52 protein-coding genes (1 of these 52 running past the window's edge) are annotated in these 57,671 nt (G+C 71.2%); 40 read left to right on the top strand and 12 right to left on the bottom strand.

Translation table 11 applies throughout. The annotated features are described in order from the left end of the window. Nucleotides 1-385, top strand: the final stretch of a protein-coding gene (locus A3IC_RS0121180; RefSeq protein WP_052173674.1) for a glycoside hydrolase family 18 chitinase. The gene continues 1,460 nt to the left of window position 1, outside the view; 385 of the gene's 1,845 nt are visible here — the last part of the coding sequence; its start codon lies off the left edge, out of view; it ends in the stop codon at nt 383-385. A 224-nt stretch (nt 386-609) separates the two neighbouring features. Then, complete coding sequence (locus A3IC_RS0121175; RefSeq protein WP_020552057.1) at nt 610-1,149, top strand: group III truncated hemoglobin; 540 nt, start codon at nt 610-612, stop codon at nt 1,147-1,149. A 65-nt stretch (nt 1,150-1,214) separates the two neighbouring features. Here the strand turns inward: A3IC_RS0121175 and A3IC_RS0121170 are convergent, their stop codons facing one another. Continuing rightward, on the bottom strand, nt 1,215-2,066 hold the full coding sequence (locus A3IC_RS0121170) for a PAC2 family protein (RefSeq protein WP_020552056.1): 852 nt from the start codon (nt 2,064-2,066) through the stop codon (nt 1,215-1,217). 347 nt (nt 2,067-2,413) lie between these two features. On the opposite strand from A3IC_RS0121170, the gene metH reads away from it, so the two are divergent. The 5 genes from metH to A3IC_RS0121145 all read left to right on the top strand — a co-directional run bounded on the left by metH (nt 2,414) and on the right by A3IC_RS0121145 (nt 10,280). Beyond that, nucleotides 2,414-5,890 (top strand): methionine synthase, encoded by a 3,477-nt coding sequence (metH, locus tag A3IC_RS0121165; protein WP_020552055.1) that lies wholly within the window; start codon nt 2,414-2,416, stop codon nt 5,888-5,890. Nucleotides 5,891-5,966: 76 nt separating this feature from the next. Beyond that, on the top strand, nt 5,967-6,815 hold the full coding sequence (locus A3IC_RS0121160) for a putative RNA methyltransferase (RefSeq protein WP_020552054.1): 849 nt from the start codon (nt 5,967-5,969) through the stop codon (nt 6,813-6,815). A gap of 129 nt (nt 6,816-6,944) precedes the next feature. Beyond that, entirely contained in the window at nt 6,945-7,649 is a 705-nt protein-coding gene (locus tag A3IC_RS0121155; RefSeq protein WP_020552053.1) for an HAD family hydrolase, read from the top strand. Nucleotides 7,650-8,232: 583 nt separating this feature from the next. Then, nucleotides 8,233-9,606 (top strand): sensor histidine kinase, encoded by a 1,374-nt coding sequence (locus A3IC_RS55640; protein ID WP_020552052.1) that lies wholly within the window; start codon nt 8,233-8,235, stop codon nt 9,604-9,606. Then, a complete protein-coding gene (locus tag A3IC_RS0121145; protein WP_020552051.1) occupies nt 9,603-10,280 on the top strand; it encodes a response regulator in 678 nt (225 codons plus the stop codon). The genes A3IC_RS55640 and A3IC_RS0121145 overlap by 4 nt, the downstream gene beginning before the upstream one ends. 55 nt (nt 10,281-10,335) lie before the next feature. Here A3IC_RS0121145 and A3IC_RS0121140 read toward each other — a convergent pair whose 3' ends face one another. Continuing rightward, nucleotides 10,336-11,250, bottom strand: coding sequence for a RecB family exonuclease (locus A3IC_RS0121140; RefSeq protein WP_020552050.1), 915 nt, complete (start codon nt 11,248-11,250; stop codon nt 10,336-10,338). 136 nt (nt 11,251-11,386) lie between these two features. Here A3IC_RS0121140 and A3IC_RS0121135 point away from each other — a divergent pair, with 136 nt between their 5' ends. Continuing rightward, nucleotides 11,387-12,823 (top strand): cellulase family glycosylhydrolase, encoded by a 1,437-nt coding sequence (locus A3IC_RS0121135; protein WP_020552049.1) that lies wholly within the window; start codon nt 11,387-11,389, stop codon nt 12,821-12,823. A 154-nt stretch (nt 12,824-12,977) separates the two neighbouring features. Here A3IC_RS0121135 and A3IC_RS0121130 read toward each other — a convergent pair whose 3' ends face one another. Next, nucleotides 12,978-14,153, bottom strand: a complete 1,176-nt coding sequence (locus A3IC_RS0121130; RefSeq protein ID WP_321184083.1) for a site-2 protease family protein — start codon at nt 14,151-14,153, stop codon at nt 12,978-12,980. A 95-nt stretch (nt 14,154-14,248) separates the two neighbouring features. Between A3IC_RS0121130 and A3IC_RS0121125 the strand changes: the two genes are divergently transcribed. Continuing rightward, complete coding sequence (locus tag A3IC_RS0121125) at nt 14,249-15,157, top strand: tRNA (adenine-N1)-methyltransferase (RefSeq protein WP_020552047.1); 909 nt, start codon at nt 14,249-14,251, stop codon at nt 15,155-15,157. 137 nt (nt 15,158-15,294) lie between these two features. Then, on the top strand, nt 15,295-15,999 hold the full coding sequence (locus tag A3IC_RS62480) for a hypothetical protein (protein WP_158696037.1): 705 nt from the start codon (nt 15,295-15,297) through the stop codon (nt 15,997-15,999). A 33-nt stretch (nt 16,000-16,032) separates the two neighbouring features. On the opposite strand, the gene A3IC_RS0121115 is transcribed toward A3IC_RS62480, so the two are convergent. Then, on the bottom strand, nt 16,033-16,320 hold the full coding sequence (locus A3IC_RS0121115) for a ferredoxin (protein WP_020552045.1): 288 nt from the start codon (nt 16,318-16,320) through the stop codon (nt 16,033-16,035). 224 nt (nt 16,321-16,544) lie between these two features. Between A3IC_RS0121115 and arc the strand changes: the two genes are divergently transcribed. The 6 genes from arc to prcA all read left to right on the top strand — a co-directional run bounded on the left by arc (nt 16,545) and on the right by prcA (nt 22,681). Next, entirely contained in the window at nt 16,545-18,311 is a 1,767-nt protein-coding gene (arc, locus tag A3IC_RS0121110; protein ID WP_026218537.1) for a proteasome ATPase, read from the top strand. 220 nt (nt 18,312-18,531) lie between these two features. Beyond that, a complete protein-coding gene (dop, locus tag A3IC_RS0121105; protein ID WP_020552043.1) occupies nt 18,532-20,037 on the top strand; it encodes a depupylase/deamidase Dop in 1,506 nt (501 codons plus the stop codon). Nucleotides 20,038-20,212: 175 nt separating this feature from the next. Beyond that, nucleotides 20,213-20,422, top strand: coding sequence for a ubiquitin-like protein Pup (locus A3IC_RS0121100; RefSeq protein WP_020552042.1), 210 nt, complete (start codon nt 20,213-20,215; stop codon nt 20,420-20,422). A gap of 6 nt (nt 20,423-20,428) precedes the next feature. Continuing rightward, a complete protein-coding gene (locus A3IC_RS55630) occupies nt 20,429-21,034 on the top strand; it encodes an endonuclease VII domain-containing protein (protein WP_026218536.1) in 606 nt (201 codons plus the stop codon). Then, nucleotides 20,986-21,831, top strand: coding sequence for a proteasome subunit beta (prcB, locus tag A3IC_RS0121090; RefSeq protein ID WP_026218535.1), 846 nt, complete (start codon nt 20,986-20,988; stop codon nt 21,829-21,831). Before A3IC_RS55630 ends, prcB begins: the two co-directional genes overlap by 49 nt. Nucleotides 21,832-21,895: 64 nt before the next feature. Next, nucleotides 21,896-22,681 carry a proteasome subunit alpha gene (gene prcA / locus A3IC_RS0121085; protein ID WP_020552039.1) on the top strand — a complete coding sequence of 262 codons (786 nt, stop codon included), beginning with the start codon at nt 21,896-21,898 and terminating at the stop codon, nt 22,679-22,681. Between the two features lie 95 nt (nt 22,682-22,776). Here prcA and A3IC_RS0121080 read toward each other — a convergent pair whose 3' ends face one another. After that, nucleotides 22,777-23,799, bottom strand: a complete 1,023-nt coding sequence (locus A3IC_RS0121080; protein ID WP_020552038.1) for a LacI family DNA-binding transcriptional regulator — start codon at nt 23,797-23,799, stop codon at nt 22,777-22,779. A 98-nt stretch (nt 23,800-23,897) separates the two neighbouring features. On the opposite strand from A3IC_RS0121080, the gene A3IC_RS55625 reads away from it, so the two are divergent. The 5 genes from A3IC_RS55625 (at nt 23,898) to A3IC_RS0121055 (ending at nt 28,934) form a co-directional block, all read left to right on the top strand. Continuing rightward, nucleotides 23,898-25,193, top strand: coding sequence for an MFS transporter (locus A3IC_RS55625; protein WP_020552037.1), 1,296 nt, complete (start codon nt 23,898-23,900; stop codon nt 25,191-25,193). Between the two features lie 9 nt (nt 25,194-25,202). Beyond that, nucleotides 25,203-26,564, top strand: a complete 1,362-nt coding sequence (pafA, locus tag A3IC_RS0121070) for a Pup--protein ligase (RefSeq protein WP_020552036.1) — start codon at nt 25,203-25,205, stop codon at nt 26,562-26,564. Between the two features lie 81 nt (nt 26,565-26,645). Then, nucleotides 26,646-27,482: an ABC transporter ATP-binding protein gene (locus A3IC_RS0121065; protein ID WP_052173673.1), complete on the top strand. Its 837-nt coding sequence runs from the start codon at nt 26,646-26,648 to the stop codon at nt 27,480-27,482. Nucleotides 27,483-27,661: 179 nt separating this feature from the next. Further along, a complete protein-coding gene (locus A3IC_RS0121060; RefSeq protein WP_020552034.1) occupies nt 27,662-28,474 on the top strand; it encodes an FKBP-type peptidyl-prolyl cis-trans isomerase in 813 nt (270 codons plus the stop codon). 82 nt (nt 28,475-28,556) lie between these two features. Continuing rightward, nucleotides 28,557-28,934 carry an FKBP-type peptidyl-prolyl cis-trans isomerase gene (locus A3IC_RS0121055; protein ID WP_020552033.1) on the top strand — a complete coding sequence of 126 codons (378 nt, stop codon included), beginning with the start codon at nt 28,557-28,559 and terminating at the stop codon, nt 28,932-28,934. Between the two features lie 236 nt (nt 28,935-29,170). Here the strand turns inward: A3IC_RS0121055 and A3IC_RS0121050 are convergent, their stop codons facing one another. Further along, nucleotides 29,171-30,256: a DUF3866 family protein gene (locus A3IC_RS0121050; RefSeq protein WP_020552032.1), complete on the bottom strand. Its 1,086-nt coding sequence runs from the start codon at nt 30,254-30,256 to the stop codon at nt 29,171-29,173. Between the two features lie 128 nt (nt 30,257-30,384). Here A3IC_RS0121050 and A3IC_RS0121045 point away from each other — a divergent pair, with 128 nt between their 5' ends. From A3IC_RS0121045 to A3IC_RS0121005, 9 genes are all read left to right on the top strand, one after another. Then, entirely contained in the window at nt 30,385-31,368 is a 984-nt protein-coding gene (locus A3IC_RS0121045) for a helix-turn-helix transcriptional regulator (RefSeq protein WP_020552031.1), read from the top strand. Next, nucleotides 31,365-32,339: a helix-turn-helix transcriptional regulator gene (locus A3IC_RS0121040; protein ID WP_020552030.1), complete on the top strand. Its 975-nt coding sequence runs from the start codon at nt 31,365-31,367 to the stop codon at nt 32,337-32,339. Before A3IC_RS0121045 ends, A3IC_RS0121040 begins: the two co-directional genes overlap by 4 nt. Nucleotides 32,340-32,452: 113 nt before the next feature. Further along, the gene (locus tag A3IC_RS0121035) at nt 32,453-32,656 is read left to right on the top strand and encodes a hypothetical protein (protein ID WP_020552029.1); all 204 of its coding nucleotides are present in this window, start codon (nt 32,453-32,455) and stop codon (nt 32,654-32,656) included. Between the two features lie 44 nt (nt 32,657-32,700). Continuing rightward, entirely contained in the window at nt 32,701-32,928 is a 228-nt protein-coding gene (locus tag A3IC_RS55620; protein WP_020552028.1) for a hypothetical protein, read from the top strand. Between the two features lie 129 nt (nt 32,929-33,057). After that, nucleotides 33,058-33,339 carry a Sec-independent protein translocase subunit TatA gene (gene tatA, locus A3IC_RS0121025; protein WP_020552027.1) on the top strand — a complete coding sequence of 94 codons (282 nt, stop codon included), beginning with the start codon at nt 33,058-33,060 and terminating at the stop codon, nt 33,337-33,339. Nucleotides 33,340-33,445: 106 nt separating this feature from the next. Continuing rightward, a complete protein-coding gene (gene tatC / locus A3IC_RS55615; protein WP_020552026.1) occupies nt 33,446-34,324 on the top strand; it encodes a twin-arginine translocase subunit TatC in 879 nt (292 codons plus the stop codon). A 25-nt stretch (nt 34,325-34,349) separates the two neighbouring features. Then, entirely contained in the window at nt 34,350-35,240 is an 891-nt protein-coding gene (locus A3IC_RS0121015) for a diacylglycerol kinase (RefSeq protein ID WP_020552025.1), read from the top strand. A gap of 131 nt (nt 35,241-35,371) precedes the next feature. Continuing rightward, nucleotides 35,372-38,101 (top strand): DEAD/DEAH box helicase, encoded by a 2,730-nt coding sequence (locus A3IC_RS0121010; protein ID WP_020552024.1) that lies wholly within the window; start codon nt 35,372-35,374, stop codon nt 38,099-38,101. A gap of 153 nt (nt 38,102-38,254) precedes the next feature. Beyond that, entirely contained in the window at nt 38,255-39,679 is a 1,425-nt protein-coding gene (locus A3IC_RS0121005) for an amidase (RefSeq protein WP_026218532.1), read from the top strand. Nucleotides 39,680-39,770: 91 nt separating this feature from the next. On the opposite strand, the gene A3IC_RS55610 is transcribed toward A3IC_RS0121005, so the two are convergent. The 5 genes from A3IC_RS55610 to A3IC_RS0120980 all read right to left on the bottom strand — a co-directional run bounded on the left by A3IC_RS55610 (nt 39,771) and on the right by A3IC_RS0120980 (nt 45,447). Further along, entirely contained in the window at nt 39,771-41,522 is a 1,752-nt protein-coding gene (locus A3IC_RS55610; protein WP_052173670.1) for an RNA polymerase sigma factor, read from the bottom strand. Nucleotides 41,523-41,764: 242 nt separating this feature from the next. Beyond that, nucleotides 41,765-42,493: a hypothetical protein gene (locus A3IC_RS68820; protein WP_020552022.1), complete on the bottom strand. Its 729-nt coding sequence runs from the start codon at nt 42,491-42,493 to the stop codon at nt 41,765-41,767. Between the two features lie 151 nt (nt 42,494-42,644). Beyond that, the gene (locus tag A3IC_RS0120990) at nt 42,645-43,559 is read right to left on the bottom strand and encodes a 5'-3' exonuclease (protein WP_026218531.1); all 915 of its coding nucleotides are present in this window, start codon (nt 43,557-43,559) and stop codon (nt 42,645-42,647) included. A gap of 68 nt (nt 43,560-43,627) precedes the next feature. Continuing rightward, nucleotides 43,628-44,002 carry an STAS domain-containing protein gene (locus A3IC_RS0120985; RefSeq protein WP_020552020.1) on the bottom strand — a complete coding sequence of 125 codons (375 nt, stop codon included), beginning with the start codon at nt 44,000-44,002 and terminating at the stop codon, nt 43,628-43,630. Between the two features lie 194 nt (nt 44,003-44,196). Then, nucleotides 44,197-45,447 (bottom strand): amino acid deaminase/aldolase, encoded by a 1,251-nt coding sequence (locus tag A3IC_RS0120980; RefSeq protein WP_020552019.1) that lies wholly within the window; start codon nt 45,445-45,447, stop codon nt 44,197-44,199. An 88-nt stretch (nt 45,448-45,535) separates the two neighbouring features. On the opposite strand from A3IC_RS0120980, the gene A3IC_RS0120975 reads away from it, so the two are divergent. Together A3IC_RS0120975 and A3IC_RS0120970 are read left to right on the top strand one after the other, a co-directional pair. Next, nucleotides 45,536-47,101 (top strand): carboxyl transferase domain-containing protein, encoded by a 1,566-nt coding sequence (locus tag A3IC_RS0120975; protein WP_040876940.1) that lies wholly within the window; start codon nt 45,536-45,538, stop codon nt 47,099-47,101. Between the two features lie 439 nt (nt 47,102-47,540). Next, complete coding sequence (locus A3IC_RS0120970) at nt 47,541-48,278, top strand: SseB family protein (protein ID WP_020552017.1); 738 nt, start codon at nt 47,541-47,543, stop codon at nt 48,276-48,278. A gap of 199 nt (nt 48,279-48,477) precedes the next feature. Here A3IC_RS0120970 and A3IC_RS0120965 read toward each other — a convergent pair whose 3' ends face one another. After that, nucleotides 48,478-48,849 (bottom strand): DUF1844 domain-containing protein, encoded by a 372-nt coding sequence (locus A3IC_RS0120965; RefSeq protein ID WP_020552016.1) that lies wholly within the window; start codon nt 48,847-48,849, stop codon nt 48,478-48,480. A gap of 392 nt (nt 48,850-49,241) precedes the next feature. Here A3IC_RS0120965 and infC point away from each other — a divergent pair, with 392 nt between their 5' ends. The 8 genes from infC to A3IC_RS0120925 all read left to right on the top strand — a co-directional run bounded on the left by infC (nt 49,242) and on the right by A3IC_RS0120925 (nt 57,666). Beyond that, complete coding sequence (gene infC / locus A3IC_RS0120960) at nt 49,242-49,943, top strand: translation initiation factor IF-3 (RefSeq protein WP_079026576.1); 702 nt, start codon at nt 49,242-49,244, stop codon at nt 49,941-49,943. A gap of 96 nt (nt 49,944-50,039) precedes the next feature. Then, nucleotides 50,040-50,234: a 50S ribosomal protein L35 gene (gene rpmI / locus A3IC_RS0120955; protein WP_020552014.1), complete on the top strand. Its 195-nt coding sequence runs from the start codon at nt 50,040-50,042 to the stop codon at nt 50,232-50,234. Nucleotides 50,235-50,351: 117 nt separating this feature from the next. Continuing rightward, nucleotides 50,352-50,744, top strand: coding sequence for a 50S ribosomal protein L20 (gene rplT, locus A3IC_RS0120950; protein WP_020552013.1), 393 nt, complete (start codon nt 50,352-50,354; stop codon nt 50,742-50,744). Between the two features lie 73 nt (nt 50,745-50,817). Further along, entirely contained in the window at nt 50,818-51,666 is an 849-nt protein-coding gene (locus tag A3IC_RS0120945; RefSeq protein WP_026218526.1) for a TrmH family RNA methyltransferase, read from the top strand. Nucleotides 51,667-51,802: 136 nt separating this feature from the next. Beyond that, the gene (locus tag A3IC_RS55605) at nt 51,803-52,852 is read left to right on the top strand and encodes a sensor histidine kinase (protein ID WP_020552011.1); all 1,050 of its coding nucleotides are present in this window, start codon (nt 51,803-51,805) and stop codon (nt 52,850-52,852) included. Nucleotides 52,853-53,015: 163 nt separating this feature from the next. Further along, complete coding sequence (gene pheS, locus A3IC_RS0120935) at nt 53,016-54,137, top strand: phenylalanine--tRNA ligase subunit alpha (RefSeq protein ID WP_020552010.1); 1,122 nt, start codon at nt 53,016-53,018, stop codon at nt 54,135-54,137. Beyond that, nucleotides 54,137-56,644 (top strand): phenylalanine--tRNA ligase subunit beta, encoded by a 2,508-nt coding sequence (gene pheT, locus A3IC_RS0120930; RefSeq protein ID WP_020552009.1) that lies wholly within the window; start codon nt 54,137-54,139, stop codon nt 56,642-56,644. Before pheS ends, pheT begins: the two co-directional genes overlap by 1 nt. Before the next feature lie 347 nt (nt 56,645-56,991). Then, entirely contained in the window at nt 56,992-57,666 is a 675-nt protein-coding gene (locus tag A3IC_RS0120925) for an SDR family oxidoreductase (protein WP_026218525.1), read from the top strand. Nucleotides 57,667-57,671 lie beyond the last annotated feature (5 nt).

Raw genomic sequence — 57,671 nt, 5'->3', positions numbered from 1 at the left:
CGCCGACGCGATCGCCAAGCTCAAGACCAAGGGCGTCCCGGCGAGCAAGCTCCTGCTCGGCATCGGCTTCTACGGCCGCGGCTGGACCGGGGTGACCCAGGCCGAACCCGGCGGCACCGCCACCGGCGCGGCCCCGGGCACGTACGAGGCGGGCATCGAGGACTACAAGGTCCTCAAGAGCAGCTGCCCCAGCACCGGCACCATCGCGGGCACCGCGTACGCCAAGTGCGGCAGCAACTGGTGGAGCTACGACACCCCGGCCACCGTCACCTCCAAGATGAGCTGGGCCAAGGCGCAGAACCTGCGCGGCGCCTTCTTCTGGGAGTTCAGCGGTGACACCACCAACGGCGAACTCGCGTCCGCGATCCACAGCGGCCTGGGCTAGCCCCGAGGACGCGGCCACGAACGCGGCCGCCTTCACCGCTTCGTGACCGCAAGGTCGTGGCCGGGCCCACCGGGGTGCCCGGTCACGACACCACGAGCGGACCCGTCGTCCACCGGCGCGGACGGCGGCTCCGGCACAGACCGGGCGGGTGGGGTCCACGGACCCCACCCGCCCGGGCCGTTCGGCCCGGGTCGGCGCGCCGCCCGCGCCCTAAGGTGGTGGGTATGCACGGCGACCGGCGACGACCGATGGACCTCACCCCGCGGACGACCCCCGACCAGGACGGGCCGCCCCCGGACACCGCCGTGACCGCCGCCGGCCGCGCCGACATCGGCACTCGCGCGGACCTGGACGCCCTGCTCCGCCGCTTCTACGGCGCGGCCTTCGCGGACCCGGTGATCGGCGCCTACTTCACCGAGATCGCCGGCACCGACCTGGAGGCACACCTGCCCCGGATCACCGACTTCTGGGAGCGCGCCCTGCTGCGCACCGCCGAGTACCGCGGCGACGCGTTCGCCGTGCACCGCGTGCTGCACCACGCCGAACCGCTGACCGCCCGGCACTTCGGCCGCTGGGTCCAGCTCTGGTGGGCCTGCGTCGACGGCGGCTTCGCCGGACCGCTCGCGGAACGGGCCAAGGCCCAGGGCGAACGCATCGCCCTGGCCATGCTGCGCCGCCTCGCCGGCCCCGACGCGTCCGCCGAACCCGGCCCCGGCGGCTTCATCCCCCTGGCGGCACTGGAACTGCGCCGCCGCTCGGCCTGAGCACCCCGCGCCGCACTCACCCCCCCGCCCCGATCAGGCCGCGCCCCGATCAGCCCTCGGATCGATCAGCCCTCGGGCTGATCACCCTTGCGCTTGAGATAGCGCTCGAACTCGGCCGCGATCGCATCGCCGGACGCCTCGGGCAGATCCTCGGTGTCGCGCGCGGCCTCCAGCGAGCGCACGTACTCGGCGACCTCGGTGTCCTCGGCCGCGAGCTGATCCACCCCCACCTGCCACGCCCGCGCGTCCTCGGCCAGCTCGCCCATCGGCACGGTCACGTCCAGGAAGTCCTCCAGCTTGCGCAACAGCGCCAGCGTGGCCTTCGGCGAGGGCGGCTGCGCCACGTAGTGCGGCACCGACGCCCAGAACGTCAACGCCGGCATTCCCGCATGCGCGCAGGCTTCCTGGAAGACGCCCACGATGCCGGTGGGCCCCTCGTACCGGGACTGCTCCAGACCCACGTTCGCGGCCACCACCGGGTCCGACGTGGTGCCGTTGACCGGGACCGGCCGCGAGTGCGGCGCGTCGCCCAGCATCGCCCCCAGCACCACCACCGTCTCCACGCCCAACTCGTGCGCGAAGCCCAACAGTTCGTTGCAGAACGAGCGCCAGCGCAGATTCGGCTCGATGCCGTGCACCAGCACCAGGTCGCGGCGAGGCTCGGCCAGCCGGACCACCGACAGCCGAGTGGTGGGCCAGGTGATCCGCCGAACGTCCCCATCCAGCCATATCGTCGGACGATTCACCTGGAAGTCGTAGTAGTCCTCGGCATCCAGGGCCGCGAACACCTCGCCCTTCCAGACCCGGTCGAGGTGCTCGATCGCGGCGGAAGCGGCATCGCCCGCGTCGTTCCACCCCTCGAATGCGGCCACCATGACCGGGTCGATCAGCTCGGGCAGGTCGTCGAGCTCGATCACCCAGTGCCTCCTTCCGGCCGGGGCCGGGATCCGTGCGCCGCGGGCACCCGTCCCCGGGGCCGCGAGAGCTGTACGGTCCCCACATTACGGGTTGAGGCACCCTCGGCCAGACCCGCCCGCGTCGACTTCGCCCACAGTGAAATCCGGGCACCGCCGGGCAACCGAACCGCAAACGCACCCCGAACACACCGGTGAGCGCGAGTGAGCATTGGGTGACCAGTGGGCGACGTCACTCGCGCGCCACCGGGCTCCGCGCGCGGATCGCATTAAGCTGGCGCTCTGGCCCGAGCCGTCTCGACGGACCCGGGCAAGCCGACAGCCGTCGCACCCATCGGAGACGCATTCTCATGACAGCCACCCCGCAGCAGCTTCGCGAAGCACTCGCCACCCGCGTCGTCGTCGCCGATGGAGCGATGGGAACCATGCTCCAGGCTCAGGACCCGAGCCTGGACGACTTCCAGGGCCATGAAGGCTGCAACGAAGTCCTCAACGTCACGCGTCCCGACATCGTGCGCAACGTGCACAAGGAATACTTCGACGTCGGCGTGGACTGCGTCGAGACCAACACTTTCGGCACCAACCTCGGCAACCTGGGCGAGTACGACATCCAGGACCGCATCTACGAGCTCGCCGAAGCCGGCGCCCGGATCGCCCGTGAAGTGGCCGACGACTACTCCACCCCCGACCGCCCGCGCTGGGTGCTCGGCTCGATCGGCCCCGGCACCAAACTGCCCAGCCTGGGCCACGTGCCCTTCGCCACGCTGCGCGACGCGTTCGAAATCAACGCGGCCGGCCTGATCGACGGCGGCGCGCACGCCCTGCTCATCGAGACCAGCCAGGACCTGCTGCAGACCAAGGCATCGATCATCGGCTCGCAGCGCGCGCTGAAGAAGGCCGGCGTCGACCTGCCGATCTTCGCCCAGGTCACCGTCGAGACCACCGGCGCGATGCTGATGGGCTCCGAGATCGGCGCCGCGCTGACCGCCCTGGAACCGCTGGGCATCGACTTCATCGGGCTCAACTGCGCCACCGGCCCGGTCGAGATGAGCGAGCACCTGCGCCACCTGGCCAAGCACGCCGGCATCGGGGTCACCGCGATGCCCAACGCGGGCCTGCCGATCCTGACCAAGGACGGCGCGCACTACCCGCTCACCCCCGAGGAACTGGCCGACGCGCACGACACCTTCACCCGCGAATACGGCCTGGCCCTGGTCGGCGGCTGCTGCGGCACCACGCCCGCACACCTGAAGGCCGTGATCGAGCGCGTGCACGGCCGCGAGCTGACCCCCCGCAACCCCCGGCACGAGCCCGCCGCCGCGTCGCTGTACCAGTCGGTGCCCTTCCGCCAGGACCTGTCCTACCTGTCCATCGGCGAGCGCACCAACGCCAACGGCTCCAAGGCGTTCCGCGAGGCCATGCTCGAAGGCCGCTACGACGACTGCCTCGACATCGCCCGCGACCAGACCCGCGACGGCGCCCACATGCTCGACCTGAACATCGACTACGTCGGCCGGGACGGCGTCGCCGACATGAAGGCCCTGGCCGGTCGACTCGCCACCGCGTCCACGCTGCCGATCATGCTCGACTCCACCGAGCCCGAGGTGCTCGAAGCGGGCCTGGAACTGCTCGGCGGGCGCGCCGTGGTCAACTCGGTCAACTACGAGGACGGCGACGGCCCCACCTCGCGCTTTCGCAGGATCATGCCGCTGGTCAAGGAACACGGCGCCGCCGTGGTCGCGCTGACCATCGACGAGGAGGGCCAGGCCCGTACCGCCGAGTGGAAGGTGCGTGTCGCCGAGCGGCTGATCACCGCCCTGACCGGCGAGTGGGGGATCAAGGTCTCCGACATCATCATCGACGCGCTCACCTTCCCGATCGGCACCGGCCAGGAGGAGACCCGGCGCGACGGCATCGAGACGATCGAGGCGATCCGCGAGATCAAGCGCCGCCACCCCGAGGTACAGACCACCCTGGGCCTGTCCAACGTCTCCTTCGGCCTCAACCCGGCCGCGCGCATCGTGCTCAACTCGGTCTTCCTCAACGAGTGCATCGAAGCCGGCCTGGACTCGGCGATCGTGCACGCCAGCAAGATCCTGCCGATGGCGCGCATCCCCGAGGAGCAGCGCGAGGTCGCCCTCGACATGGTCTACGACCGCCGCCGCGAGGACTACGACCCGCTCCAGCGTTTCCTGGACCTGTTCGAGGGCGTCGACGCCAAGTCGGTGCGGGCCACCCGCGCCCAGGAACTGGCCGCGCTGCCGCTGAACGAGCGGCTGGAGCGCCGGATCATCGACGGCGAGCGGGCCGGCCTCGAAGAGGACCTGGACGAGGCACTGCGCGAGCGCAGCGCCCTGGTGATCATCAACGACACCCTCCTGGCCGGCATGAAGGTCGTCGGCGAACTGTTCGGCTCCGGCCAGATGCAGCTGCCCTTCGTGCTCCAGTCCGCCGAGGTGATGAAGTCCGCCGTCGCGCACCTGGAACCGCACATCGAGAAGGTCGAGGGCGAGGACGGCAAGGGCACCATCGTGCTGGCCACCGTCAAGGGCGACGTGCACGACATCGGCAAGAACCTGGTCGACATCATCCTGTCCAACAACGGCTACAACGTGGTCAACATCGGCATCAAGCAGCCGGTCTCGGCCATCCTGGAAGCCGCCGAGGAACACCGCGCCGACGTGATCGGGATGTCCGGCCTGCTGGTCAAGTCCACCGTGATCATGAAGGAAAACCTCCAGGAGCTGAACACCCGCGGCCTGGCCGCCGGCTACCCGGTCATCCTCGGCGGCGCCGCCCTGACCCGCGCCTACGTCGAAGAGGACCTGTACGACATCTACGCCGGCGAGGTCCGCTACGCCCGCGACGCCTTCGAGGGGCTGCGCCTGATGGACGCGCTGATGGGCGTCAAGCGCGGCGTGCCCGGCGTCGAACTGCCCGCGCTGCGCCGGCGCAAGGTGGCCGCCGCCAAGGTGATCGAGACCGAACCCGAGGAGATGCCCGCCCGCTCGGACGTGGCGACCGACAACCCCGTGCCCACCCCGCCGTTCTGGGGCGACCGCGTGGTCAAGGGCATCCAGCTGAACGACTACGCCTCCTGGCTGGATGAGCGTGCCACCTTCATGGGCCAGTGGGGCCTCAAGCCCACCCGCGGCGGCGACGGGCCCTCCTACGAGGAACTGGTCGAGACCGAGGGCCGCCCGCGGCTGCGCTACTGGCTGGACCGGATCGTCACCGACAACCTGCTCGACGCCGGCGTGGTCTACGGCTACTTCCCGTGCGTGTCCAAGGGCGACGACCTGATCGTCCTCGACGACGCCGGCCACGAGCGCACCCGGTTCACCTTCCCGCGCCAGCGCCGCGACCGGCACCTGTGCCTGGCCGACTTCTTCCGCCCGGAGGAATCCGGCGAGATCGACGTGGTCGGCTTCCAGATCGCCACCATGGGCCCGCGCCTGTCGGACGCCACCGCGAAGCTGTTCGCCGACAACTCCTACCGCGACTACCTCGAACTGCACGGCCTGTCGGTCCAGCTCGCCGAGGCCCTGGCCGAGTACTGGCACGCCCGGGTGCGCGCCGAACTCGGCTTCGCCGGCGAGGACCCGAACGACCTGGACGGCATGCTCAAGCTGCACTACCGCGGCGCGCGCTTCTCGCTCGGCTACGGCGCCTGCCCAGACCTGGAGGACCGGGCCAAGATCACCGAGCTGCTCAAGCCGGAGCGGATCGGAGTCGAGCTGTCCGAGGAGTTCCAGCTGCACCCGGAGCAATCCACCGACGCGATCGTGTTGCACCACCCCGAGGCGAACTACTTCAACGCCCGCTGACCCACCCCACCCACCCATACCGGCGACGGCCGGGGCCGCACCGGCCCCGGCCGTGCCGGCGGCACGAACGAGGCACATGCTCGGCGACGTCGTGGAAACCCTCGCCTGTCCGCACTGCGGCGCGGACCTGGCGGGGGACACCGCCGGCCTGCGCTGCGCCGCCGGACACACCTTCGACATCGCCCGCCAGGGCTACGTCAACCTGCTCACCGGGGCGGGCTCGGTGGGCACCGCCGACACCGCCGCGATGGTCGCCGCCCGTGTCGACTTCCTCGGCGCCGGCCACTACGACCCGATCGGCGACGCGCTGATCGCCGCGTGCGCGGGCCCGGCGCCCGGAACCCTCGTCGACGTCGGCGCGGGCACCGGACACCACCTCGCGCGCGTGCTCGACGCGCTGCCGAACCGGTACGGACTGGCCCTGGACATCTCCAAATACGCGCTGCGCCGGGCCGCCCGCGCCCACCCGCGGATGGGCGCCGCGGTGTGCGACGCATGGCGCCCGCTGCCGGTGCGCACCGGCGCTGCGGCCCTGGTGCTCAACGTGTTCGCCCCGCGCAACCCGCCCGAACTGCACCGGATCCTGGCCGCCGAGGGCACCCTGGTGGTCGCCGCACCGACAGCGGGACATCTGGCCGAGTTGGTGCCCGCGCTCGACCTGCTCCAGGTCGACCCGGACAAACAGCTACGCATCGACGCCAAGCTCGCGCCGTGGTTCACCGTGCGCGCGCGAGAGCGCGTCACCTTCACCATGGCGCTCGACCACACCGCGATCGCCGGCGTCGTGGCGATGGGTCCCAGCGCCTGGCACACCGACCCCGCCCGGCTGCGATCGGCGATCACGAAGCTGGCCGACCCACTCGCCGTGACCGCTTCGGTCATCGTTTCCGTATACGACCCCGTTCGGCGGTTGCCCAATGCCTGACGGGGCCGCACAATCGAGGACCCGCCGGTGCCAACCGGCGGATCCAACTCCTGGAGAAGCCCGCGTGAGGAGATTCACCAACCCCATCCACACCATGCTTTCCCGCACCGGGGGAGAGGCGGCCACACGATGACGGCAGCGCTCACGACCACGACCGGAGCACGCCCGGGCCACGGCCTCGCGGCGGTCCTGTTCGACATGGACGGCACCCTGGTCGACACCGAACGCAACTGGTTCGCCACCGAGACCGCCGTCATGGCCGACCTCGGCTTCACCCTCACCACGCAGCACGCCGAGCACCTGCTGGGCAGCCCGATGGAGCCCGCCGTCGCCTACCTGCTCTCGGTCTCCGGCCTCGACGTCGCGCCCGCCGAACTCGAACGCCGGATCAACGCCGGCATGGTCGCCGCACTGCGCGACGGCGTGGACCTGCGCCCCGGCGCCAAGCGGCTGCTCGCCGAGGTCGACGAGGCCGGCGTGCCCTGCGCACTGGTCACCGCCTCGCAACGGGTGATCGTGGACGCGGTGCTGCCCTCGATCGGCGCCCACCACTTCAGCTTCACCCTGGCCGGCGACGAGATCGCCCATACCAAGCCGCACCCCGACCCGTACCTGACCGCGGCCCGCCGGCTCGGCGCGCAGCCGTGGGCCTGCGTGGTCGTCGAGGACTCGCCCACCGGCATCGCCTCCGGCGAGGCGGCCGGCTGTGTCGTACTGGCGGTGCCCAGCATGACGCCGATCCCGTCCGCGCCGACGCGCACCGTGGTGGAATCGCTCGAAGAGGTCGACCTGGACTTCCTGGGCGATCTGGTCCGGGCCCGCGTGGCACGCTGAGCCCGAGACGCCGAGGGGCCGGCCCGTCGGTGGGCCTCCCGGCACGGCGGCCCTTTCGGCACAAACGGGCGGGAGCGGACGGGCCCGAAGGCCCGCCCGCTCCCACATCCCCGTGTTTCCCCCGTACTGCGTTCCCCCGTGTACTGCGTTCCCCCGTGTATTACGTTTCCCCGTGTACTGCGTTACCCCCGTGTCGGAGCCCCCGTGCTCCGACCCGTACTGCATCCCCGTCGGTCCTGCTCGACCTCCCGGCGGCGGTTTCCCCCGTCCCCGTGACCGCCGAGAGGTCGGCCGTGCTCCGCCCGAACCCCGGAGAGTCCGGACCCCGTACTACCCCCGTAGTACAGCCCCGAGGTTCCCGTTCCCGGGTTCCCCGTGTGTTGTCCAGTGTTGGCGATCGGGAAGGGCAGGGCTTCAGGGAAGTCCCTCGCGTTCTCCGCATCCTCCTGCCGATCCCGCCAGACCGTTGAGTACGGACCGCGACTCCGCCCGGAGGAGGAGATCGCACCACCGCTCCTCCCAGGGGACGAGACCGGGCCCCCAGGGGGTCAAAACCCCCGACCAGGGGCCCTACCGTAAGGGTGTGCGCGCCGTGACCCCCGACCCGGACACCCCCGCCGGGACCCCAGCCCGACCCGGACCCAGCGAATGCCTGCCCGGGCTCGCCCGAGCACGTGCCTGCCTCGCCGACATCGTCCACGAACTCTGCCGCGACACACGTCAACCGTGGCCGCGTCCCACCGTGCTCGACGTGGCCCTGGTGGTGCTGCTGTCGGTCCTCGCCGTGGGCGGCCTGTACTTCCACGAACTGGGCATGCGCGACGTGCGCGAACCGGACGTGTGGGGCATCCTGCTCGCGCTGCTCACCGCCGTCCCGCTGCTGTGGCGTGGGGCGCACTCGCTGCGCGTGCTGATCTGGGTCAGCGTCGCCGGGCTGATCCTGGCCGGCGCGCAGTACGAATCCGCCGGCGCCGGACTCGGCCAGATCGTCGCGTTGTACGCGGTCGCGGTCGGCCGCTCCCGGGTGCCCGCCGCAGCGGCGCTCGCCTTCACCGAGAGCGCCACCATCGTGTGGCTGGTGATGCGCGACAGCGACATCGTCTTCCTCGACGTGGTCGCCAACATGGCCGCGATGTTCGCGGTGTGGGCCTTCGCCCGCAGCGTCGGCTTCCGGCGCGCCTACACCGCGGAGCTGGAGGCCCGCGCCGACCGCCTGGAGCGCACCCGCGAGGCGGACACCCGCGCGGCGATCGCCGAGGAACGTGGTCGCATCGCCCGCGAGCTGCACGACGTGGTCGCGCACCACGTCTCGGTGATGACCGTGCAGGCATCCGCCGCGCAGCGAATGGTCACGCGCAATCCGGACCGGGCCAAGGAGGCGATGGCCGCGGTCGAACAGACCGGCCGGGGCGCCCTGGTGGAGATGCGCCGCCTGGTCGGCATCCTGCGCGACAGCACCGACGCGGTGGGCGGCCCCAACGAGGGCCACAACGCGCCCCAGCCGGGCCTGGACCAACTCGACACGCTGGTCACCCAGGTCCGCGAGGCCGGGCTCCCGGTCGAGCTGTCCCTGGAGGGCGCCCCCTGCGCGCTCCCGCCGGGCATCGACCTGGCGGCCTACCGGATCGTCCAGGAAGCCCTCACGAACACGCTCAAGCACGCCGGCCCCGCCGAGGCCCGGGTGCTGCTGCGCTACAGCCGCAGCGAACTGCTGGTGCGCGTCGCCGACGACGGCCGAGGCGGCAGCACCGTGCCCACCGGCGACCGCACCGGACACGGCCTGCTCGGCATGCGTGAGAGGGTCTCCCTCTACGGTGGACGCCTGTACGCGGGACCTCGGGCCCAGGACGGCTTCGAGGTCCTGGCGCGCATCCCCCTGTCCGCCACGAACACCGCCGACACCGCCGCCCCGCCGGACGGTGCCGCCCCCGAACGACTGGAGCAGACCCGCCCATGACGATCCGCGTCATCCTGGTCGACGATCAGCCACTGCTGCGCACCGGCTTCCGGATGATCCTGGAGGCCGAGCCCGACATCGCCGTCGTCGGCGAGGCCGCCGACGGCGAACAGGCCGTCGAACAGGTCCGCGCCCTGCAGCCCGACGTCGTGCTGATGGACATCCGCATGCCCCGCATGGACGGCGTCGAGGCCACCCGGCGGATCGCCGGCTCCGGCCGGGACGGGGAGAACACCGCACGCGTGCTCGTGCTCACCACGTTCGACCTGGACGAGTACGTGGTGGAGGCGCTGCGCGCGGGGGCGAGCGGCTTCCTGCTCAAGGACGTGCCCGCCGACGACCTGGTCACCGCGATCCGGGTGATCGCCGAGGGCGAGGCGCTACTCGCCCCGAGCATCACCCGACGTCTTCTGGACATGTACGCCGCGCGCCTGCCCTCCGCGGAGGACCCCACCCCCGACACGCTCGCGATGCTCACCGAACGCGAGGTGGAGGTGTTGCGGCTGGTCGCGCGCGGCATGTCCAACGCCGAGATCGCCGCCGAACTCTACGTCAGCGAGACCACGGTCAAGACCCACGTCGGCCACGTGTTGACCAAACTGGGTCTGCGCGACCGGGTCCAGGCCGCCGTCTACGCCTACGAGAGCGGCCTGGTCCGCCCCGGCGCGATCTGACCGGGACCGGGGCCGCCGGTTCGAGCCGCCGCCGGCCCCGTCCTCGGAAGGGGACCTACGCCGGGACCACCGGCAGCGGATACACCGGGGGTGTGCCACCGAACTCGGGGCACACCTCGCGGTGATCGCACCACCCGCACAACTTGGACTTCCTGGGCAACCACTCGCCCGTCCGGGTGGCCAGGTCGATCGCCTGCCACAGCGCCCGCAGCTTGCGCTCGACCGCCAACAACTCGCCCTCGTCCGGGTCGTAGGTGATCACGTCGCCGCTGCCCAGGTAGACCAGCTGCAACCGGCGCGGCACCCGCCCGTGTTGGCGCCACAACACCAGCGCGTAGAACTTCATCTGGAACAGCGGCTTGTCCTGGAACATCGGCGACGGCGCCTTGCCGGTCTTGTAGTCCACCACCCGCAGATCGCCCGCCGGAGCCACGTCGAGGCGGTCCACGATCCCGCGCAGCACCAAGCCGTCGTCCAACGTCGTCTCCACGTAGAGCTCGCGGCGGGCCGGCTCCAGGCGGTTGGGATCCTCCAGCGTGAAGTAGCGCTCGACCAGCTTGTCCGCGTCCCGCAACCACGTGTCCAGGCCCGCGACATCCTCGCCGAACAACTCGGCCAGCTCCGGGCGCTCGGCCGACAACTCGTCCCACGCCGGCCGTACCATCGCCAACGCCCGCTCCGGGGTGCGCTCGCCGCTGGGCAGGTCGAACAGGCGCTCCAGGACGGTGTGCACCACCGTGCCGCGGGTTGCCGCCGCACTCGGCTTCTCCGGCAGCTTGTCGATCACCCGCAGCCGATACAGCAGCGGACACTGCATGAAGTCCGCCGCCCGGGACGGCGACAGCGACACCGGCGGCCGCGGCGCCCGTTCGCCGGCCGGGGCGGGCACCACGACGCTCGCGGTCTCGACGGCGGGCTCGGCGAGGAGGGACTCCTCGGCGGAGGTGGTTTCGGAGGGGCTGACGCTCATGCCGACCACCCTAAGCGCGCGGGGGGACACCCTGTGCGCGCGAGGGGCGAACACCCCTGTCAATCGCCGCTACCGGTCAGTAGAGTCCCGGCACCGCGAGTCCCAGGCACCCCTTTCGTACCTCGACGGAGGCCCCATGCGCGTCCTCACCCGCCCCCGCACGCACGCCGCCGCGATCGCCGCCGGCCTGCTCCTGGCGAGCCTGCCCGCGCCCGCGTACGCGCACGGCGACCGGCCCGGCCGCACGCCGGACAAGGTCACCGTCGGCGATCGCACCTTCATCGCCGACGAGCGCGGCCGGGCGACCCAGTGGCGCGGCTTCAACATCGGCGACAAGGACCACCGCGGCGCGGACGCGTTCAAGGACGTCACCGAGACCCAGTTCCGCGAACTGTCCGAACGCGGCTTCAACCTGGCCCGGGTGCTCTTCTTCTGGGACGACCTGGAGCCGCGCCCCGGTCGGTACAGCCGCGACTACCCGGCCCGGATCGAACGGATCCTGGGCTGGGCCGACAAGTACCGGATCAAGGTCGTCCTGGACGCTCACCAGGACATCTACGGGCCGTACTTCAACGACCACCGGGGCAACCCGGAATGGACCACCCGGGACGAGGGCCTGCCCTACGAGCCGGTGCCCGGCGACTGGTTCGCCGAGTACTACACGCCCGGCGTGCAGGCCGCGTTCGACCACCTGTACGGGGATCGTGACCTCCAGCGCGCACACGCCGCGATGTGGATCAAGGTCGCCGCGACCTTCGGCCGACACCCCGCCGTGCTCGGCTACGACCTGATGAACGAGCCGATGGGCCGCTTCCGCGACGGCGAGGACATCCCCACCGCCGCCGCCCGGCTCGAATCGACGCAGATCACCGACACCTGGAACCGGCTCACCGACGCGATCCGCCTGGTCGACCGACGCAACTGGATCCTCGTCGAACCCACCCCCGTGGTCGGCCTCGGACTGCCCACCGCGCTCGGCCCGATCACCGACGACAAGGTCGCCTACGCACCGCACTTCTACGAGAGCGCGATGGAGACCGGCGCCGACTACGACCCCGACGGCGGCTTCATCGAGAACTACGAGGCCGCGATCAGCGCCTACCCCAAGGCGAACAAGCTCCCGGTGATCGTGGGGGAGTGGGGCCCGCCCGACCAATCGCTGCCCAACATCCCGCTGTTCTACAAGCGCATGACCGCGGCCATGGACCGGTTCGCCGGCGGCTGGGCCGGCTGGCAATGGTGCAACGGCGGCGGCTACTGCACCCTGGACGCCGCCGGCCGGATGAAGCCCAACAACAAACTCCTCGTGCAGCCCTACGCGCGCGCCGTGGCCGGCAACCCGGAGAGCTACCGCTACGACCCGGACACCCGCACCTACACGTTGACCTTCACCACCCGCCGCGGCGCCGACGGCCCCACCGAGATCGCCCTCCCCAAGGACGTCTACGCCAAGCCCCCGACCATCCGCGTCACCGGCCCTGGCCGCACCCACACCGACACCCACAACAACACGGCCCGAATCACCACCACCAGAGACGGCCGCTACACCATCACCGTCACCCCAACCCCCTGACCCACGCCGGCCCGGCCGGCCCGAGGCCAAAAGCCCGAAGCCGCCACTTCCACCGCGCGATCCACCTCAGCCGGCCGGCGCTCGATCCACCCGGCCCGGCCGGCGTTCGAGGCCGAGTAGCCCGGCCGGCGAGTGAGGCCGAAAAACCCTGCCCTCAACCCCGCATCATGGCCAAAAACGCATGCTCGACATCCAACCGAGAAAGCACCCCGTACACCCCGCCGTCCCGCTCCACCACCAGGTACTCACTCGCCGGCACCGCCCGCATCGCCACCAACAAGTCCTCCCCGGCCAAATCCGCGCCGACCCTCATCCCCGGCACCAGATCCCGCGCCAACGGCCCCACCGCCACCCACGGCCGGCGATGCTCCGGCGTGGCCAACACCGCGGCCTCGCGCACCAGCCCCACCGGTTCGCCACCCCGGTCCACCACCACCAACCCCCGAGCGCCCTCCTCGTGCGCCTGCCGCAGCGCCTCGGACAACGGCACATCCGCCGCCACCGGAATCGCCCGCCGGGTCAACAACCGCACCCGCAACTCCGGCAACCGCTCCCGAAGCCGCTCCGCGCGCAGCGACTGCACCGCGCCCGCCCACATGAATCCGGCCACCAGGGCACCGAAGATCAGCGTGTACGTCCGCGCCCCCGCGTCCGCCCCCAGCGACCACACCGCCGCCGCGACCAGCACCACCACGGCGAGCACCCGCCCGGCCCAGGACGCGGCGATCGTGCCGGTCAACGGCCGCCCGCTGACCCGCCACACCACCGCCCGCAACATCCGGCCACCGTCCAACGGCAGCCCCGGCAGCAGATTGAACGCCGCCACCAGCAGGTTGGACACCGCCAGCAACGCGACCATCCGCCCCGCCAACGTGTCCACGTCCAAGGCCAGGCCGATCACCCAGAACCCACCACCGAGCCCGAGCGACAACGCCGGACCCGCCGCCGACACCAGGAACTCGTGCCGGGCCGTCTCCGGCTTGTCGATCTCGGACACCCCGCCCAGGAACTGGATGGTGATCCGCCGCACCGGCAGGCCCAGCCGCAGCGCCGTCACCGCGTGCGCCAACTCGTGCACCAGGACCGACACGTACAACAGCACCGCGAAGCCGAACGACAACACGAACCGCCACGGACCCAGATTTGGGAACAGGCTCTCGAAGGTCGGCGCGAACAACACCGTGATCACCGCGGCGATCACGAACCAGGTCGGCGCGACGTAGACCGGCACCCCGAAGGGGCGCCCCATGAGCAGGCCACGCCTGGGTTCCCGGCGCGGGGCCTCGTCCTGCCGCATCCTGCGTCCCTGCGGCCTGCTCGAATCAGTCACGTCCAAGATGCTATGCAACCGAGTCCGGGTTTGACCCCCACGGGGCCCGTACCCACGCGTCGGAGCGTCGCCCACGACCGACTAGGCTGACCCCCATGTCCGAACCGACCGGTGCCGCGCGCAGGCGCGGACCCTTCCAGGTCGGGGACCAGGTTCAGCTGACCGATCCCAAGGGCCGCCACCACACCTTCACGCTCGAAGCGGGCAAGGCGTTCCACACCCACAAGGGCTCGTTTCAACACGACGCGCTGATCGGCGCTCCCGAAGGGACCGTCGTACGGTCCACCGGGAACACCGACTACCTCGCGCTGCGACCTCTGCTCCCCGACTTCGTCCTGTCCATGCCCCGCGGTGCCGCGGTGATCTACCCGAAGGACGCCGGCCAGATCCTCGCGATGGCCGACATCTTCGCCGGCGCCCGCGTCGTCGAGGCCGGCGTCGGCTCCGGCGCGCTGAGCACCTTCCTGCTCCGCGCCATCGGCGACACCGGGCAGCTCGCCTCCTACGAACGTCGACAGGACTTCGCGGACATCGCCCGCAAGAACGTCGAGCGCTACTTCGGCGCCCCCCACCCCGCGTGGAAGCTCACCGTCGGCGACCTTCAGGACAACCTCGTGGAGACCGGGGTCGACCGGGTGATCCTCGACATGCTCGCGCCCTGGGAATGCCTGGACGCGGTCTACAAGGCGCTCGCCCCCGGCGGCCTGGTGTGCTGCTACGTGGCCACCACGACGCAGCTCTCGCGCACCGTGGAGACCATGCGCGTGATGAACTGCTTCACCGAGCCGCAGCCGTTCGAGTCGATGGTCCGCTCCTGGCACGTCGAAGGTCTCGCGGTACGCCCCGACCACCGGATGATCGGCCACACCGGCTTCCTCGTCACCGCCCGGCGCCTCGCCGACGGGGTCGAGCCGCCGCTGCGCCGGCGCCGCCCGTCCAAGGGCTCCTACGGCGACGACTACGCCGGCCCAGGCGCGGAAACCGGTGCCCCGCTCGAATCCTGACCCATCGTCAGGCAATGGTTGAGACAAGGCGGGCCGGGACTCTATACCAGGGCCCGGCCCGCCGCATAGGGTCGTCCACCGTGGCGGACGATCACTTCGAAACCCGGCCCGCGCGCGGCGACAGTACCCGTGGGCTCGTGACCACCGACGCACCACCCGACTCCGTGCCCAGGCACATCGAGGCCCCCGACGTCCGCAACGGCATAGCCTTCGCCGCCGCGGCCATAGTCTTCGTCTTCGTCGTCGGCACCGGCCTGGTGATCTGGGCCGCGGCCTCACTCGACGGCGGCGTGCCGGGCGTCACCGCACCGGCCAGGCACCGCCCCAACCAGCAGGACCCGCCGGCCGCGCCGCGCACCATACAACCGGGCGAGAACAGCGCGAGCACGTCGAATCAGGGGCAACCGCTCATCCGTGCCCCCGAAGCCGCCCAGACCGTGCCCCTCGCCGGCAGCCGCAGTGGAACCGGCGGCGGCCCGACCGAGGCGGAGCTTGCGAACGTCGTGTTCCCGCTCGACTGCCCGGGCGTCGGAACGCGGACCAGGGGCGTGCTGACCGACCCGACCGGTCCCACCGTGGTTCGAGTCGAGTGCGCGGCCGGCTCCGGGAGCCCGCCCGCGGCACTGCTGGCCTACGTCGACGCCGACACCGGCCCACCCCGACTGGTGGCCACCCTGCTCGACACCGACGAGGGCCTCCTGGTGAGCGACGTCACCCGCAGCGGCGACACGATCACCGCCAGTACCCTGAGCTGGTCCGTCCCGGACGGCCCCCGCTGCTGCCCCGACGTTGCCGGAACGCTCCGTTGGCGACTCGACCCGCTCGGTGCCCAGCGGATCTGACGCGTCGCCAGACACCAGTGTACGAAGCGGAATTCAGGCCACGTCCGGTCCATACACCTCGACACCGTCGGAAACCCGACGCATGTGGATGCATTCGCCCGGACACTTGCGTGTGGCGTCGATCACTTCCGCGAGCAGCGGCCCGGGCACCGGGACCACCGCTCCCACCTCGGTGCGCAGCTCGTCGTCGGCACCCTTGACATACGCCAATCCGTCGATGTCCAGCTCGAAGACCTCTCGCGCGTATTGGACGCAGATGCCGTCCCCGGTGCAGAGATCCTGATCGATCCAGACCTCGAGGGGTTCGTTTTCTGCGGACATGGGGCCTCACTCTTCACCGATTCGTATCGACACGCGCCCGACAGACCCTACTCGCGCCTGCTTCCGGAGGTGATGAGGTGGGTATCTGATCCTCACAAGCGTGGGGGCAATCGCACGGGTGAAGATCGGACACGCCCGGACAGTCTTGCTGATCAAGGGGTTTCAACCCCTCCTGCCGTAGGTAGGGTCGGAGACGTCGCAGCTCCCAGGAGGAGGTGAGGGCCGTGGCAGTCCACGACGACGACATGAACCGTGGTGGGAGGCCGGCTCGGGGTACGGACGACCTCGTAAGCCAGGTTTCTTTTCTAGAGCAGGAAGTCGCCGTCCTGCGTCGCAAGCTCGCCGACTCACCGCGCCAGAGCCGTTTGCTCGAGGAGCGGGTCGTCGATCTTCAGGCGTCCTTGGCCGGCATGACCACACAGAACGAGCGATTGGTCGCGACCTTGAGGGAGGCCCGCGACCAGATCGTGGCCCTCAAGGAGGAAGTGGACCGACTCGCCCAACCCCCCTCGGGGTTCGGCGTGTTCCTACAGGCCAACGAGGACGGCACGGCGGACATCTTCACCGGCGGGCGCAAGCTCCGGGTGAACGTCAGCCCCAACATCGAACTCGACGAACTCCGGCGTGGCCAAGAGGTCATGCTCAACGAGGCCATGAACGTGGTCGACGCGATGGAGTTCGAGCGAGTCGGCGACGTGGTGATGCTCAAGGAACTGCTGGAGGACGGCGAACGAGCGCTGGTCATCGGGCACACCGACGAGGAGCGCGTGGTGCGCCTCGCCGAACCGCTCCTGGACTCCCCGCTGCGGGCGGGGGACTCGCTGCTGCTCGATTCCCGATCGGGCTACGTCTACGAGCGGGTTCCCAAGAGCGAGGTCGAGGAACTGGTCCTCGAAGAGGTCCCGGACATCGACTACACCAAGATCGGCGGTCTGCGGAACCAGATCGAGATGATCCGGGACGCGGTCGAGCTGCCCTACCTGCACCCCGACCTGTTCAAGGAGCACGAGCTCCGCCCGCCCAAGGGCATCCTGCTCTACGGCCCTCCCGGCTGCGGCAAGACGTTGATCGCCAAGGCGGTCGCCAACTCGCTCGCGAAGAAGGTCGCCGAGGCCCAGGGCAACGAACAGGGCAAGAGCTACTTCCTCAACATCAAGGGCCCCGAACTGCTCAACAAGTACGTCGGCGAGACCGAGCGGCACATCCGCCTGGTCTTCCAGCGTGCTCGGGAGAAGGCCAGCGAGGGCACGCCCGTCATCGTCTTCTTCGACGAGATGGACTCGCTCTTCCGCACCCGAGGATCGGGCGTCAGCTCGGACGTGGAGAACACCATCGTTCCGCAGCTGCTGTCCGAGATCGACGGCGTGGAGGGCCTGGAGAACGTCATCGTGATCGGCGCCTCCAACCGCGAGGACATGATCGACCCGGCCATCCTGCGACCGGGTCGGCTCGACGTGAAGATCAAGATCGAGCGTCCGGACGCCGAGGCGGCCAAGGACATCTTCGCCAAGTACCTCAAGGTCTCGCTGCCCCTGCACGACGACGACCTGGCGGAACACGGCGGCAACCGGGCCGCCACCGTCACCGGCATGATCCAGGTCGCCGTGGAGCGGATGTACTCGGAGAACGACGAGAACCGCTTCCTGGAGGTCACCTACGCCAACGGTGACAAGGAGACGCTGTACTTCAAGGACTTCAACTCCGGCGCGATGATCGAGAACATCGTGGGTCGCGCGAAGAAGATGGCGATCAAGGACTTCCTGGAGCACCGCCAGAAGGGCATCCGGGTGGCCCACCTGCTCGCCGCGTGCGTCGACGAGTTCAAGGAGAACGAGGACCTGCCCAACACCACCAACCCCGACGACTGGGCACGGATCTCCGGCAAGAAGGGCGAGCGGATCGTCTACATCCGCACTCTGGTCTCGGGCAAGCAGGGCGACGAGGCCGGGCGCTCCATCGACACCGTGGCCAACACCGGTCAGTACCTCTGATCCCGAACGAGTACCGATTGACCACCGACACCGCGGCCCGTGTTCAGGTCGAACACGGGCCGCGGCGCCGTGCCGGGACGACATTTCCGCACAGGGCAATAGTTCCGGCCGTATCCCCAAGGCAATCCAACGGCAATAGGCTCGGCAGCATGACCAGGGTGTACCCGGATCACGGAGAGTGTGAATCGGGTACCGGCCGGGTGAGGGACGAGGGGGTCGCATGACCGTCCGGCGTGTGATGGGCATTGAAACCGAGTACGGGATCTCCGTACCCGGTCATCCGAACGCCAACGCGATGTTGACGTCTTCCCAGATCGTGAACGCGTACGCCGCAGCGATGCAGCGGGCCCGGCGGGCCCGCTGGGACTTCGAGGAGGAGAATCCGCTGCGCGACGCGCGCGGATTCGACCTTGCGCGCGAGCTGGCCGACTCCAGCCAGCTGACCGACGAGGACGTCGGTCTGGCCAACGTGATCCTGACCAACGGTGCTCGGCTCTACGTCGACCACGCCCACCCGGAGTACAGCGCGCCCGAGACCACCAACCCGCGCGACGCGGTGATCTGGGACAAGGCCGGCGAACGGATCATGGCCGAGGCCGCCCGCCGGGCCGGCGAGCTGCCCGGCGGCCAGCAGATCCTGCTGTACAAGAACAACACCGACAACAAGGGCGCGTCCTACGGCACGCACGAGAACTACCTCATGCAGCGCGCCACGCCGTTCGCCGACATCGTCCGACACCTGACCCCGTTCTTCGTCTCCCGGCAGGTGATCTGCGGCGCGGGTCGGGTGGGCATCGGCCAGGACGGCTCCGCGCACGGCTTCCAGATCAGCCAGCGGGCCGACTATTTCGAGGTCGAGGTCGGCCTGGAGACCACGCTCAAGCGGCCGATCATCAACACCCGTGACGAGCCGCACGCGGACGCCGAGAAGTATCGGCGCCTGCACGTGATCATCGGCGACGCCAACCTGTCCGAGGTGTCCACCTACCTCAAGCTCGGCACCACCGCGCTGGTCCTGTCGATGATCGAGGATCGTTTCCTCGGCAACGACCTGACCGTGGACCAACCCGTGCGCACGCTGCACGAGGTCTCCCACGACCCGACCCTCAAGCAGCTGATCACGCTGCGCAGCGGCCGAAAACTGACCGCGATCCAGCTCCAGCTCGAATACCTGGAGCTGGCCCGCAAGTACGTCGAGAACCGGTTCGGCAAGGACGTGGACGAGGACACCACCGACGTGCTCGACCGCTGGGAGTCGGTGCTGGCCCGGCTGGAGGCCGATCCGATGTCGCTCGCGCGCGAGCTGGACTGGGTGGCCAAGCTGCAACTCCTGGAGGGCTACCGGCAGCGGGACGCGCTGGACTGGGACGCGCCGAGGTTGCACCTGGTCGACCTCCAGTACGCGGACGTACGGCCGGACAAGGGCCTGTACAACAAGCTGGAGGACCGTTTCGAGCGGATCGCCGGCGAGGCCGAGGTGCAGCGCGCCGTGCACCTGCCGCCGGAGGACACCCGGGCCTACTTCCGCGGTCGATGTCTGGAGCAGTACGCCGACGAGGTCGCGGCCGCGTCGTGGGACTCGGTGATTTTCGATGTCGCGGGTCAGGACTCGCTCCAGCGGGTACCCACCCTGGAACCGCTGCGCGGGACGAAGGCCCACGTGAAGGACCTGCTCGATCGCTGTCGCACAGCCGAGGATCTGGTCCGCGCCCTCACGGGTGGGTGACCTCGTTCGTTCGCGGGAACAAAGCGAACGAACGGATAAATCCCCTTCCGGAACACCTGGCATCCGACACTCGTTGGCACTTACACCCCCGATCCTTCGGGATCGGGGGTGTGGATGCTCCGGGGAATGGATAGGCACCGGTTCAAGGAAATGATCACAAGGTGGGGTGAGTGACATGGCCACTAAGGACAGCGGCGGACAACAGCGCGCGACTAAGCGCTCGGAAGAGGTCGAGGAGACCACTGCCGAAGCGCAGTCCGACGTGCAGGAACGACACGAGAAGTTGACGGACGACGTCGACTCGGTATTGGACGAAATCGATGAGGTCCTCGAGGAGAACGCCGAGGAATTCGTGCGGGGCTTTGTGCAGAAAGGTGGGGAATAGCACTAAATGTCCGATTTGAAATCGGGCAAGGAATGCCCTGATTGCAAGGCTTGGAAGCCTGCTCAGGATTTCAGGCGCAGCGCGGGGAATCCTGACGGGCTTTCATGGTATTGCCGTGTGTGCTTTCGCAAGCGCGACGCGGACGCCTATCGCGCCCGGCGCGAGCGCGCGGGGTTCAAGGTCCGTCCGAAGATTGATGTACCGGACGGTCATAAGCGCTGTCCGAAATGTGAACAGATCAAACCGCATTCCGAGTGGCATAAAAGTTCCCGACAATGGGACGGTCTCGCAGCGCGTTGTAAGCCGTGTCGTAAAGTCGACGGTCGCGCCGGGCATCTCATGCGCAAATACGGCCTCACCGAGGCCGACGTGCAGCGCATGACGGCCGACCAAATGGGCGTATGTCCGATCTGTCAGTCCACCAAGCTCGAACACGTCGATCATGATCACGAAACCGGTAGGGTCCGAGCCGTACTCTGCTTCAACTGCAATGCCGCACTGGGCATGTTCAAGGATCGACCCGACGCGTTGCGCCGGGCCGCAACCTATGTGGAAGGGATCGTGTGGAAGCCAACACTCGTGGCACCGGGCGTCTACCGGCTGCCTTCCTGACCCCCGGGTCGTCCTCGTTCGCCGAATTTCTCGACGCCTACCGGCCCGAACTGTTGCCCGCGCGTAGGACGCCTCCGGTGCAGCCCGTGACGATCGAGGCGCCGCACGGCACGACGATCGTGACCGCGACGTTCGACGGTGGCGTGGTGATGGCCGGCGACCGGCGCGCCACGATGGGGAACCTGATCGCACAGCGGGACATCGAGAAGGTGTTCCCGGCCGACGAGTACTCGGTCGTGGGCATCGCCGGCACCGCCGGCCTCGCGGTCGAGATGGTCCGGCTGTTCCAGGTCGAGCTGGAGCACTACGAGAAGATCGAGGGCACCACGCTGTCCCTCGAGGGCAAGGCCAACCGACTGTCGCAGATGATCCGCGGCAACCTCGGGATGGCCATGCAGGGCCTCGCGGTGGTGCCGCTGTTCGCCGGCTTCGACGTGGACGGCGGGACCGGGCGGATCTTCAGCTACGACATCACCGGTGGCCGATCCGAGGAGCACGGCTTCCACTCGGTGGGTTCGGGCTCGCTGTTCGCCCGCGGCGCGCTGAAGAAGCTGTACCGCCCCGGCCTGGACGCCGAGGGCATCGTGACGGTGTGCATCCAGGCGCTCTACGACGCGGCCGACGACGACTCCGCCACCGGTGGGCCGGACCTGACCCGGCGGATCTACCCGGTGGTGACCCTGGTGACCGAGGACGGCATCCGCCGGCTCACCTCGGAGGAGGTCGGCGAGATCGTCCGCACCGTGGTCGACGCCCGGATGGACGACCCCAACGGCCCGACCGCGCCGCTGACGTGACCCCGATGTCGAGGACCCGACCAGCCGACCCTTCGAGACCGGCTCCGACGAAAAGGACTCCACGGTGACGACGCCCTTCTATGTGTCGCCGCAGCAGGCCATGGCGGACCGGGCCGACTATGCCCGCAAGGGCATCGCCCGCGGCCGCAGCGTGGTCGTGCTGACCTACGCGGACGGCATCCTGTTCGTGGCGGAGAACTACTCCCGCGCCCTGCACAAGATCAGCGAGATCTACGACCGCATCGCGTTCGCCGCGGTCGGCAAGTACAACGAGTTCGAGAACCTGCGGATCGGCGGCGTGCGCTACGCCGACATCCGCGGCTACTCGTACGCGCGCAACGACGTCACCGCCCGCGGGTTGGCGAACGTGTACGCGCAGACGCTGGGCACGATCTTCTCCAGTGGCGGCGAGAAGCCGTACGAGGTGGAGCTGATCGTCGCCGAGGTCGGCAGCGCGCCCGAGGACGACCAGATCTATCGGCTCACCTACGACGGCTCGGTGGCCGACGAGCACAACTACGTCGCCATGGGCGGCAACGTCGAGCAGATCACCGAGCAGCTCAAGCGCCACCACCGCGAGGGGCTCACCCTCGAGGCCGCGCTCAAGGTCGCGGTCGACGCGCTCTCGCGCGACGGCGTGGGCGAGAAGCGCTCGATCACGGCCTCGCAGTTGGAGGTCGCCACGCTGGACCGGACCCGGCCGCAGCAGCGCAAGTTCAAGCGCCTGGTGGGCGGTCAGCTGACCCGCCTGCTCGGCGAGGCGGAGCCGGCCGCCGAGGTGGTCGAGGTTGCCGAGGAGGGGACGGCCCAGACCGCGCCCGAGGCCACGCCGGAGACCGGCGAGGAGTAGTCCCGCGCACGTCACAGGGCCCGCGTACCGCGTCGGTGCGCGGGCCCTGACGCGTTCCGGGTCCCACAGCCGCCCGGACCGGCCCCGGGCCGGGTTCAGCCGGAGGCCGGAGGCGCGGTCGAGCCGCGGACCAGCAGTTCGCCGGTCAGCACCACGTCCGGGCCCGCGTCGCCGGTATCCAGCAGGTCGAGCAGCGCGGTCATGCCGCGCGCGCCCAGTTCGACGGCGGGCAGTCGCACGGTGGTCAGCTCCGGCTCGACCACGCGTGCGTAGCGCAGGTCGCCGAAGCCGGTGACGGACACGTCCTCGGGCACCCGGCGCCCGAGCGCGCGGGCCGCCTTGTAGGCACCGGCCGCCTGGAGATCGTCGTCGCACACCAGCACGGTGGGCCGGGCCGGCGAGGCGAGCAGCGTCAGGGCGGCCTCGCGCCCGCCGTCCAGGGTCAGCGGTGCGGTGGCCTCGGCGACCACCTCGGCGGGCCCGAGCGCGGCGCGGAAGGCCGCGTCCCGGGCGCGGAAGGTCCAGGTCTGCACGGCGGAGCGCAGCCGGGCGACCCGGCGGTGGCCGAGGCCGACCACGTATTCGGCGAGCGTGCGCATGCCGTCGGCGACGTCGTCGTTCACGGTCGGCACGCCGCGCCCGGGTTCGCTGTCCAGCATCACCAGCGGCAGGTCCTCGGTGCCGGGTCCGGCCGAGCGCAGCACGTCCAGCGGTTCGGCGGCCATCGAGGAGGCCAGCACGCCGTCGATGGCGGCCGAGGAGAAGGGGTTCGGGGTCAGGTCGACGCCGTCGCGGGTGGGGTAGACCACCACGCCGAAGTCCCGCTCGGCCGCGACCTGTGCGGCCCCGGTGTGCACGGCACCGAAGAACGGCGACGTGAGCACGGGCACGACGAGCATCACCGTGTGCGTCCGGCCCAGGCGCAGCGAGCGGGCTGAGGTGTTGGGCCGGTAGCCGAGCGCCGCGACCGCGTCGCGGACCGCCTCGACGGTGGCGGGGGAGACCCGGCCGCGCCATTTCTCGGCGAGTACCAGGGACACGGTGGACTGCGACACGCCGGCGTGTTTGGCGACGTCCTTGCTGGTCGGGCGACCGGCGGGGGGCTGGGGCGACGGCAAGGCGACCTCGGGCGGTGTCGGGGACGGTGCGGGCCCAGCGTAGAACCCACTTGCCATCGTGTCGGCTCGACGGCACAGTGGTGGCGGGAGTCATACGTATGACCTCAGCACTTGACGAGTTGATCGGAGCGTGCCTGCCGCGGCACGGGAGGGCGGTACCGCGGATGCGGACCTATCTGGACCTGCTTCGGGTGCCTTACGCGGCGCGGCTGCTCGGCGGCACGCTGTTCGGCCGATTGCCCAACGGCATGGGCGCATTGGCCGTGTTGCTGCTGGTGCGCGCCGACGGTGGCGGCTACGGGCTCGCGGGCGCGCTGTCCGCGGTCTACGGCCTGGCCAGTGCGGCCGGGCAGCCGGTGCTGGGCCGGTGGATGGATCGGCGTGGGCAGACCGGCGTGCTGCTCGGCTCGGCGGTGGTCTCGGCGCTGGCCTACGCGGTGTTCGCGCTGGTGGGGGTGTATCCGCTGCCGCTCGCGGTCGCCTCGGTGCTGGTCGCGGGCTTCACCACGCCGCCCCTGGAGGCGGGACTGCGCGCGTTGTGGCCCTCGGTGCTCACTCCCGAGCGGGTGCAGGCGGCGTACGCCCTGGACGCCGCCGCGCAGGAGATCCTGTTCACCGTGGGGCCGCTGATCGTGGTGGTCGTGGTGCAGCTGGGCTCGGCGCAGCTGGCCGTGCTGCTGACCGGCCTGATCGGCGTGGCGGGCACGGTGATCGTGGCCACCGCGCGGCCGTCCCGAATCTGGCGCGGCGAGCAGCACACCCCGCACTGGGCGGGCGCGCTGCGCTCGGCCGGCCTGCGGGTGGTGCTGGTCGCGTTCACGTTGGCGGGCGTCGCGCTGGGCGTGCTCAGCGTCGCGGCCGTGGCCTACGCGGACCACGAGGGCTCCGGTGCGCTGTCCGGGGTGTTCCTGGCGGCGATGTCCTTCGGCGCGTTGCTGGGCGGGCTGGTGCACGGGGTGCGGGCCTGGCGGACCCCGCCGGCCCGGCGGTTGTTGTGGTTCATGCTGTGGCTGACGGTGTGTTACCTGCCGCTGACGGCGGTGCCCGGCCCGTGGGTGATGATGCCGCTCGCGGTGCTCTCCGGGGTGTTCCTGGCGCCGGCGATCGCATGTGTGTTCACCCTGATCGACGAGTTGGCGCCGCGTGGCACGGTGACCGAGGCGTTCGCGTGGCTGGTGGCGGCGATCGGGGCGGGGTCGGCACTGGGCATGGGGCTGGCCGGCTGGGCCGGTGAAGTGGCCGGCGCGCGGGGCGCGTTCGCGGTCGCGGGCGTCGGCGCGGGGCTCGGATTGCTGGTATTGCTGGCCGGTCGGGGCCGGCTGATTTCAAACGTGATCCATTTGGTGGAAACCACCGACGCGGAGTTGTCCCGGAACGGCCCGTCGTCGGCGTAATGTTGCCGCATGGACCGCCGCATCTTCGGGCTGGAGAACGAGTACGGCGTCACCTGTACGTTCCGGGGGCAGCGCAGGCTCTCCCCGGACGAGGTGGCGCGCTACCTCTTCCGCCGAGTCGTTTCGTGGGGCCGAAGCAGCAATGTCTTCCTACGCAATGGGGCCCGGCTGTATCTGGACGTGGGCAGCCACCCCGAATACGCGACGCCCGAGTGCGACTCGGTGCCGGAACTTGTCGTGCACGACAAGGCCGGTGAGCGCATTCTCGAAGGTCTCCTCGTCGACGCCGAACGGCGGCTGCACGAAGAGGGCATCGCGGGTGACGTGTATCTCTTCAAGAACAACACCGATTCCGCCGGCAACTCCTACGGTTGCCACGAGAACTATCTGGTGGCGCGGCACGGGGAATTCTCCCGGCTCGCCGATGTGCTCATCCCGTTCCTGGTGACCCGTCAGATGTTGTGCGGCGCGGGCAAGGTGCTGCAGACGCCGCGTGGTGCGGTGTACTGCGTCAGTCAGCGTGCCGAGCACATTTGGGAAGGCGTCAGTTCGGCCACGACCCGTTCCCGTCCGATAATCAACACGCGCGACGAACCGCATGCCGACGCCGAGCGCTATCGGCGGCTGCATGTGATCGTCGGCGACTCCAACATGGCCGAGCCCACCACGCTGCTCAAGGTCGGTTCCACCGATCTGGTGCTGCGGATGATCGAGGCCGGCATCGTCATGCGGGACCTGACCCTGGAGAACCCGATCCGGGCGATTCGCGAGGTCAGTCACGACATGACCGGCTCGCGCAAGGTCCGGCTCGCCAACGGCCGCGAGGCCAGCGCACTGGACATCCAGCGGGAATACCTGACCAAGGCCCAGGAGTTCGCGGACCGCCGGGGCATCCGCACCGGCACCGTGGAGAAGGTGCTCGATCTGTGGGAGCGCACGCTCGACGCGATCGACTCCGGCAATCTGGACCTGGTCGGGCGTGAGATCGACTGGGTGATCAAGTACCAGCTGATCGAGCGGTATCGGGCCAAGCACAACCTGCCCATGTCCTCGCCGAGGGTTGCCCAGATCGACCTCGCCTACCACGACATCCACCGGCGCCGCGGTCTCTACTACCTGATGGAGAGACGCGGGCAGATCGACCGGATCGGCAACGATCTGAAGATCTTCGAGGCGAAATCGCTGCCGCCGCAGACCACTCGGGCGCGTCTGCGCGGCGAGTTCATCAAGAAGGCCCAGGAGCAGCGGCGCGACTTCACCGTGGACTGGGTGCATCTCAAGCTCAACGACCAGGCACAGCGCACCGTGCTGTGCAAGGACCCCTTCCGATCGGTGGACGACCGGGTCGAGAAGTTGATCTCCAGCATGTGAGTCGCCCGGCATGTGAGACGAAGCCCTCGCCCGCCCCCTCCCGACGCCGGGAGCGGGGTGGGCGAGTGGCATGCTGGCTCGATGGTCGATACACCTACATGGGACATGGCTCCGCCGGTCTTCGAGCTCGACGCGGTGGATGTGTGGGCGCACGGGCCCGGCGGGCGCACGGACATGCTCGTCGGCGTGGACTGGACGGTCCGCGAGGGCGAGCGCTGGGCGCTGCTGGGCCACAACGGCGCGGGCAAGAGCACGATCCTGGCGCTCGCGGGCGCACTGCGCTTTCCCGGCAACGGCTCGGTGACCGTACTGGGCAAGCAGCTGGGCCGGGTGGACGTGCGCGAGGTGCGGGCCCGAGTGGGCGCGGTCAACGCTGCGCTGCGCATCCCCGAATACCTGACGGTGACCGACTATGTGCTCACCGGGGCGAGCGGCACGGTGCAGCCGCTGTACGGCAGGTACGGGCCGGCCGAGCGGGGCCGGGCCGCCGAGCTGATCGCGCTGCTGGGCCTGGAGCGGCTGGCGGAGCGCGAGATCGCGGTGTGCTCGCAGGGCGAGCGCGGCCGGGCCCGGATCGCCCGCGCGCTGATGCCCGATCCGCGCCTGCTGCTCCTGGACGAGCCGGCCAACGCGCTGGACCTGCCCAGCCGCGAGGAACTCCTGGAGGCGATCGACTCGCTGACCCGCCAGTACCCGCGGCTGACCCTGGTGATCGTCACCCACCACCTGGAGGAACTGCCCAGCGCGGTGACCCACGCGCTGCTGCTGCGCCGCGGCGCGACCGTGGCGGCCGGGCCGGCCCGCGAGGTGATGACGGACGCCAACCTGAGCGAGTGCTTCGGCATCCCGCTGTCGGTGCGCAGCGAGGACGGGCGCTGGGCCGCTCGGCTCAAGCGGCCCGGTCGCGAGGTTGCCTGAACGCGGTTGTCGTCTTCACGTCGTCCTGACAACCGGACCCCATAGAGTGTCCCGGTCCTTGTCCAACTCAGCAGAGGAACATCGTGCGCCGTCTCGCTGCGCTCCTTCTGGTCCCCGCACTGGCCTTCACCGCGGTCGCGTGTGGCGATGACGACGGAGGAAAAACCGTTAAACCCATCGTGACCGGAGCCTTCGGGCAGAAGCCGGACATCAAGATCCCCAAGGGGAAGTCGGGCGACAAGACGACGTCCACGATCCTCGTCGAGGGCACCGGCGAGGTGATCAAGAAGGACGACTACGTCGTCGCGGACACCGTCGGCAAGGGCTGGGACGGCAAGGATGTCGGCAACTCCTACGACAGCAAGACCCCCGAGGTCTTCCAGGCCGGCAGCCAGGAACTCCTGAAGGAGATCGGGCAGGGGATAATCGGCAAGAAGGTCGGTACCCGGATGCTCGTGGTCGTGCCGGCCAAGGTCACCCAGGACACGCAGGCCACCGTGCTGGTGCTGGACCTGAAGTCGACCAAGACGATCGACGCCAAGGCCGAGGCCAAGGGCGCCGCGGTGACCCCGCCGGCCGGCCTGCCCGTCGCCAAGGTCGAGTCCGGCAAGGCCGCGGAGATCACCATCCCGCCGGGCACCGCCGCGCCGACCAAGCTGACCGTGCAGCCGCTGATCGAGGGCACCGGTCCGGTGGTCCAGAAGGGCCAGACGCTGGTCGCCCAGTACACCGGTGGCCTGTTCGACAAGGGCACCAAGTTCGACTCGTCGTGGGACCACGGCGGCGCGACCGCGTTCAAGATCGGTGTCGGTCAGGTCGTGACCGGCTGGGACGAGGGTCTGGTGGGCCAGAAGGTCGGCAGCCGCGTGTTGCTGGTGCTGCCCGCCGACAAGGCGTACGGCGCCGAGGGCAAGCCGCCGACCATTCCGGCCAACGCGCCGCTGGTGTTCGTCGTCGACATCGTCGACGCGCTCGGCGGCACGGCCGCCTGACGGCCCGTCGAATGACGGATCGCACGACCCGGCCCGGTACGTTGGTCCCGCATTCAGCACTCGAACGGATACGGATAAAGCTGTGAGCAAGCTTACGAAGCCCGAGATCGACTTCCCCGAGGGTGGCGTGCCCGCCGACCTGGAGATCACCGAGATCTGGGAGGGCGACGGTCCGGTGGCGCAGGCGGGTCAGAACGTCAGCGTGCACTACGTCGGCGTCGCCTTCTCCTCCGGCGAGGAGTTCGACGCGTCCTGGAACCGAAACTCCCCGCTCGACTTCCGGCTCGGTGTGGGCCAGGTCATCGAGGGCTGGGACAAGGGTGTGCAGGGCATGAAGGTCGGCGGTCGGCGCAAGCTGGTCATCCCGCCGCACCAGGCCTACGGCGACCGCGGCTCGCCCGGCGCGATCGCGCCCGGTGAGACGCTGATCTTCGTGGTCGACCTGATGAAGGTCGGCTAGTCGCTTTCGCCCGGCCCCGGTTCGCGCATCCCGCGCGTGCCGGGGCCGTTGTGCGTCCTCAAGCGCCGGACTGCCGGACCGTCCGGGACGGTCGGCCCGGCTCCTCGTCCTTGGGCGCGGGCCGGGCCGGTCTGCTCGGCCGAGCCGCTGCTTGTTTCTCGAACGTCGGACCGGCCGGGGTGATCGGCCCTTTCTCCGCCCGCCCGCCGGTCGAGGACGAACGGGCCGTCGGCCGGCTACCGTGCGAGCAGGTCCGCCGCGAAGCGACCGGCGGCGGCGGCGGCGAGGAAGTAGGCGTGGTCCGCGTCGAGCCCGCGGCCCATCGTGGACAGCCGGGCGGGACTCGTGCGCAGCGCGGCGTCGAGGCCGTCGACGGGCACCGTGTGCACATCGTGCCCGATCCGCAACGGCTCGACGTCCGCCGCCACCCGCCGCGCCAGCGGCTGCGGCAGCGTGGGCACGATCACGTCGGCCCGGGCCAGTGCGACCCGGCCGTACGCGGTCAGGCAGTGGTGCGAGACGCCTTGATGGCGTTCGCGCCCGTCCGCGTCGGAGATCCGCAGCGAGGCCACCGGCCGGCCGCCGAGTACGGCGATCGCGTTGATCGCCTCGCCCGCCGCGACGCCGGAGAAGCCCCACGACGTGCCCGTGCCCAGGTTGCCCGGACCCTGCGCGACGATCGCCAGATCCGCGCCCTGGACGTGCCGGGCCGCGAGCAGGCCGGTGTGCAGGGTGACCGCCTCCAGGTCGCCGCCGAGCGCCTGGCCCACCGTCACCGAGCCCGCCAGCCACCCCTGTTCGCGCAGCGTGTCCACGGTCATCGAGAACCACAGCGGCAGCGTGCCGCCGTCGGTCATCACGTACACCACGCGCGCATGCGGTCGCGCGGCGCGGATGCCGGCGCAGATCGCGGGCAGCGCGGAGTGCAGGTCGGCGACCACGACCGGCATGCCGTCCAGCGAGTCCGCGTCGCGCAGCCTCGCGTGGTGCGGCGAGTCCTGCTCGTCCACGCCGAGCACGACCGCCTGCATCGGGGTGTACCGGGCCTTGACCACATGCCCCGGTCCCGGCGGCGGATCCGCGGGCAGTCGATCCGGCAGAGCCACGACCAGCGCGTAGCCGCCGGTGCCCAGGCCCATGTCCTGTGCGGTGGTGTTGAGCAGTACGGTGTCGCCGACCACCGGCGTGCCGGTCAGGTGCGGGTAGGCGATCGCGCGCAACTCGCGTGCGGGGGCGGGCTCCGGTACGGCCGCGGTCAGCTCGATCGCCCCCCGCCAGGCCCGTCGGATCGCCGTCACTTCGCCGCGTCGCCAGGTGATCACGGTCCGGCAGCCTAACGCCGCCGGGGGCCGTCGGGCGAACCGGAGGACGAGATCGACGGCCGGGACCAACCGATGCGCCGAACGCGGTACGGTCGGGGCTGCGCCTTGTGGGAGGGACTGGGGATCTGATGGCGATTCCGAAGCAGGAGCGGTTGGTGAGCCTGGTGATGTGTCTGCTCGCCGCCCGTCGCTACGTCACGAAGGAAGAGCTGCGGCAGTCGATCGAGTCGTATCGGCTGTGCACGTCCGACGAAGCCTTCGACCGCATGTTCGAGCGGGACAAGGACGACGTACGCGAACTCGGCTTCATCGTCGAGACCGGGGCCAACGACCCGCTGATCGAGTCGGCCGACGGCTACCGGATCCGTCCCGAGAAGAACACGCTGCCGCCGGTGGAGCTGGACCCGGAGGAGGCCGCCGCGCTCGCGTTGGCCGCCGGCGCCTGGCAGCAGTCCGCCCTGGCCGGAGCCGCGACCGGCGCGCTGTACAAGCTCAAGGCCGCCGGCGTCGAGATCGACTCGGCGCCGCTGACCAGCGTCGAGCCCCGGGTGACCGCGCGCGAGCCCGCCTTCGGGCCGCTGTTGGACGCGCTGCGCACCCGCCGTCCGATCCAGTTCGCCTACCGCCGCTCCGGCGCCGCCGAGGCCACGCCCCGGGTGGTCGAGCCGTGGGGGATGAGCTGCTGGCGTGGTCGGTGGTATCTGGTGGGCTTTTCCCGGGACCGGCAGGAGCAGCGGGTGTTCCGGCTCGACCGGATCGCCGACAAGCCCAAGCCGAAGCCGCTCAAGGAAGCGTTCCGGGCCGAGGTGCCGGAGAAGGTGGACGTGCGCGGCCAGGTCGCGCGCTTCGCCGGCGAGGGCGGCGAGGGCATCGCCCGGATTCGGGTGCGCGCCGGAGCGGGCTTCCCGCTGCGCGCCCGGGCGAGTGCGGTGGTGCCGGCCGGCGAGGGCTGGGACGAGTTGGAGCTGAGCCACGGACACGGACTGCACCACTGGCTCGCCGAGTTCGGCCCCGACGTGGTCGTGCTGGAGCCGCCCCATCTGCGCGCCGCCGTGGTCGCGCAACTGCGCGAGGCCGCCGGAGAGGCGACGGAACAGGTGAAGGTCGGATGAGCAACGCGATCGACGACACCCGGCGGCTGTTGTCGCTGGTGGCCTACCTGCGCGAGCGGCCCGGCACGCATCTGGACGACGTCGCGCGCGCGTTCGGCCTGCCGGTCGCGCAGGTCGAGGCGGACCTGGGCACGCTGCACATGTGCGGCACCAGCTTCATGGCCGACGACCTGCTGGAGCCGCACGTCGACTTCGAGGGCCGGGTCTTCCTGGACAACGCCGACGCCCCGGTGCGCCCGGTGCGCCTTGCCCCGCACGAGGCGCTGGCCCTGCTGGTGGCGCTGCGCGCGCTGGCGGGCCTGTCCGGGCTGCGCGAGCGGGACAAGGTCGCGCTGGGCCGGGTGACCGCCAAGCTGGAGGACGCCGCCGGCGAGGCCGCGCGCGCCGCGGAGGGGGTCACGGTCGAGTTCGAGGGCGACGATGCCGCCCAGGAGTCGGCGTTCGCCACGATGGACCGCGCGGTGAGCGAGAAGCGCCGGTTGCGGCTGCGCTACTACGTACCGCGTCGGGACGAGATCACCGAACGCGAGGTCGACCCGATCCGGCTGGTCCTGGTCGACGGGCACACCTATCTGGTGGCGTGGTGCCGACAGGCCGAGGGCCGCCGGTTGTTCCGGCTGGACCGGGTCGCCGAGGCGGTGCTGCTGGACGAGGCGTCCGAGCCGCAGCCGGTCGAGCCGCTGGACCTCGCGGACGGCTTCGCGCCCACTGCGGCCGACGGCATCGAGGTGGTGCTCGAACTGGGACCCGGCGGGCGCTGGGTCACCGAGTACTACCGCTACGACAAGGTCGAGGAGCTGGCCGACGGCGGCCTGCGGTTGACCTTGCGCACGCCCGACCCCGCCGGGATCCGCCGGCTCGCGCTGCGTCTGGGCGGGCACGGCAGGGTGATCTCCCCGCCCGAGTTGGTGGACGATGTACGACGGACCGCCTCGGCCGCGCTCGCGGCCTACGCGGACCAGGCCGGCTGATTCGCCGCGGCCGGAGGCGACTGTCCAATAACGGCACATGCCTCCGGCCGCGGCCCAGCGGCACCTCCGGTACCACCGACGACAACCTTCCCGAGATTGCGAGGAGGCCCACGGTGTCGACGTTCACGGCGCGCTGCCCGGTTTGCGGACGCGTCGAGCTGACGGCGGATCAGCTACGGCTGGTGGTCCGACCGAACAAGTCCTTCTACCTGTTTCGTTGTCCCACCTGCGCCGACTCGGTGCGCCGGCCGGCCGGCGAGCGGATCGTCGAACTGCTCACCGACGGTGGGGTGTCGTCGATGCAGGTCGCCCGCTGAGCGGGGACGCGCGGCGGCGGACGCGCGGCTGTTAGGGTCGCCGCATGTTGCCGTGGGTCCTCGTCTTCCTCGTGCTCGTGCTCGCCGGACTCGGTGTCATCGGCTGGTTCGCCTGGCGATTGTTCGGTGACGTGCGTCACCTCGGAGCGACCGTCACGGACGCCTCGACCCGACTGTCCGCAGCCGCGGCCGAGCTGGACGCGGCCGGTGGCCCGTCCCTGCGGCGCGATACCGTACCGCACCCCCGCCCCGCGGCCCCTCACCGACAGTGATCCGCATACGTGACACCTGGGGGTTACGTCCGGTGCAGTTGTTCGCCACCATTGCGTTGCACGTGTGTCACACGCACCGGCGTACGATCGAACCCGTAACCCCCCGGCCCCGGCAATGAGGTACTGACTATGTTTGGCAAGCTCGGTTGGCCCGAGATCATCCTGATCCTGGTTGTCGTCGTGCTGCTGTTCGGCGCCAAGCGTCTGCCGGACACGGCGCGTGCGCTGGGCCGTTCGCTGCGCATCCTCAAGAGCGAGACCAAGGCGATGAAGGAGGACGGGACGGCCGAGGCCCCCGCGTCCGACAAGACCGCCAAGACCACCGAGGCGCCGCCGCGCACCATCCAGGCGGCTCCGGGCGACGTGAGCGAGGCGCGGCCGGTCGGCGAGCCCGACCACAACCGTCGCTGAATCCGCGCGCGCCTTTTAGGAGTCGGCCCTCAAGGTGCTTGACAAGGCAGGGCGCGGACGAGAGTCCGGCCCGAAACAAAAGAAGACTAAGGACGCCGAGGGGCGCATGCCCCTGATGGAGCACTTGCGCGAGCTGCGCAATCGGCTCGTCAAGGCGCTCCTGGCCATCATCGTCGTGACCATCGTCGCCGCGTTCTTCTACGAGGACATCGGCGCCTTCCTGGTCGATCCCGTCTGCGACCTCGAGAACGTCAAGGGCACCGGCGTCACCAAGTGCGGCCAGGGTGTCCTGGTCCAACAGGGCGTGCTCTCGCCGTTCTCGATGGCCCTGAAGATCTCGTTGGCCACCGGCATCATCGCGGCCTCACCGATCTGGCTCTACCAGATGTGGGCCTTCCTGGCGCCGGGGCTGCACAAGCACGAGAAGAAGTACTCGCTGGCCTTCGTCGGCGTGGGTGTGCCGCTGTTCCTGGGCGGCGCCTACTTCTCGTACTGGATCCTGCCGCACGCCCTGCAGGTGCTCCTGGACTTCACGCTCTCGGACGCCAGCAACCAGATCCAGCTCGACGACTACCTCAACTTCGTCATCCGCATGGTCGTGGTCTTCGGCATCGCGTGCGAGCTGCCGCTCGTGCTGATCATGCTGAACTTCGGCGGGGTCGTCACCGCGAGGCAACTCGCGAGCTGGTGGCGCTGGGTGGTGATGGGGATCTTCGTCTTCGGCGCGGTGGCCACCCCCACCACCGACCCGCTGACGATGATCCTGCTGTCCATCCCGATCACGATCCTGTACGGGATCGCGCTGATCGTGGCCTGGCTCAACGACCGCCGGCGCGGCAAGCGGCACGCGGAAGTGTTCGGCGCCGATCTCGACGACGACGAGGCGTCGGTCCTGGACACCTCGGTGCGCCCGGTCGAGCGTCCGAGCGCCGTCGCGGAGGAACCGGCCCCCGGCCCCACCGCCAGGGTGGACGACATCACCTGAGGTCGGTGGGCTAATCTCGCGCCTTGTGTCTCGGGAGATAGCAGTATTCGTCAACCCCACCGCGGGTCGTGGTCGCGGCCTGAAGGCCGCGTCCGTCGCCGCCGATCTGCTCCGCGAACGGGGGCTGACACCGCACCAGGTGTCCGCCCCCGACGCCGTGGAGGGGATCGCCCGACTACGCGCGGTGGTGCGCCGCGGGGTGGACGCCGTGGTCGCGGTCGGCGGCGACGGCACGGTGGCGGCCGCGCTCCAGGCGGTGGCCGGCACGAGTACGCCGCTGGGCGTGGTGCCGATCGGCTCCGGCAACGACTTCGCGCGTGCCCTGGACCTGCCGCTGGGCGACGTGGCCGCCGCCGCGCGCGTGGTGGCCGACCTGCATGCGCGGCCGGTGGACCTGGGCCGGGCGGGTGAGCGCTGGTTCGGCACCATACTGTGTACCGGCTTCGATTCACGGGTCAACGAGCGCGCCAACCGGATGACCTGGGCGCGCGGGCGGACCCGCTACAACGCGGCGCTGCTGGGCGAGCTGGGCGCGCTCAAGCCGATCGCCTACGAGCTGGAACTGGACGGCAAACCCTTCGACGTCGAGGCCACTCTGATCGCCGTGGGCAACGGCCGCTCCTACGGCGGCGGCATGCGGATGTGTCCGGACGCCGACCCCACCGACGGTCTGTTCGACGTCACCGTGGTGGCCGGCTGCGGGCGGGCCGAGTTGTTGCGGGTGTTCCCCAAGGTCTACAGCGGGAGGCACGTGAGCCACCCGCTGGTCACCGTGTACCGCGCCGCGACCGTGTCGCTCAGCGCGCGCGGACTCAGCGGGTGGGCCGACGGCGAGCGGCTGGGCGCGTTGCCGCTGACTGCGGACTGCGTACCCGACGCGGTCCGGGTCCTGACGCCCGCGCCACACGACTCGTGATCGAACCGCATGTCGGGATCGAACCGCATGTCATGATCAAAAAAAGGTGATCACAGCCGTCGGCCCCGGCCGGTAGTCTGCTTGACGAGATGCCTCTCGATCCTTCACGCGGCACGGACCGCGACACCCAGATGTCCCCCGCCGAGCGCTACGCGGCCTCGCGCCGCCGGGCCGCCGACGAACGGACGAGTCTGCACGCGTTCCGCGAGCAGTACCCCTTCGGTCTCGACCCCTTCCAGGTCGAGGCGTGCCGCGCGTTGGAAAGCGGCAAGGGGGTCCTGGTCGCGGCGCCGACCGGTTCGGGCAAGACGGTGGTCGGCGAGTTCGCCGTGCACCTCGCGCTCGAACAGGGCCGCAAGTGCTTCTACACGACGCCCATCAAGGCGCTGTCGAACCAGAAGTTCGCCGACTTCCAGAAGCTCTACGGCGCGGCGAACGTGGGCCTGCTCACCGGGGACAACTCGGTCAACAGCGACGCCCCGGTGATCGTGATGACCACCGAGGTGCTGCGGAACATGCTCTACGCGTCCTCGAACGCGTTGAACGGTCTGGGCTACGTCGTGATGGACGAGGTGCACTACCTCTCCGACCGCTTCCGCGGCGCGGTGTGGGAAGAGGTGATCATCCACCTCTCCGAGTCGGTCACCCTGGTCTCGCTCTCGGCGACCGTCAGCAACGCCGAGGAGTTCGGCGACTGGCTGGGCACCGTGCGCGGCGACACCGCCGTCGTGGTCTCCGAGCACCGTCCGGTACCGCTGTGGCAGCACGTGATCGCGGGCAACCGCACCTACGACCTGTTCACCGACGAGAACCACACCGAGGTCAACCCCGAGCTGATCCGGCTGGGCCGGATGGAGAGCGAGCGCACGGGCCGACCGCAGGACCGCTACCGGCGCAACCGCGGCCAGGAGACCCGGCCGGTGCGCAGCCGGATCTGGACCCCCAGCCGCGCCGAGGTGATCGACCGGCTCGACGCCGAGGGCCTGCTGCCCGCGATCACCTTCATCTTCAGCCGCAAGGGTTGCGAGGCGGCCGTCCAGCAGTGCCTGCACGCCGGCCTGCGGCTCAACGGCGAGGCGGAGCGGGCCGAGGTGCGCGCGATCGTGGAGGCGCGCACCACCGGGATCCCGGACGAGGATCGGCACGTGCTGGGCTACCACTCGTGGCTGGAGGCGCTCCAGCGCGGGATCGCCGCGCACCACGCGGGCATGTTGCCGACCTTCAAGGAGGTCGTCGAGGAACTGTTCGTCAAGGGCCTGGTCAAGGCGGTGTTCGCGACCGAGACGCTGGCGCTGGGGATCAACATGCCGGCTCGCTCGGTGGTGCTGGAGAAGCTGGTCAAGTGGAACGGCGAGACGCACGCCGACCTGACCGCCGGCGAGTACACCCAGCTCACCGGGCGCGCCGGGCGCCGCGGCATCGACGTGGAGGGCCACGCGGTGGTGCTGTGGCACCAGGGCTTCGACGCCGGCCACCTGGCCGGCCTCGCGGGCACTCGCACCTATCCGCTGCGCTCGTCCTTCAAGCCGTCCTACAACATGGCGGTCAATCTGGTCGGCCAGGTCGGTCGACACCGCTCGCGCGAGCTCCTGGAGACCTCGTTCGCGCAGTTCCAGGCGGACCGCTCGGTGGTCGGGCTGACCCGCCAGGTGCAGCGCAACGAGGAGGGGCTGGCCGGCTACCACGAGGCGATGACCTGCCACCTGGGCGACTTCGCCGAGTACGGGCGGTTGCGCCGCGCGCTCAAGGACCGGGAAACCGAGTTGGCCCGCGAGGGCGCCTCGCAGCGCCGGGCCCAGGCCGCCGCGTCGCTGGAGAAGCTCAGGGCCGGCGACATCATCGTGGTGCCCACCGGAAAGTACGCGGGCCTCGCGGTGGTCCTGGACCCGGGCACCGACCAGGGACCGGAGGGGCCGCGCCCGTTCGTGCTCACCTCGGACCGGCAGGCCCGCCGACTGGCCGGGATCGACTTCCCCGTGCCGGTCGCCGTGATCGACCGGCTGCGCATCCCGCGTTCGTTCAACGCGCGCAATCCGCAGTCCCGCCGCGACCTGGCGTCCTCGCTGCGCAGCAAGGCCGGCCACGTGGACCAGCCGCGGGCCCGCAAGCAGCGCTCGCCGTCGGCCGACGACCCGGAGATCACCCGGTTGCGGCAGGCCATCCGGCAGCACCCGTGCCACGGCTGCGACGACCGTGAGGAGCATGCGCGCTGGGCCGAGCGCTACTACCGGCTGCTGCGCGACACCCAGGTGATCGAGAGCCGGATGAAGGGCCGCACGCACACCATCGCGCGCACCTTCGACCGGGTCTGCGCGATGCTCACCGACCTGGACTACCTCGAGGGCGACACGGTCACCGAGGACGGGCGCCGACTCGCGCGGATCTACGCCGAGTTGGACCTGCTCACCGCCGAGTGCCTGCGCGAGGGCCTGTGGGAGGAGCTGACCCCGGCCGAACTGGCCGCGTGCGCCTCCGCGTTGGTGTACGAGTCGCGGCAGCCGGACGACGCGATGGCGCCCAAGCTGCCGGGCGGTGCGGCGCACGCCGCGCTGGCCGACATGGTGCGGCTGTGGGGCCACCTGGACGCGCTGGAGGGGCAGCACCACCTCGACTTCCTGCGCGAGCCGGATCTGGGCTTCGCCTGGACGGCGTACTCGTGGGCCTCGGGGCTGAGTCTGGACGCGGTGCTCGGCGAGGCGGACCTGCCGGCCGGCGACTTCGTCCGCTGGATCAAGCAACTCGTCGACGTGCTCGGCCAGATCGCGGCCGCGGCCCCCGACGACAGCAAGGTCGGCGGCACCGCGCGCAAGGCGGTGGAGGGGCTGCGCCGAGGCGTGGTCGCGTATTCGTCGGTGGGCTGAGCGGGCGACGCGGCGGCACCTTCCGTGGCCCGCGCGCTGCCGATCGCGGTGCGCGCGCCGGATTTTGCCGATCCGCCCACGGGGCGCCCGGCGTCGGGCAACCGTCGCGTACGGTGCGGGGCGGACGTGTTCACCAGCGCTGGAGGTCGTGCCGTGCGGATCGACGAGTATCAGTCCTATGACGCCACCGGGCTCGCGGGCCTGATCGCCCGTGGCGAGGTGAGCGCGGACCAGGTGCTCGACGTCACCTTCGAGGCGATCAAGGAGCGCGAGCCGGCCCTGGGCGCGGTGGTTGCGTTGTGCGAGGAGCAGGCCCGGGCCGCGGTCGCCGGATTGTTGCCCGGAGTGCTCGCGGGCGTGCCGTATCTGATCAAGGACCTGGAGTGCGACGTGGCCGGGATGGTCACGAGCAACGGGTCACGGTTGTTCGCCGGTGCGGTCGCGGCGCGCGACAGCACGCTGGTGACCCGGTTGCGGGCGGCCGGTGTGCTGATCGTGGGCAAGACCAACACCCCCGAGTTCGGGCTCGGTACGAGCACCGAGTCCGGCCTGTTCGGCCCCGCGCACAACCCCTGGCATCGCGACCGCAGCACGGGCGGCTCCAGCGGCGGGTCGGCGGCGGCGGTCGCGGCGGGCATGGTGCCGGTCGCGCACGCCACCGACGGCGGCGGCTCGATTCGGATCCCGGCCGCGTGCTGCGGGGTGTTCGGGCTCAAGCCGAGCCGCGGCCGGGTCACTCCGGGGCCCGAGCACGGCGAGTCGTGGGCCGGCCTCGCGGTCGCGCACGCGGTCACCCGCACGGTGCGCGACAGCGCGACGCTGCTCGACGTCACCGGCACCCCCGAGCCGGGCGATCCGTATCACGCGCCGCCACCGGTGGGCCCGTACGCCGCCGAGGTGGGCGCGGATCCCGGGCGGCTGCGGATCGGGCTGATCCTGGCGCCGGTGGACGCGGACGTGGCGGTGGACCCCGAGTGTGTACGGGTCGCCGAGGAGGCCGCCGCGCTGTGTGTCGCGCTGGGGCACGACGTGGAGCCGGTGACCTGGCCGGACACGCTGACCCGGCCGGGCGAGGTGATCGCGCCGATCAGCGCGGCGCACATGGCGCGGATGGTGGATCTGCGCCTGGCCGAGTTGGGGCGCGAGCTCCAGGCGGACGATCTGGACGGGGCCACCCGGCTGATCGTGGACAAGGGCCGCGGGTTGTCGCTGGCGCGCTACCTGGCCGCGATCGACAAGATGCACGCGATCGGGCGGGCGGTGACCCGGCTGACCGGGCGCTTCGACGTGCTGCTGACCCCGACGATGGCGGTGGTGCCGCCGCTGCTGGGCGAGTTGGACCCCAACCGCGATCCGCTGGCCGCGCTGCGCGGGATGCGCGGGATGGCCGCGTTCACCAGCCTGTTCAACGTGACCGGGCAGCCGGCCATGTCGGTGCCGTTGGGGCACACCTCGGACGGGCTGCCGCTGGGGGTGCAGTTCGCCGGCCGCTACGGCGACGAGACCACCCTGTTCCGGCTCGCGGGCCAATTGGAGGCGGCGGCCCCGTGGGCGGGCACCGCGGGCGCGGTGGGCTAGGCGGGCCGTCGAGGGACGCCGGGGACGGCACTGCGGGACGCGGCCGATTCATCGTGCGCCGGGCGGGGACCGGACCGGACGCCCGGTAGGGTCAGCGCCGGCACAGCGTGTAGTGCGAGCCGTTCTTGCCTTTGACCTCGGTGCACCGGGCGGTGGAGCCGGGCGGCATCAGCGGTGCGGCAAGCGCGCTGGGCACCGTGATGGTCGGGTTTACGCACCACTTGCCGGCGCCGTTGTCGCACTTGAAGCCGACCTTGTTGTCGTCGGCGCGGAACTCCTTGTTGTCGGCCACCAGGGTCGGACCGGACCGGGGCGACTTGTGCCTGGTCGGAGTGGGCCTGGCCGGCGGGTACTTCGTGGGCGTCGGGCGCGGCGGCGAGGTCGCGGCCGGCTCGGCGGGGGGCTTGGCGGGCGGCTCGACCTCCGGCTCGGGCGACGAGGGCTGCGGGGGGCGGGTCTCGGCGGTGGGCGGCGTCGGCGGGCGGGCGGGCGCCGAGGCGGCCACCGGTGGGGCCGGGCGCCTCGGCTTGGGTTCGTCGGTGTCCACGATGGCGAACGCGGCCACCGCCACGGCCACCACCACGCCGCCCGCGATCAGCGACGAGCGGCCTGCGGTCTGGCCGGCCCGGCTCGCGCCCTTGGCCGCGCCCACGCCCGCGCCGGCCGCGGCGCTCCCGGCCGCCGCGGCGCCCGCGGCCACGCCGCTGGCGACGCCGCCCGCGCCGGTTGCGCCCGCGGCCAGGCCCATCCCGCCGGCCACGGCTGTGGCCGCCGCGGCGGTGCCCGCGGCCGCGGCGGTGCCGCTGAGGAAGATCGGCGCGGTGATGCCGATCAGTGCCAGCGCGATCGGCCCGTACCGGTCGCGGACGTCGACCATCTCCGCGTAGGTCCGGTTGCATCGGCTGCACTTCTTCAGGTGCGCGTCGATGCTTTCCCGGCGCTTCTCGGAGTCCATCCGGTTACGGATGTGCCGGCCGTAGTGCCGGGTGAACTTCTTGCAGTTCTCGTCCTTGACGCCGCCGGTGGCGAACGCAACGAAGTAGTTGTCGCGCAGTTCCTGGCGGGCCCGCTCCAGGATCTTGCGCACGTTGTCCGGGTTCTCGCCGACCAGGGGGGCGACCCGGACGGCCTGCTCGCCCTCGATGTCCACGTGCCACAGCACCATCCGGGACCGCTCGGGCAGGTCCTGGAACGCCTGGAGCGCGAGCCGCGCGTCGTCGGCCTTCACCACGCGGTCCTGGCTCTCCCACGCGGACTCGAAGACGGTGAAGTCCTCGGTGAGCCATTCGCGGCGATCGCTCCTGGTCCAGTCGCCGGCGACGTGCCGCACGGTGGTGAGCAGGTAGGCCCGGAACGCCTTCGTCGGCCCCTGGCCCGAGCGCAACGCCTGCAGCGTGCGGGCGAACGCCTCGGCGCACAGGTCGTCGGCGGCCTCGGGGGTGCGGGTGCAGGTGTGCGCGAAGCGGCGGACCGAGCCGACGTGGCGCTGATAGAGCAAGCCGTAGGCGTCGCCGTCGCCGGCGCGCACCGCATCGGCCAGTTCGCCGTCCGGGGGGCCGTCGTACGCGGCCGCCCGGCCGACGTCGGCGTCCGGTGCGGGGTCGAAGTACCCGCCCGGGTCGGGCGCGAAGGGGTGGGGCGCTGTGGTGTCGGCCGGCCAGGGCTGGGCCGATTGGGTTGCGGCCGGCTCGGGCCGGAGGTCGCCGTCGTACACCCGAGAGTGATGCACGCCGCGCTGGCCGGGGACGAAGGGCGGACGTGCGCCGGAGCCGGTCGCCTCGGCGGCGCCGCCGTTCCCGTCGCCGCTGGGGTCCGGGGTCGCCGCGTCGTCCTCGCGTGCCACCGTTTGCCCCCTTGTTCCCGTGCCGTAGCCGATTGTTCGGACAGCATCGTGACCATCCGGACACGCTCTGTCCACAAGCGGTGGGGCCGGGCAAGGCACCCGGAGTGCGCTCCGGCGCTGGTGGCGTGGCACGGGCGCGGGGGTCGAACGCCCGCGCCCGGGTCGTTCGGGGGTTCGCGGCGGGTGTGACGCTGCGTCATTCGGGTGACGAACGCACGCACGAAGAGTTGGTTCATCTCGTGCTACCGACCCGTCCCGCCCGGCGCGGCGGCCAAACGCACGCTCGAACGCGGGCTGCGCGGAGCGCCGCCGGGCATCCCGTCGGGGCCGTCCGGCGGGTCCACCGGCGCCCGGCACAGCCGGTCCAGGCGGTCCGGCGACTCGGGGTCGTCGCCGTCGAGGGGAGCCATCAGTCGGCCGGGCGGCACCGCGTGCGCCCGGTCGCCGAGCGCGCGTTCCAGGTGTCCGGCGGTCGGTGGCAGGTGACGCGGGTCGTCCCACGGCAGCGACTCGGGCACCTCCGGGCGCACCACCACGAGCCGCACGTGCTCATCGGCGGCGGCCCGCCGGGCACGTCGCCGCCGGAGGAGGGCGGCCGAGGGGAGTTCGGCGATCGGGTCGGTGGACGGCGGCAGGACGCCCGGCGGGTTGGCCCGGGCGCGGGTGCCCAGGGAGACCTGTGTGAGCGGGCCGGGCGCGCTGTGGGCGAGGCCGCACAGGAAAAGCGCGTCCGGTGCGGCCGGCGCCACGGCCGGCGGGATCTCGGCGGCGGCCCGGTCCCGGGCCGGGGCCGGGCGCGCGGAGTGCACGTGGCCGCCTCGGGCGAAGGCGTCCGGGCATTGCTCGACGGCGTCACTGTGCCGGGCGACCCGGGCCGGCCGACCGGCTCGGGAGGTCACCCGTTGCCGCTCGCCTCGGAGTCGATCGCGTTCGGGTCGGGTCGTGATCGTGGTGTCACAGTCGGTACGCATGCCTGGGGAGACATGACTTCACGACGAACGTGACAGATTCCGCGGAACTTTCAGGTGTGACCCAGGTCACATTACCGGCCGTGCGCCCGGCGCGTTCGGGAGCGACCCTTTCGAGTGGCCGGCCGCCGGCCTCAGGCGGAGATTCGGGGCATCACCGACGAGGGGCGAGCACGTCGAGCAACCGGTGCACCGGACCGCTCAGGCCCCACTGCCGGCGCAACGCGTCGAGGGCGACCGGATCGGCCGGCTCGGTGGGCAGCGGCCGATCCCACTCGGCCGCCGGCGGCAGCGGCACCTCCCGCACCACCCGCACCACGCCCGGGGCCACGTCCAGGTAGTCGCCCGCCTCCAGGATTCGGGCCCGCCGTGCCGGGGTCAGCTTGGCCGCCGGGTCGGCCGCGGCCGCGCGCACGCCCGCCAAGTCGCCGTACTCGCCGATCAACTGCGCCGCGGTCTTGTCCCCGATGCCCTTGACCCCGGGCAGCCCGTCGCTGGTGTCCCCGCGCAGCGTGGCGAAGTCCGCGTAGGCCGGGGCGGGCACGCCGTAGCGGGCGAGCACGGCGGCCTCGTCGATCACCTCGTGCGCGGCCACGCCCTTGACCGTGTAGAGCACCCGGATCGCGCGTGCGTCGTCGACGAGTTGGAACAGATCCCGGTCGCCGGTGACGATGTCCACCGCGATGCCGGCCCGCTCGGCCAGCGTGGCGATCACGTCGTCCGCCTCGAAGCCCGGCACGCCCACACGCGGGATGCCCAGCGCGTCCAACACCTGCTCGATCACCGGCACCTGCGGGGCGAGCGTGTCCGGGATCTCCTCCTCGTCCGGACCGGCCGCCTCGGCGACCCGGTGCGCCTTGTAGGAGGGGATCGCGTCGACCCGGAACTGCGGTCGCCAGTCCGCGTCCATGCACGCCACCAGTCGGGTGGGCCGGCGGTCCTCGACCAGGCGCGTGATGAAGTCGACCAGGCCGCGCACCGCGTTGACCGGTGTGCCGTCGGGAGCCTTGACCGATTCCGGGACGCCGAAGTAGGCGCGGAAGTACAGGGACGCGGTGTCGAGGAGCATCAGACGTTCAGTCACCCGCCCGATCATGCCGCACCGGACCGACGTCGGCCCGCGTGTCGGGGCCGGACTCAGTCGGCGAACTCGTCCAGCACTTCCTGGAGGGTGTCCCGCACGCCCAGCACGTCGATCAGACCGGTCATCCGCAGCGTCGCGCGGACGTTGCGATCGGGTGCGGCCAGGCGCAGTTCGCCGGAAAAGGCGTGCATCGACTTGAACGCGTCTATCAGCACACCCAGGCCGACCGAGTCGCAGAAGTTCAGTCCGGTGGCGTCCACGACCACCCGGCGACACCCGCCGTCGATCAACTCGATCAGCGTGCGATGCAGCAACGGGGCGTTGTGCAGGTCCAGTTCGCCGGCGAGGTGGACGACCGCACAGCCGCGCCAGATCGTCACCCCGGTGACGGGGTGTTCCTGCCCGAGCGTGCCCAAGCGCGCGATCATGGCTGCGACCTTTCACCGGCCGGACGTACCGCCGCGCCGATACAGCGCCGGCAATGGGCATTGTGGGCCATCCGTGGTGGTGCCGGACAGCCCCTCAACGGGTCGTTTTTTGCGCGGTGGGCCGTACGGGTGGGTCTTGTCCGGTTAACGGCCGGTCGATCCCCGTCGTGGTCGCGATCCGTGCGGCCCTTTGCTCACAAAAACGTGTGGCCCTCGCCCCGGTAGGTGGGCACCGTACGCACCACCCGATCGCCCTCCACCAGATGCAAGGCGTCGAAACGCTCGCAGAGTTCGCCCGCCTTGGCATGCCGGAACCACACCGAGTCACCGATCCGCAGGTCGTCCGCCGCCGCGCCGCGCAGTGGTGTCTGCACCTCGCCGGCCGCCTCCTGCGGTTGGTACGACAAGCCCTGCGGCAGATACGGCTGGGGCAGCCGGTCGGCCGCCGGCACTCCCGACGCCGGATAGCCGCCGCCGAGCACGGTGACGCAGCCGTGTCCGGCACGGCGCACCACGGGCAGCGCGAACAGCGCGGCGGGGCGGCCCCGGAAGCAGGTGTAGTGGTCGAACAGGCGCGGTTGGAAGAGCCCGGAGCCGGCCGCCACCTCGGTGATCGAGGACTCCGCGGCAGTGCGCTCCACGCTGCCGGTGCCGCCGCCGTTGACGAACTCCAGCGCAGCGATCGCGCGCACCGCGCGGACGATCTCGGCCCGGCGCCGGCTCAGCTCGGCGCTGGCCCTGGCCTGCATGGCGCGCAGGATCCGGCCGTACACGGCACGGCCCTCGGGCGCGTCGCCGACGCCCGCGATGTGTGCCTCGTAGGCCATCAGCCCCACCAGCCGAAAGCCCGGTCGGCGGGTGACCGCCTCGGCCACCGCGACCACCTGTTCCGGCGTGTGCAGCGGCGAGCGGTGCGCGCCGATGTGCACCCGCCCGCCGAGGGGTTGCCAGGAGGTGTCGATGTCCACGCACACCCGCAGCTCGGCCCGGGGCCGCACGTCCGCGATCGCGCGCTCGATCAGGTCCAGTTGGGCCGGGTCGTCGATCATGATCGTCACCCGCGCCGCGGCCTCGGCGTCCGCCGCCAGCCGGCGATAGCCGGCGCGGTCGGTCGAGGGGTAGGCGACCAGGATGTCGGTGATCCCCTCGCTAGCCAGCCACAGGCCCTCGGGCAGGGTGAACGCCATCACGCCTTGGAAGCCGTCCAGTGCCAACACCTCGTGCAGCAGCGGTAGGCAGCGCACCGATTTGCTCGCCACCCGCACCGGTGTGCCGCCCGCGCGGCGCACCAGGTCCGCCGCGTTGGCCCGGTAGGCGGCCAGGTCGACGATGGCGAACGGCGCGTCCAGGTGCGCGGTGGCCTTGTCGTAGCGGGAGCGATCGGCGCCGAGGGTGGGCGTCGGGGCGGCAGCGGACACGGGCGGCGCGGCGGTGAGAGGGGCCATTCCCGCAGCCTGCCAGATCGGCGTACCGGCCGGTAGGACTCATCGGCCGCGGGGTGAAGGTTGTCCGGCGTGGCATTAGCTTGATCGCATGAGTCACCCCGAGCGAGTGCGGGCGCTCGATCTGATCGAACGCGTCCTGGATCCGGGCAGTTTCCGTGCCTGGAACGACCCGCTGCCCACGCTCGCGGCACCGGATTCGGCGTACGCGGCCGAGCTGGCGGCAGCCCGCGCGCGGACCGGTCTGGACGAGGCGCTGGTCACCGGGGAGGGCCTGATCCACGGCCGTCGGGTGGCGGTGGCCGCGTGCGAGTTCGACTTCCTGGCCGGCTCGATCGGCGTGGCGGGTGCCGAACGGCTCACCCTCGCGGTGGAGCGGGCCACCGCCGAGCGTCTGCCGCTGGTGGCCTCGCCCACGTCCGGCGGCACCCGCATGCAGGAGGGCACCGTCGCGTTCCTGCAAATGGTCAAGATCTCCGCGGCGGTGGCCGCACACCGCGCGGCCGGTCTGCCGTACCTCGTCTACCTGCGCCACCCCACCACCGGCGGCGTGTTCGCCTCCTGGGGCTCGCTCGGCCACGTCACCGCCGCGCAGCCCGGCGCGATGATCGGTTTCCTCGGGCCGCGCGTGTACGAGGCGCTGCACGGGCAGCCGTTCCCGACCGGCGTCCAGGTCGCGGAGAACCTGTACGAACACGGCCTGATCGACGCGGTCGTGCCCCCGGAGGAACTGCGCCAGGTCGCGATCCGGGTCTTCGACGTGCTCGACGCCCGCCCGGCGCCGCCCGGGGGTCCGGGTGGTCCGCCACTCGGTGCGCCGCCGGGTCCGCCGCGCGGTTCGGCGGGCGAGGACGTCGTCGGGTTGCCGCCCGGGGTGCCGGCGTGGACCTCGGTGGAGCGTTCGCGTGATCCGCGTCGTCCGGGGCTGCGCACGTTGCTGCGGCACGGTGCGCGCTCGGTCACCCCGCTGCGCGGGACCGGCGAGGGGGAGAGCGAGCCGGCGCTGCGCCTGGTGCTGGCCCGGCTCGGAGTCGGCCCGGGTCCCGGCGCGCCGTGCGTGGTGCTGGGACACGACCGCACTCGGCAGAGCGAGCACGGTCCGTTCGGTCCGGCCGGGCTGCGTCAGGCCCGACGGGGCATGCGGCTGGCCGCCGAGTTGGGCCTGCCGCTGGTGACGGTGGTGGACACCGCCGGCGCCGCGCTCTCACGCGAGGCCGAGGAGGGTGGCCTGGCCGGCGAGATCGCCCGCTGCCTGGCCGAGTTGGTGCGGCTGCGCGCGCCGACCGTGTGCCTGCTGCTCGGCCAGGGCTCCGGTGGCGGCGCGCTCGCGCTGCTGCCCGCGGACCGGGTGATCTGCGCGCGGCACGGCTGGTTGTCGCCGCTGCCGCCGGAGGGCGCGGCGGCGATCCTGCATCGGAGTACCGAGCGCGCGCCCGAGATCGCCGCCCGCCAGGGGATCCGCTCCGCCGACCTGTATCGGGACCGGATCGTGGACCGGGTGGTGCCCGAGCACCCCGACGCCGCCGAGGAACCCGAGGCGTTCGTACACCGGGTGGCGGCCGTGCTCGACCAGGAGCTGAGCACGCTGCGGGTACTGGACGCGGACGAGCGCCTGGCCGCGCGGATGGTTCGCTATCGGCGCCTCGGCCTCCCCTGAGCGATCCGAAGGTCACTCGAATGGGTGAGTCTGCTGGGAGTCCCGGACGGCAAATCCCGCCGCTTCCTACGCTGATCCCGGTTCGGGAACCGGACCGGTCACAGCCACCCGTCCGAGCACGGGCCAGGACGGGCCGGCTCGGCCCGGCGCTCGGCCCGTTCGGGGCGCGACGCCTCGATGACGTCGTCGTGACTCGACCGGTCCGGGCGAGCCGGACCTCGGTAGGGGTCGCGGGTCGGCAAGTGGTCGCCGACCCGCGTCCTTGCCGTGGGCGGGCTGCGGTCGCGGCGGGCGGCGCGCCGATCGTGTCGCCGGTGTGGCCGAACCCCCACGCTCCAATCCCGCGCCTCCTCCGCGAAGGCCGTTCGGGGGCTGTGGCCGGGGTGGGCGGGCGTTGTGCGGGGATGAGGTTGGTTCGGCGCGGGTCTAGAGTCGACGGGTGGATTTCAGCGGCAAGAGCATTCCCGAGACCGGTTTTCCCGACGACGACGGCAGCGCGCATCCGGCCCTGGCCGAGGCTCTGGCGGCTCCGGAGGTGGACGACGAGGCGGTCTCGCTGGCGTTGCGCGAGGCGCGGTTGCTCGTACCGGTCGTGGCGATTCTGACCGAGGAGGAGGACGTCGCGCCGGGGGAGTTGCGCCGGGAGAAGTCCAGCGACATGGCGGTGCCCACGATCCAGGGGCCGGACGGGCGCCGGGCGCTGCCCGCGTTCACCTCGGTGGCGGCGCTGGCCCGTTGGCGGTCGGATGCGCGGCCGATCCCGGTCGAGGCCGCGCGGGCCGCGCACGCCGCGTACGCGGAGGAGGCGGACACGCTGCTCCTGGATCTGGCCGGCCCGCACCCGTACGAGCTCAGCGGGAGCCGGTTGCGGGCGGTGGCCGAGGGGCGCGCGCACCTGGCGCCGCATCGGGACCCGGAGATCCTGGACGCGGTGCGGGCGGCGGTGGAGCCGGAGGGGGCGGTCTCGGCGGTCTACCTGACCGAGGGCGGCGGGCACGAACTGACCCTGAGCCTGGTCGCGGCGGCCTCGCCGACCGAGGTCACCGAGGCCGCGCGGCGGATCGTGGGACGACTGGCCGAGGACGACGTGGTTCGGGCGCGGCTGGATCGCGGCCTGGACCTGGCGATGTTGCCTCCCGGCAGCGCACTCGACGCGGAGCCGCTGTACACGCGCTGAACACGCGACCGGCGTCGGCCCGAGGCCGGTGATGTCCTCGATCGTCGGACGGGCCGGTCGCCCGGTCCGCGTCCGGGCGGGTTGCGGCGGTCGGCCTGCTTGTCCTCATGCGCCGGACGGGCCGGATGGCGACTTGGGCCGGGTGGCTTGGGCGGGGATGGGGCCGGGCGGGCTGGGGGCAGCCCGCCCGCGGGTGGGGTCAGGCGTGGACCGGGCCGGTGAGCTTTTCGCCGGGGCCCTTGCCGACCTGGTCGGGGTGCGTGGAGGCTTCGCGGAAGGCGAGTTGCAGGGTCTTCAGGCCGTCGCGGAGCGGGCCCGCGTGGTAGGACCCGACCTCGGGAGCCGCGGCGGTGACCAGGCCCGCGAGGGCGGTGATCAGCTTGCGGGCCTCGTCCAGGTCCTTGTGCGCCTCGCCGTCCTCGGCCAGACCCAATTTGACCGCCGCCGCGCTCATCAGGTGCACGGACAAGGTGGTGATGACCTCGACGGCGGGCACGTCCGCGATGTCCCGGGTCATGGTCTCGACCCGCTCGGGCCGGCCGGCGACGTCGTCGGAGGGGGCGGGTGACATAAGTGGGGCGCTCTCGCTCATGTGCCCAGTCTCGGGTATGCCCCGGAATCGGGGAACAACGGGGCCCTTCGGCATGTTCGAGCCAGTGGTAGAGTGGTGTATCGACCGACCGGGCATCTGCATGCCCGGCCTGCAAGCGGAGGCTCCGTCTCCCACCCGATCGACCTCACGGACGACGGGTACCGGTCCGGCGTGACGCATTTCGTGTGCGTCCGTTTCACGTTCGTCGCCCCTGGGCGGCATCGTTGCCGGTGGTGGAGCCTCGCATGCAACCGTGCGAGGCTTTTTCGCGTTTGCCTGGATGGCTTCGTGAGGGTCTGGCTCGGGGGGAAGTTACACCGAGACACATGTGGCCGCTTCGCCCGCGGTCGCTTCAGGTATGAGGAGGCCCCATCAGCGCCGAGCCCCGCATCAACGACCGGATTCGCGTCCCCGAGGTGCGACTCGTTGGTCCTGGCGGCGAGCAGGTCGGAATCGTCCCGCTGGCCAAGGCCATGGAACTTGCCCAGGAGTACGACCTCGACCTCGTCGAGGTCGCGGCCAACGCCCGGCCGCCGGTCTGCAAGCTCATGGACTACGGCAAGTTCAAGTACGAGTCGGCCATGAAGGCCCGTGAAGCGCGCAAGAACCAGGCGCACACGGTCATCAAGGAGATGAAGCTCCGGCCGAAGATCGACCCGCACGACTATGACACCAAGAAGGGTCACGTCGAGCGGTTCCTGAAGCAGGGCGACAAGGTCAAGATCACGATCATGTTCCGTGGTCGCGAGCAGTCCCGGCCCGAGTTGGGCTACCGACTGCTGCAGCGCCTCGCGACGGACGTCCAAGACCTCGGGTTCATCGAGTCGAACCCGAAGCAGGACGGCCGAAACATGATCATGGTTCTGGGCCCGCACAAGAAGAAGACCGAGGCCATGGCCGAGGCTCGCGAGGCCCAGGCGGCTCGCAAGGACGCGCGCCGCGTGGCCGTCGAGGCCGGGGACGACCACCCCGACGAGACGGACGCTCCCGAGGCAGCCCCGGCCGAGGCCGCTCCGGCCGCCGAGGCACCCGTCGCGAGCGACGCGGAGCCGAAGGCCGACGAGCAGGTCTGACCCGGAACGGGTCGCCCCGCGCCCGATATGCACACACACCTGTGCCTGCCCGGTCACCACCGGGCGGGTGCGGCACGACGAGGAGACTGCGGCGACATGCCGAAGAACAAGACCCACAGCGGTGCCAGCAAGCGCTTTCGTATCACCGGCTCCGGCAAGGTGCTGCGTCAGCGTGCGGGTCGCCGTCACCTTCTCGAACACAAGCCCTCGACCGTGACCCGGCGGCTCGCCGGCGTCGTCGAGGTGGCCCCGGCCGACGCCAAGAAGATCAAGAAGCTGCTCAAGAAGTAGTAGGCAGCAGTCGTCGCACCGGCTGACGAGAACCCACCGGTCGGCGACCGGCGACGGTCCCAGACTTACCCGGGTCGCGGTCGATACACCGCGGTCTGACATCAAGGAGTTCATCAAGTGGCACGCGTCAAGCGGTCAGTCAACGCCCACAAGAAGCGTCGCGTCATCCTCGAGCGGGCGTCCGGCTACCGCGGCCAGCGGTCCCGTCTGTACAGGAAGGCCAAGGAGCAGGTCACCCACTCCATGGTCTACAACTACAACGACCGCAAGAAGCGGAAGGGGGACTTCCGTCAGCTGTGGATCCAGCGCATCAACGCCGCTGCCCGCCTGAACGGAATGACCTACAACCGCTTCGTGCAGGGCCTCAAGGCCGCCGGTGTGGAGATCGACCGCAAGATGCTCGCCGAGCTCGCGGTCAACGACGCCCCGGCGTTCGCCGCCCTCGTCGAGGTAGCGCAGAAGGCCCTCCCGGCCGATGTCAACGCGAAGAAGGAAGACGCCGCGGCCTGACCGTCGACTCACGTCGTCGATGTCGCAGCATTTCTTACGTCGTTACAGGCCGAGAGTAAAGAACGGTAACGCGATGGCGAGCCCCGAGCTGACGTCCACCCGATCACCACGAGTGGCGGCGGCCCGGCGGCTCGCCAAACGCGCTTTCCGGGCCCGTGAACGGTTGTTCCTGGCCGAGGGGCCGCAGGCGGTCCGCGAGGCGGTGGCGCTGTCCGGGACGTTGCGCGAGTTGTACATCACTCCCGAGGTGGCCGAGCGCTACCCCGACTTGGTCGCGGGCGCGCACGAGGCCCGGGTCCCGGTGTTCACCGCCACCGACGAGGTGGTCGCGGCGATCAGCCAGACCGTGACGCCGCAGGGCGTGGTCGCGCTCTGCCGGTTCGTGGACGTCCCGCTGGAGAGCGCCATGGCCGCGCGGCCGGATCTGGTCGCCGTGCTCGCGAACGTGCGCGACCCCGGCAATGCCGGCACCGTGCTGCGCGCGGCGGACGCGGCCGGCGCCGAGGCGGTCGTGCTCACCGACGCTTCGGTGGACCCGTACAACCCCAAGGCCGTGCGTGCCTCGGTGGGCAGTCTTTTCCACCTGCCGGTGGTCACCGGTGCCCGGATCGAGGACACCGTCGCCGCGTTGCGCGCCGCCGGCCTGCGCATCCTGGCCGCCGACGGCGCCGGGGACGCGGACCTGGACGGGGAGCTGGACGTGGGCGGGCTCAGCGGGCCCACCGCGTGGATATTCGGCAACGAGGCGTGGGGGCTGCCCGAACAGACCCGGGCCTTGGCCGACGCCGTCGTGCGCGTGCCGATCCACGGGCGGGCCGAGAGTTTGAACCTGGCGACCGCCGCGGCCGTGTGTCTGTACGCGTCCGCCCGCGCACAACGCGGGCACGGGGGCTGCCGCTCCGGCGCGCGAAGCGAGCGATGACCCCGACGTACCCGGCTTGACCACCGGTTGTCAGGGAACCAGTCCGTTGCGTCCGGCGCATCCGGACGGCACGTCGCGCGTTGGGATAGTGTGTCCGGCCCGGAACTCCCTCGGGCCCGAAACGGGAAGGGGGCCGATGGACGCCGACATGCTGCCCGACGGCCTGGTGATCGCGGACGAGAACGGCACGGTGGTCACGTTCAACACCGCCGCCGCCCGGATCACCGGGACGCGTCCCGAGGACGCGCTCGGCAAACACATCGCGGACGCGCTGCCGCTGGAGGACCTCGAGGGCAGGCGCTGGTGGGTGTGCACCGACCCGTACGGCGGCCTGGGTACCCGGACCCGCCAGCCGGAGCGCAATCTGCTCCTGGCCGGCCGCGAGATCCTGGTCACGGCGTCCTTCGTGCGCGCCGACGGGCCGCACAGCCCGCTGGCCAAGCTCGTGGTGTCGCTGCGCTGCACCGATGCGCGCAGGCGGATCGAGCGCGGGCACTCCGACCTGATCGCCACGGTCGCGCACGAACTGCGCTCGCCGCTGACCTCGGTCAAGGGCTTCACCGCCACGCTGCTGGCCAAGTGGGAGCGGTTCACCGACGAGCAGAAGCGGCTGATGCTGGAGACGGTGGACGCGGACGCGGACCGGGTCACCCGGCTGATCACCGAACTCCTGGACATCTCCCGGATCGACGCGGGCCGGCTGCAACTGAACCGGCAGGTCGTCGACATGGAGGAGGCGGTGCACCGGCACCTGCGCGCGATGGAGTGCAACGGGCTGCCCGACGAGCGGTTCGTGGTCGTGGTGGACGGGCCGCTGCCCAACATGTGGCTGGATGCCGACAAACTCGACCAGATCCTCGGCAACCTGCTGGAAAACGCGGTGCGCCACGGCGCCGGAACCGTCACCATCGAGATGCGCGCGGTCTCCATCGGGTCCGCGCCCGGTGCGCAGGGGACGGAGATCACGGTGAGCGACGAGGGCCCGGGCATCCCGGACGAACTCCTCGACCGCGTCTTCACCCGTTTCTGGCGCGGCAACCGCCGCGGTGGCACCGGTCTGGGGCTGTACATCGTCAAGGGCCTGGTGCAGGCGCACGCGGGCAGCATCGGCGTGGACCGCGCCGAGTGCGGCGGAGCCCGATTTCGATTTACCCTGCCGGCCGCGATGCCGGACGTCCTGATGTAGCACGCCGCCGAAGCGGCAGGTCGGGACGCTCCACCACACGTCGTCGCGGTCCGGCCGACACACGCACGCCCACGCGGCGTCAGTAAACTCGGAGCGCGGACGTCGCAGGACGTCGTTGCCGCCTCCACCACCGGCGGATCCCCCACAGGAGCACTGGACACAGATGTCGGCACCGAACAAGTCGTACGACCCGGTCGAGGTCGAGGCGTTGAAACCAGAGGAAGTCGAGCGGGCCCGCGACGCGGCGCTCGCGGCGGTCGCCGCCGCGAGCGACCTCGCCGAGCTGCAGGAGGCGAAGGTCGCGCACACCGGCGACCGCTCGCCGCTCGCGCTCGCCAACCGCGAGATCGGCGCGCTCCCACCGCAGGCCAAGGCCGAGGCCGGCAAGCGGGTCGGGCAGGCGCGCGGCGCGGTGAAGAAGGCCCTGGAGCAGCGTCAGGTCGAGCTGGAGGCCGAGCGCGACGCGCGCGTGCTGGTCGAGGAGGCGGTCGACGTCACGCTGCCGTGGGACCGCGCTCCGCGCGGTGCGCGGCACCCGCTGACCACGCTGTCCGAGCGGATCGAGGACCTCTTCGTCGCGATGGGCTACGAGGTCGCCGAGGGCCCGCAGGTCGAGGCGGAGTGGTACAACTTCGACGCCCTCAACATCCTGCCGGACCACCCCGCGCGGACCATGCAGGACACCTTCTTCGTGCGCGCCGAGGACGGCTCGGCGGACTCGGGCGTGGTGCTGCGCACGCACACCTCGCCCGTGCAGATCCGCACCATGCTGACCCGGACCCCGCCGATCTATGTGATCTGCCCGGGCCGGGTGTACCGCACCGACGAGCTGGACGCCACTCACACCCCGGTCTTCGGTCAGATCGAGGGTCTGGCCGTGGACAAGGGCCTGACGATGGGCGACCTCAAGGGCACGCTCGACCACTTCGTGCAGGCGATGTTCGGCGAGGGCATCGTCACCCGGCTGCGCCCGTCGTACTTCCCCTTCACCGAGCCCTCCGCCGAGCTCGACCTCAAGTGCTTCGTGTGTCGTGGCGCCTCGGTGGGCGACCCGGAGCGGCCGTGTCGGACCTGCCGGTCCGAGGGCTGGATCGAGTGGGGCGGCTGCGGCATGGTCAACCCGCGCGTGCTGATCGCGTGCGGCATCGACCCCGAGGTGTACAGCGGCTTCGCGTTCGGCGTGGGCCTGGAGCGCGCGCTGATGTTCCGGCACAACGTCGAGGACATGCGAGACATGGTCGAGGGTGACGTCCGGTTCACCCTTCCGTTCGGGATGGAGATCTGATGCGGGTCCCGCTTTCTTGGCTGCGGGAGTACGTCGACCTCCCCGCCGGCGAGTCCGGGCGCGATGTCGCCGACAAGCTCGTGGCGCTGGGTCTGGAGGTCGAGACGGTCGAGCAGCTCGGCGCGGACCTCAAGGGCCCGCTCGTGGTCGGCCGGGTGCTGGAGATCGAGGAGCTGGAGGGCTTCAAGAAGCCGATCCGGTTCTGCAAGGTCGACGTCGGTGATGCCAACGGCACCGGTGAGCCGCAGGAAATCGTCTGCGGTGCGCGCAACTTCGAGGTCGACGACAAGGTCGTGGTGATCCTGCCGGGCGGCGTGTTGCCCGGTCCGTTCGAGATCGCCGAGCGCAAGACCTATGGCCGGGTCTCGCGCGGGATGATCTGCTCGGCTCGCGAACTGGGCATGGGCGACGACCACGACGGCATCATCGTGCTGCCGATCGAGGCGCAGATCGGCGCGGACGCGATCGAACTGCTCGGCCTGATCGACGAGGTGCTCGACATCGCGGTGACCCCGGACCGGGGCTACTGCCTGTCGATGCGCGGCGTCGCCCGCGAGGCGGCGATCGCCTACGGGCAGCCGCTGCGCGACCCGGCGCTGCTGGACGTGCCGGACGCGAACTCGTACGGCTACCCGGTCCTGGTCGAGGACGCGGCCGGTTGCGACCGGTTCGTCGCGCGCACCGTGGTCGGCATCGACCCCGAGGCGCCGTCGCCGCTGTGGTTGCAGCGTCGGGTGCAGATGGGCGGCATGCGGCCGATCTCGCTCGTGGTGGACGTCACCAACTACGTGATGCTCGAACTGGGCCAGCCGCTGCACGCCTACGACCGGGCCCGGTTGCAGGGCGCGATCGTGGTGCGCCGCGCGCACGAGGGCGAGACGCTGACCACGCTGGACGACGCCGAGCGCAAGTTGGACCGCGAGGACCTGCTGATCTGCGACGACCGGGGGGCGATCGGCCTCGCGGGCGTGATGGGCGGGGCGAGCACCGAGATCGGCGTCGGCACGACGGACATCGTGATCGAGGCCGCGCACTTCGATTCGGTGTCCATCGCGCGCACCGCGCGTCGGCACAAGCTGGGTTCGGAGGCGTCGCGCCGGTTCGAGCGCGGCGTGGACCCGGAGGCGGCCCGGGCCGCGGCGCAGCGCGCGGTGGACCTGCTGGCCGCGCTCGGCGGCGAGCGGGCTCAGGCCGAGGCCGGTGTGACCGAGGTGGACGCGCCGCGCGAGGTGGTGCGGATCGTGCTCGCCGCGGACCACGCGGCGCGGGTCGCGGGTGTCGCGTACCCCCGTGAGACGGTCGCCCAGCGGTTGCAGGAGGTGGGCTGCTCGGTCGAGGGCATCGACGAGTTGACCGTGGTGCCGCCGACCTGGCGGCCCGACCTGACCGACCCGAACGACCTGGCCGAAGAGGTCATCCGGTTGGAGGGCTACGAGCAGGTGCCCTCCACGCTGCCGCAGGTGCCGGCCGGTCGCGGGCTGACCGCGGACCAGCGGCGCAGGCGTCGGATCGGGCGCGCGCTCGCGGGCGCCGGCTACGTCGAGGTGCTCGACTACCCGTTCGTGGGGCAGAGCGCGTTCGACGACCTCGGGCTGGCCCCGGACGACGCGCGGCGACGCACCGTGGTGCTGGTCAACCCGATCTCCGAGGAGGAGCCGGCACTGCGCACGACGCTGCTGCCCGGGCTGCTCGGAACGCTGCGCCGCAACCTCGGGCGCGGCAACGGGGACCTGGCGCTGTTCGAGTCGGGAGTGGTCTTCCTGCCGAACGCGTCGACCCCGCGCGCGCCGCAGCTTGCCGTGGACCGGCGGCCGACCGACGAGGAACTCGCCGGGTTGACGGCGGCGTTGCCGGATCAGCCGCAGCGGGTCGCGGTGGTGTTGGCGGGCGAGCGGGAGCACTCCGGCTGGTGGGGCAAGGGTCGGCCACAGGTCTGGGCGGACGCGATCGAGGCGGCACGGGTGGTCGCGGATGCCGTCGGCGTGGAGTTGACGGTGCGCCAGGACCAGTACGAGCCGTGGCATCCCGGGCGCTGCGCGGCGCTCGTGGCAATCGCCGCGGACGGCACCGAGCGGGTCGTGGGGCATGCGGGCGAGCTGCACCCCCGGGTGCTCAAGGCATTGCACCTGCCCGAGCGGGTGGCCGCGATGGAACTGGACCTGGATCTGCTGACCGCCGACCTCGACGGGGAACACCTGCCGCAGGCCGGGCACATCTCCTCGTACCCGGTGGCCACGCAGGACGTCGCGCTGGTCGTGGACGCCTCGGTGCCGGCCGCGACGGTGGAGGCGGCGCTGGTCGAGGGCGCGGGCGTGTTGTTGGAGTCGGTCCGGCTGTTCGACGTGTACACCGGTGAGCAGGTCGCCGAGGGCGGCAAGTCGCTGGCCTACGCGCTGCGTTTCCGGGCGCCGGACCGCACGCTCACGGTCGAGGAGGCGACGGCCGCGCGCGATGCGGCGGTGGCGCTGGCGACCGAGCGGACCGGGGCGGTGCTGCGCGGGGCGTGACGCCCGGTCGTATGTCGTGCCCGGATGCGGCCCGCACACCTTCCGGGGTGCGGGCCGCATCCGTGTCAGGGCACGGGCGGCTGAGGCGGGACCGGGTCGGGCCGGCGCGGTGGGCGGGACGCCCGGTCGCGGGACGTCGACGCTGCGGATTCGACGGGCGGCGGGGATCGGGTCGTCGGGGGAGTTTGGGAGGCCGTGTGGTTCGCGGCGCCGAACGGGCCGGCCGTGCGGTCCGCGGCGCGGCCGGGTCGGCCGTGCGGCGCCGCCGGGACGTCGGGGTGTGGACCGGGTTGCTCGGTCCGAGGTCGTCGGGCTCCGGGTGCGCGCACACCTCGTAGGGTGGCGGGATGACTACTTATGTGATCACTGGTGCCGGCAGCGGTATCGGTGCGGAGATCGCCCGCCGGCTGCGTGAGAGCGGCCACGATCTGGTCGCGATCGTGCGGTCGGAGCGGCGGGCCGCGGAGTTGGCCGGGCCCGGGGTGCGGACCGTGGTCGCGGACCTGGAGCGTCCCGAGACGATCGCGGACGCGCTGGCACCGCTTGCCGAGGAGACGTTCGCGGGTCTGGTGCACAGCGCGGGCATCGCGGAATTGGGCACGGTGGCGGAGACGGCCGCGGACGTGTGGTCGCGCACACTGACCGTCAATGTGGTCGCGGTGGCGGAGGTCACGCGCGTGTTGTTGCCGGCGTTGCGGCGCGGGCGGGCCGACGTGGTCCTGCTCAACAGCGGGGCAGGGCTGCGCACCAACGCGGGCTGGACCGCGTATGCGGCGAGCAAGCACGCGCTCAAGGCGTTGGCCGACGGGCTGCGGGAGGAGGAGCCGGCGCTGCGGGTGACCAGTGTGTATCCGGGGCGGACGGCCACGGCGATGCAGCGTGGGGTGCGGGAGCAGGAGGGCGGGGTGTTCGAGCGCGAGCGCTACAGCGATCCCGCGACGGTGGCGGGGGTCGTGGTGTCGACGCTTACGCTGCCGGTTGATTCGCGGATTGATGATGTGACGGTGCGATCTCGGGGGTGAGGGGG

The organism is Embleya scabrispora DSM 41855 (assembly GCF_000372745.1).
In the GTDB taxonomy this organism is placed as follows: Bacteria; Actinomycetota; Actinomycetes; order Streptomycetales; family Streptomycetaceae; genus Embleya; species Embleya scabrispora.
Note: the sequence above shows the minus strand (reverse complement) of the source record. Positions and strands in the feature narration are given on the sequence as shown.

What these genes read in the sequence shown, in the direction of transcription:
- A3IC_RS0121065 (WP_052173673.1), top strand. Translation starts at nt 26,646, where the DNA reads ATGGTCGATACACCTACATGGGACATGGCTCCGCCGGTCTTCGAGCTC.
- A3IC_RS0121160 (WP_020552054.1), top strand. Translation starts at nt 5,967, where the DNA reads ATGCTCGGCGACGTCGTGGAAACCCTCGCCTGTCCGCACTGCGGCGCG.
- A3IC_RS68820 (WP_020552022.1), bottom strand. Translation starts at nt 42,493, where the DNA reads ATGCGTACCGACTGTGACACCACGATCACGACCCGACCCGAACGCGAT.
- A3IC_RS0121115 (WP_020552045.1), bottom strand. Translation starts at nt 16,320, where the DNA reads ATGTCCGCAGAAAACGAACCCCTCGAGGTCTGGATCGATCAGGATCTC.
- A3IC_RS0120980 (WP_020552019.1), bottom strand. Translation starts at nt 45,447, where the DNA reads ATGGCCCCTCTCACCGCCGCGCCGCCCGTGTCCGCTGCCGCCCCGACG.
- A3IC_RS0120945 (WP_026218526.1), top strand. Translation starts at nt 50,818, where the DNA reads ATGGCGAGCCCCGAGCTGACGTCCACCCGATCACCACGAGTGGCGGCG.
- A3IC_RS55605 (WP_020552011.1), top strand. Translation starts at nt 51,803, where the DNA reads ATGGACGCCGACATGCTGCCCGACGGCCTGGTGATCGCGGACGAGAAC.
- A3IC_RS0121125 (WP_020552047.1), top strand. Translation starts at nt 14,249, where the DNA reads ATGTCCGAACCGACCGGTGCCGCGCGCAGGCGCGGACCCTTCCAGGTC.
- A3IC_RS55630 (WP_026218536.1), top strand. Translation starts at nt 20,429, where the DNA reads ATGTCCGATTTGAAATCGGGCAAGGAATGCCCTGATTGCAAGGCTTGG.
- A3IC_RS0121140 (WP_020552050.1), bottom strand. Translation starts at nt 11,250, where the DNA reads ATGAGCGTCAGCCCCTCCGAAACCACCTCCGCCGAGGAGTCCCTCCTC.
- A3IC_RS0121045 (WP_020552031.1), top strand. Translation starts at nt 30,385, where the DNA reads ATGGCGATTCCGAAGCAGGAGCGGTTGGTGAGCCTGGTGATGTGTCTG.
- rpmI (WP_020552014.1), top strand. Translation starts at nt 50,040, where the DNA reads ATGCCGAAGAACAAGACCCACAGCGGTGCCAGCAAGCGCTTTCGTATC.
- A3IC_RS0120985 (WP_020552020.1), bottom strand. Translation starts at nt 44,002, where the DNA reads ATGATCGCGCGCTTGGGCACGCTCGGGCAGGAACACCCCGTCACCGGG.
- A3IC_RS0120990 (WP_026218531.1), bottom strand. Translation starts at nt 43,559, where the DNA reads ATGCTCCTCGACACCGCGTCCCTGTACTTCCGCGCCTACTTCGGCGTC.
- metH (WP_020552055.1), top strand. Translation starts at nt 2,414, where the DNA reads ATGACAGCCACCCCGCAGCAGCTTCGCGAAGCACTCGCCACCCGCGTC.
- A3IC_RS0121145 (WP_020552051.1), top strand. Translation starts at nt 9,603, where the DNA reads ATGACGATCCGCGTCATCCTGGTCGACGATCAGCCACTGCTGCGCACC.
- A3IC_RS55625 (WP_020552037.1), top strand. Translation starts at nt 23,898, where the DNA reads ATGACCTCAGCACTTGACGAGTTGATCGGAGCGTGCCTGCCGCGGCAC.
- A3IC_RS0120965 (WP_020552016.1), bottom strand. Translation starts at nt 48,849, where the DNA reads ATGTCACCCGCCCCCTCCGACGACGTCGCCGGCCGGCCCGAGCGGGTC.
- pheT (WP_020552009.1), top strand. Translation starts at nt 54,137, where the DNA reads ATGCGGGTCCCGCTTTCTTGGCTGCGGGAGTACGTCGACCTCCCCGCC.
- pafA (WP_020552036.1), top strand. Translation starts at nt 25,203, where the DNA reads ATGGACCGCCGCATCTTCGGGCTGGAGAACGAGTACGGCGTCACCTGT.
- A3IC_RS0121175 (WP_020552057.1), top strand. Translation starts at nt 610, where the DNA reads ATGCACGGCGACCGGCGACGACCGATGGACCTCACCCCGCGGACGACC.
- A3IC_RS0121155 (WP_020552053.1), top strand. Translation starts at nt 6,945, where the DNA reads ATGACGGCAGCGCTCACGACCACGACCGGAGCACGCCCGGGCCACGGC.
- A3IC_RS0121010 (WP_020552024.1), top strand. Translation starts at nt 35,372, where the DNA reads ATGTCCCCCGCCGAGCGCTACGCGGCCTCGCGCCGCCGGGCCGCCGAC.
- A3IC_RS55620 (WP_020552028.1), top strand. Translation starts at nt 32,701, where the DNA reads ATGTTGCCGTGGGTCCTCGTCTTCCTCGTGCTCGTGCTCGCCGGACTC.
- A3IC_RS0120925 (WP_026218525.1), top strand. Translation starts at nt 56,992, where the DNA reads ATGACTACTTATGTGATCACTGGTGCCGGCAGCGGTATCGGTGCGGAG.
- pheS (WP_020552010.1), top strand. Translation starts at nt 53,016, where the DNA reads ATGTCGGCACCGAACAAGTCGTACGACCCGGTCGAGGTCGAGGCGTTG.
- A3IC_RS0120975 (WP_040876940.1), top strand. Translation starts at nt 45,536, where the DNA reads ATGAGTCACCCCGAGCGAGTGCGGGCGCTCGATCTGATCGAACGCGTC.
- dop (WP_020552043.1), top strand. Translation starts at nt 18,532, where the DNA reads ATGACCGTCCGGCGTGTGATGGGCATTGAAACCGAGTACGGGATCTCC.
- A3IC_RS0121100 (WP_020552042.1), top strand. Translation starts at nt 20,213, where the DNA reads ATGGCCACTAAGGACAGCGGCGGACAACAGCGCGCGACTAAGCGCTCG.
- tatA (WP_020552027.1), top strand. Translation starts at nt 33,058, where the DNA reads ATGTTTGGCAAGCTCGGTTGGCCCGAGATCATCCTGATCCTGGTTGTC.
- tatC (WP_020552026.1), top strand. Translation starts at nt 33,446, where the DNA reads ATGCCCCTGATGGAGCACTTGCGCGAGCTGCGCAATCGGCTCGTCAAG.
- A3IC_RS0121135 (WP_020552049.1), top strand. Translation starts at nt 11,387, where the DNA reads ATGCGCGTCCTCACCCGCCCCCGCACGCACGCCGCCGCGATCGCCGCC.
- A3IC_RS0121040 (WP_020552030.1), top strand. Translation starts at nt 31,365, where the DNA reads ATGAGCAACGCGATCGACGACACCCGGCGGCTGTTGTCGCTGGTGGCC.